Annotated in this window: 46 protein-coding genes (1 of these 46 only partly in view); 25 read left to right on the top strand and 21 right to left on the bottom strand. The window is 74.7% G+C overall.

Annotation, left to right across the window (positions count from 1 at the left end):
- Positions 1-24 precede the first annotated feature (24 nt).
- From ACQPW6_RS36640 to ACQPW6_RS36660, 5 genes are all read right to left on the bottom strand, one after another.
- Positions 25-429, bottom strand: a complete 405-nt coding sequence (locus tag ACQPW6_RS36640; protein WP_433894043.1) for a PTS-dependent dihydroxyacetone kinase phosphotransferase subunit DhaM — start codon at positions 427-429, stop codon at positions 25-27.
- Positions 429-1,097, bottom strand: a complete 669-nt coding sequence (gene dhaL / locus ACQPW6_RS36645) for a dihydroxyacetone kinase subunit DhaL (RefSeq protein WP_433894044.1) — start codon at positions 1,095-1,097, stop codon at positions 429-431. Before dhaL ends, ACQPW6_RS36640 begins: the two co-directional genes overlap by 1 nt.
- A gap of 114 nt (positions 1,098-1,211) precedes the next feature.
- Positions 1,212-2,204: a dihydroxyacetone kinase subunit DhaK gene (gene dhaK / locus ACQPW6_RS36650; RefSeq protein ID WP_433894045.1), complete on the bottom strand. Its 993-nt coding sequence runs from the start codon at positions 2,202-2,204 to the stop codon at positions 1,212-1,214.
- 67 nt (positions 2,205-2,271) lie between these two features.
- Complete coding sequence (locus ACQPW6_RS36655) at positions 2,272-4,671, bottom strand: phosphoketolase family protein (protein ID WP_433894046.1); 2,400 nt, start codon at positions 4,669-4,671, stop codon at positions 2,272-2,274.
- Positions 4,672-4,823: 152 nt separating this feature from the next.
- Positions 4,824-6,200: an LCP family protein gene (locus ACQPW6_RS36660; protein WP_433894047.1), complete on the bottom strand. Its 1,377-nt coding sequence runs from the start codon at positions 6,198-6,200 to the stop codon at positions 4,824-4,826.
- Positions 6,201-6,426: 226 nt separating this feature from the next.
- Between ACQPW6_RS36660 and ACQPW6_RS36665 the strand changes: the two genes are divergently transcribed.
- From ACQPW6_RS36665 to ACQPW6_RS36680, 4 genes are all read left to right on the top strand, one after another.
- Positions 6,427-7,293, top strand: coding sequence for an oxygenase MpaB family protein (locus ACQPW6_RS36665; RefSeq protein ID WP_433894048.1), 867 nt, complete (start codon positions 6,427-6,429; stop codon positions 7,291-7,293).
- Positions 7,294-7,371: 78 nt separating this feature from the next.
- Positions 7,372-9,594: a tetratricopeptide repeat protein gene (locus ACQPW6_RS36670; protein ID WP_433894049.1), complete on the top strand. Its 2,223-nt coding sequence runs from the start codon at positions 7,372-7,374 to the stop codon at positions 9,592-9,594.
- Positions 9,595-9,677: 83 nt separating this feature from the next.
- Entirely contained in the window at positions 9,678-10,397 is a 720-nt protein-coding gene (locus ACQPW6_RS36675) for an alpha/beta fold hydrolase (RefSeq protein ID WP_433894050.1), read from the top strand.
- Positions 10,398-10,515: 118 nt separating this feature from the next.
- Positions 10,516-11,352 carry an endonuclease/exonuclease/phosphatase family protein gene (locus ACQPW6_RS36680; protein WP_433894777.1) on the top strand — a complete coding sequence of 279 codons (837 nt, stop codon included), beginning with the start codon at positions 10,516-10,518 and terminating at the stop codon, positions 11,350-11,352.
- Between the two features lie 9 nt (positions 11,353-11,361).
- On the opposite strand, the gene ACQPW6_RS36685 is transcribed toward ACQPW6_RS36680, so the two are convergent.
- The 4 genes from ACQPW6_RS36685 to ACQPW6_RS36700 form a co-directional block, all read right to left on the bottom strand.
- A complete protein-coding gene (locus ACQPW6_RS36685; protein ID WP_433894051.1) occupies positions 11,362-12,393 on the bottom strand; it encodes a phosphotriesterase family protein in 1,032 nt (343 codons plus the stop codon).
- Positions 12,394-12,404: 11 nt separating this feature from the next.
- Complete coding sequence (locus ACQPW6_RS36690; RefSeq protein ID WP_433894052.1) at positions 12,405-12,833, bottom strand: carboxymuconolactone decarboxylase family protein; 429 nt, start codon at positions 12,831-12,833, stop codon at positions 12,405-12,407.
- The gene (locus ACQPW6_RS36695) at positions 12,830-13,447 is read right to left on the bottom strand and encodes a DUF4865 family protein (RefSeq protein ID WP_433894053.1); all 618 of its coding nucleotides are present in this window, start codon (positions 13,445-13,447) and stop codon (positions 12,830-12,832) included. The genes ACQPW6_RS36690 and ACQPW6_RS36695 overlap by 4 nt, the downstream gene beginning before the upstream one ends.
- Positions 13,448-13,514: 67 nt before the next feature.
- Complete coding sequence (locus tag ACQPW6_RS36700; protein ID WP_433894054.1) at positions 13,515-14,096, bottom strand: TetR/AcrR family transcriptional regulator; 582 nt, start codon at positions 14,094-14,096, stop codon at positions 13,515-13,517.
- Between the two features lie 210 nt (positions 14,097-14,306).
- On the opposite strand from ACQPW6_RS36700, the gene ACQPW6_RS36705 reads away from it, so the two are divergent.
- The gene (locus ACQPW6_RS36705) at positions 14,307-14,546 is read left to right on the top strand and encodes a DUF397 domain-containing protein (protein WP_433894055.1); all 240 of its coding nucleotides are present in this window, start codon (positions 14,307-14,309) and stop codon (positions 14,544-14,546) included.
- A gap of 149 nt (positions 14,547-14,695) precedes the next feature.
- Here the strand turns inward: ACQPW6_RS36705 and ACQPW6_RS36710 are convergent, their stop codons facing one another.
- Positions 14,696-15,397: a maleylpyruvate isomerase family mycothiol-dependent enzyme gene (locus tag ACQPW6_RS36710; RefSeq protein ID WP_433894056.1), complete on the bottom strand. Its 702-nt coding sequence runs from the start codon at positions 15,395-15,397 to the stop codon at positions 14,696-14,698.
- Entirely contained in the window at positions 15,394-16,047 is a 654-nt protein-coding gene (locus ACQPW6_RS36715) for a pyridoxine/pyridoxamine 5'-phosphate oxidase (protein WP_433894057.1), read from the bottom strand. The genes ACQPW6_RS36710 and ACQPW6_RS36715 overlap by 4 nt, the downstream gene beginning before the upstream one ends.
- A gap of 49 nt (positions 16,048-16,096) precedes the next feature.
- Between ACQPW6_RS36715 and ACQPW6_RS36720 the strand changes: the two genes are divergently transcribed.
- Positions 16,097-16,702 (top strand): CGNR zinc finger domain-containing protein, encoded by a 606-nt coding sequence (locus ACQPW6_RS36720; RefSeq protein WP_433894058.1) that lies wholly within the window; start codon positions 16,097-16,099, stop codon positions 16,700-16,702.
- A 19-nt stretch (positions 16,703-16,721) separates the two neighbouring features.
- Here the strand turns inward: ACQPW6_RS36720 and ACQPW6_RS36725 are convergent, their stop codons facing one another.
- Positions 16,722-17,069, bottom strand: a complete 348-nt coding sequence (locus ACQPW6_RS36725) for a VOC family protein (protein WP_433894059.1) — start codon at positions 17,067-17,069, stop codon at positions 16,722-16,724.
- A gap of 416 nt (positions 17,070-17,485) precedes the next feature.
- Between ACQPW6_RS36725 and ACQPW6_RS36730 the strand changes: the two genes are divergently transcribed.
- Both ACQPW6_RS36730 and ACQPW6_RS36735 read left to right on the top strand, forming a co-directional pair.
- Entirely contained in the window at positions 17,486-20,407 is a 2,922-nt protein-coding gene (locus tag ACQPW6_RS36730; RefSeq protein WP_433894060.1) for an ATP-binding protein, read from the top strand.
- 56 nt (positions 20,408-20,463) lie between these two features.
- On the top strand, positions 20,464-20,964 hold the full coding sequence (locus ACQPW6_RS36735) for a hypothetical protein (protein WP_433894061.1): 501 nt from the start codon (positions 20,464-20,466) through the stop codon (positions 20,962-20,964).
- Between the two features lie 63 nt (positions 20,965-21,027).
- On the opposite strand, the gene ACQPW6_RS36740 is transcribed toward ACQPW6_RS36735, so the two are convergent.
- Together ACQPW6_RS36740 and ACQPW6_RS36745 are read right to left on the bottom strand one after the other, a co-directional pair.
- A complete protein-coding gene (locus tag ACQPW6_RS36740) occupies positions 21,028-23,040 on the bottom strand; it encodes an N-acetylmuramoyl-L-alanine amidase (RefSeq protein WP_433894062.1) in 2,013 nt (670 codons plus the stop codon).
- 244 nt (positions 23,041-23,284) lie between these two features.
- On the bottom strand, positions 23,285-24,364 hold the full coding sequence (locus ACQPW6_RS36745) for an aminoglycoside phosphotransferase family protein (RefSeq protein WP_433894063.1): 1,080 nt from the start codon (positions 24,362-24,364) through the stop codon (positions 23,285-23,287).
- Positions 24,365-24,724: 360 nt separating this feature from the next.
- Between ACQPW6_RS36745 and ACQPW6_RS36750 the strand changes: the two genes are divergently transcribed.
- Positions 24,725-26,236, top strand: a complete 1,512-nt coding sequence (locus tag ACQPW6_RS36750; protein WP_433894064.1) for a DNA-binding protein NsdB — start codon at positions 24,725-24,727, stop codon at positions 26,234-26,236.
- A 200-nt stretch (positions 26,237-26,436) separates the two neighbouring features.
- On the opposite strand, the gene ACQPW6_RS36755 is transcribed toward ACQPW6_RS36750, so the two are convergent.
- A complete protein-coding gene (locus ACQPW6_RS36755) occupies positions 26,437-27,891 on the bottom strand; it encodes a PP2C family protein-serine/threonine phosphatase (RefSeq protein ID WP_433894065.1) in 1,455 nt (484 codons plus the stop codon).
- 379 nt (positions 27,892-28,270) lie between these two features.
- Between ACQPW6_RS36755 and ACQPW6_RS36760 the strand changes: the two genes are divergently transcribed.
- From ACQPW6_RS36760 to ACQPW6_RS36770, 3 genes are all read left to right on the top strand, one after another.
- Entirely contained in the window at positions 28,271-29,698 is a 1,428-nt protein-coding gene (locus ACQPW6_RS36760; RefSeq protein ID WP_433894066.1) for a HEAT repeat domain-containing protein, read from the top strand.
- Between the two features lie 87 nt (positions 29,699-29,785).
- Positions 29,786-30,907: a glycosyltransferase family 4 protein gene (locus ACQPW6_RS36765; protein ID WP_433894067.1), complete on the top strand. Its 1,122-nt coding sequence runs from the start codon at positions 29,786-29,788 to the stop codon at positions 30,905-30,907.
- Positions 30,904-32,112 carry a glycosyltransferase gene (locus tag ACQPW6_RS36770; RefSeq protein WP_433894068.1) on the top strand — a complete coding sequence of 403 codons (1,209 nt, stop codon included), beginning with the start codon at positions 30,904-30,906 and terminating at the stop codon, positions 32,110-32,112. The genes ACQPW6_RS36765 and ACQPW6_RS36770 overlap by 4 nt, the downstream gene beginning before the upstream one ends.
- Before the next feature lie 172 nt (positions 32,113-32,284).
- On the opposite strand, the gene ACQPW6_RS36775 is transcribed toward ACQPW6_RS36770, so the two are convergent.
- The 3 genes from ACQPW6_RS36775 to ACQPW6_RS36785 form a co-directional block, all read right to left on the bottom strand.
- Entirely contained in the window at positions 32,285-33,160 is an 876-nt protein-coding gene (locus ACQPW6_RS36775) for a biotin-dependent carboxyltransferase family protein (RefSeq protein WP_433894069.1), read from the bottom strand.
- A gap of 202 nt (positions 33,161-33,362) precedes the next feature.
- Positions 33,363-34,007: a 5-oxoprolinase subunit B family protein gene (locus ACQPW6_RS36780; protein WP_433894070.1), complete on the bottom strand. Its 645-nt coding sequence runs from the start codon at positions 34,005-34,007 to the stop codon at positions 33,363-33,365.
- A gap of 79 nt (positions 34,008-34,086) precedes the next feature.
- A complete protein-coding gene (locus tag ACQPW6_RS36785) occupies positions 34,087-34,866 on the bottom strand; it encodes a LamB/YcsF family protein (protein ID WP_433894071.1) in 780 nt (259 codons plus the stop codon).
- 172 nt (positions 34,867-35,038) lie between these two features.
- On the opposite strand from ACQPW6_RS36785, the gene ACQPW6_RS36790 reads away from it, so the two are divergent.
- The 3 genes from ACQPW6_RS36790 (at position 35,039) to ACQPW6_RS36800 (ending at position 42,466) form a co-directional block, all read left to right on the top strand.
- Positions 35,039-36,526 carry a hypothetical protein gene (locus ACQPW6_RS36790; protein WP_433894072.1) on the top strand — a complete coding sequence of 496 codons (1,488 nt, stop codon included), beginning with the start codon at positions 35,039-35,041 and terminating at the stop codon, positions 36,524-36,526.
- Positions 36,527-36,650: 124 nt separating this feature from the next.
- Positions 36,651-37,529: a hypothetical protein gene (locus ACQPW6_RS36795; RefSeq protein WP_433894073.1), complete on the top strand. Its 879-nt coding sequence runs from the start codon at positions 36,651-36,653 to the stop codon at positions 37,527-37,529.
- A gap of 17 nt (positions 37,530-37,546) precedes the next feature.
- Positions 37,547-42,466, top strand: coding sequence for a hypothetical protein (locus ACQPW6_RS36800; RefSeq protein WP_433894074.1), 4,920 nt, complete (start codon positions 37,547-37,549; stop codon positions 42,464-42,466).
- 82 nt (positions 42,467-42,548) lie between these two features.
- Here the strand turns inward: ACQPW6_RS36800 and ACQPW6_RS36805 are convergent, their stop codons facing one another.
- Positions 42,549-42,947: a hypothetical protein gene (locus ACQPW6_RS36805; RefSeq protein ID WP_433894075.1), complete on the bottom strand. Its 399-nt coding sequence runs from the start codon at positions 42,945-42,947 to the stop codon at positions 42,549-42,551.
- A gap of 164 nt (positions 42,948-43,111) precedes the next feature.
- Here ACQPW6_RS36805 and ACQPW6_RS36810 point away from each other — a divergent pair, with 164 nt between their 5' ends.
- From ACQPW6_RS36810 to ACQPW6_RS36825, 4 genes are all read left to right on the top strand, one after another.
- A complete protein-coding gene (locus ACQPW6_RS36810; RefSeq protein WP_433894076.1) occupies positions 43,112-45,685 on the top strand; it encodes a sensor histidine kinase in 2,574 nt (857 codons plus the stop codon).
- Positions 45,682-46,104 carry a roadblock/LC7 domain-containing protein gene (locus ACQPW6_RS36815; RefSeq protein ID WP_433894077.1) on the top strand — a complete coding sequence of 141 codons (423 nt, stop codon included), beginning with the start codon at positions 45,682-45,684 and terminating at the stop codon, positions 46,102-46,104. Before ACQPW6_RS36810 ends, ACQPW6_RS36815 begins: the two co-directional genes overlap by 4 nt.
- A gap of 29 nt (positions 46,105-46,133) precedes the next feature.
- The gene (locus ACQPW6_RS36820; protein ID WP_433894078.1) at positions 46,134-46,526 is read left to right on the top strand and encodes a DUF742 domain-containing protein; all 393 of its coding nucleotides are present in this window, start codon (positions 46,134-46,136) and stop codon (positions 46,524-46,526) included.
- A gap of 115 nt (positions 46,527-46,641) precedes the next feature.
- Positions 46,642-47,250 (top strand): GTP-binding protein, encoded by a 609-nt coding sequence (locus ACQPW6_RS36825; protein ID WP_433894079.1) that lies wholly within the window; start codon positions 46,642-46,644, stop codon positions 47,248-47,250.
- 153 nt (positions 47,251-47,403) lie between these two features.
- Here ACQPW6_RS36825 and ACQPW6_RS36830 read toward each other — a convergent pair whose 3' ends face one another.
- Complete coding sequence (locus ACQPW6_RS36830) at positions 47,404-47,769, bottom strand: Mpo1-like protein (RefSeq protein ID WP_433894080.1); 366 nt, start codon at positions 47,767-47,769, stop codon at positions 47,404-47,406.
- A gap of 128 nt (positions 47,770-47,897) precedes the next feature.
- Here ACQPW6_RS36830 and ACQPW6_RS36835 point away from each other — a divergent pair, with 128 nt between their 5' ends.
- The 5 genes from ACQPW6_RS36835 to ACQPW6_RS36855 all read left to right on the top strand — a co-directional run bounded on the left by ACQPW6_RS36835 (position 47,898) and on the right by ACQPW6_RS36855 (position 52,797).
- Positions 47,898-48,866, top strand: coding sequence for an NUDIX hydrolase (locus ACQPW6_RS36835; protein ID WP_433894081.1), 969 nt, complete (start codon positions 47,898-47,900; stop codon positions 48,864-48,866).
- Positions 48,863-49,924 carry a molecular chaperone DnaJ gene (locus ACQPW6_RS36840; protein ID WP_433894082.1) on the top strand — a complete coding sequence of 354 codons (1,062 nt, stop codon included), beginning with the start codon at positions 48,863-48,865 and terminating at the stop codon, positions 49,922-49,924. The genes ACQPW6_RS36835 and ACQPW6_RS36840 overlap by 4 nt, the downstream gene beginning before the upstream one ends.
- Before the next feature lie 86 nt (positions 49,925-50,010).
- A complete protein-coding gene (locus ACQPW6_RS36845; RefSeq protein ID WP_433894083.1) occupies positions 50,011-50,916 on the top strand; it encodes a hypothetical protein in 906 nt (301 codons plus the stop codon).
- Between the two features lie 81 nt (positions 50,917-50,997).
- On the top strand, positions 50,998-52,269 hold the full coding sequence (locus tag ACQPW6_RS36850) for an adenylosuccinate synthetase (protein ID WP_433894084.1): 1,272 nt from the start codon (positions 50,998-51,000) through the stop codon (positions 52,267-52,269).
- A gap of 9 nt (positions 52,270-52,278) precedes the next feature.
- Complete coding sequence (locus ACQPW6_RS36855; RefSeq protein ID WP_433894085.1) at positions 52,279-52,797, top strand: NUDIX domain-containing protein; 519 nt, start codon at positions 52,279-52,281, stop codon at positions 52,795-52,797.
- Between the two features lie 23 nt (positions 52,798-52,820).
- Here ACQPW6_RS36855 and ACQPW6_RS36860 read toward each other — a convergent pair whose 3' ends face one another.
- On the bottom strand, positions 52,821-55,181 hold the full coding sequence (locus ACQPW6_RS36860) for a glycoside hydrolase family 31 protein (protein WP_433894086.1): 2,361 nt from the start codon (positions 55,179-55,181) through the stop codon (positions 52,821-52,823).
- A gap of 384 nt (positions 55,182-55,565) precedes the next feature.
- Between ACQPW6_RS36860 and ACQPW6_RS36865 the strand changes: the two genes are divergently transcribed.
- On the top strand, positions 55,566-57,132 hold the 5' portion of the coding sequence (locus ACQPW6_RS36865) for an acetoacetate--CoA ligase (protein WP_433894087.1). It continues 464 nt past the right edge of the window; only the first 1,567 of its 2,031 coding nucleotides appear in the window; it begins with the start codon at positions 55,566-55,568; its stop codon lies off the right edge, out of view.

Consider the following 57,132-nt stretch of genomic DNA (forward strand, 5'->3'; position numbering starts at 1 on the left):
ACCGGGGTTCCCCGGCCCCGCCGGTCACACCTTGCGGTAGTCGTACGCCTCCGCCGCCGCTGCCTCGACCGCGTCCAGGTCGGCCCCGGCGGAGGCGGTGACCACCGCGGCCACCGCGCCCTCCAGGAACGGCGCGTCCAGCAGCCGGGTGCCCGGCGGCAGCTCGTCGTCGGCGAGCAGCGCCTTGACCGTGAGGACGGCGCTGCCCAGGTCGGCGAGCACCGCCACGCCCGCGCCGCGGTCCACCGAGCGGGCCGCGGCCGTGATCAGGTCGGAGCTCGTTCCCAGGCCGCCGTCCGGGCTGCCGCCGGCCGGTGCCACCGCGACCTCGGGGCCGCCGCCGGTCAGGCCCACGGCGAGCTGTGCGACGGCGGTGGCCACCGGCGCGCTGTGCGACACCAGGACGATGCCGACCATCGGTGCCGCCATCAGGCGTCCTCCCCGGTGCGGGCCGCGTCGGCGAGCGCCGTGACCAGCAGCGCCGCCGAGGTGGCGCCCGGGTCCTGGTGGCCGACACTGCGCTCGCCCAGGTAGCTGGCCCGGCCCTTGCGGGCCCGCAGCGGGATGGTGGCCTTGGCGCCGTCGTCGGCCGCCTGCGCCGCCGCGGCGAACGCCTCGGCCGCGGAGCCGCCCGCGTCCAGCGCGCCGGTCAGCGCGTCGAGGGCCGGCAGCAGCGCGTCGAGCATCGTCTTGTCGCCGGGGGCCGCGCCGCCGAGCTGCGCCACCGCGTCCACGCCGACCCGCAGCGCGTCCCGCAACCGGGCGGCCGGCACCGCCGGCTCGTCGCCGAGGTCCTTGCCCGCGCGGCGCAGCAGCGTCCCGTACAGCGGGCCCGACGCGCCGCCGACCGTGCTGATCAGCGTCCGCCCCACCAGCACCAGCACACCGCCCGGCGTGTCCGGCGGCTCCTGCTCGACGGCGGTACGGGCGGCGACGAAGCCGCGCCGCATGTTGCCGCCGTGGTCGGCGTCGCCGATGGGGGAGTCCAGCTCGGAGAGGTGCTCGGACTCGCGGTCCACCGCGGTGGCGGCCAGGTCGAGCCAGCGGCGCATCAGACCGGCGTCCACCGGGGAGCCGGGATCAGGGGTGGCGTTCATGTCGGGCGGCGGTCCTTTCCTCGGTACGTCCATGGTGCCAGGCCCCGCCGGGGCCGGACCGGACGGACCGGTCCCGCTCCGGAGCGGCGCGGCGGCCGGCGGCACCGGCGCCGGTCAGCAGCCCCAGCGCAGTGCCGGGGTGGAGACCGGCGCGTCCCACAGCCCGAGCAGCTCCTCGTCCACCTGGCAGATCGTCACCGAGGCGCCGGCCATGTCGAGCGAGGTCACGTAGTTGCCGACCAGGGTGCGGGCGACCGGGATGTTGCGCTCGGCCAGTGCCCGGTGCACCTCGGCGTTGAACCCGTAGAGCTCCAGCAGCGGGGTGCCGCCCATGCCGTTGACCAGGGCGATCACCGGTCCGTCCGGCTCCAGGTCGGAGACCACCGCGTCCACCGCGGCGTCCGCGATCTCGCCGGAGGTCATCATGGCCCGCCGCTCCCGGCCCGGCTCGCCGTGGATGCCGACGCCGAGCTCCAGCTCGCCCTCCGGCAGGTCGAAGGTGGGGCCGCCCTTGGCCGGGGTGCTGCACGCGGTGAGCGCCACCCCGAAGCTGCGGGACGCCTCGTTGACCCGGCGGGCGATGCCGGCCACCCGGTCCAGCGGCGCGCCCTGGTCGGCGGCGGCGCCGGCCAGCTTCTCCACGAAGAGGGTCGCCCCGGTGCCGCGCCGGCCGGCCGTGTAGAGGCTGTCGGTCACCGCCACATCGTCGTTGACCAGGACCTTCGCGACCTGCACGCCCTCGTCCTCGGCCAGCTCGGCGGCCATGTCGAAGTTCAGCACGTCACCGGTGTAGTTCTTCACGATGAACAGCACCCCGGCGCCGCTGTCCACGGCCGCGGCGGCCCGCACCATCTGGTCGGGCACCGGCGAGGTGAAGACCTCGCCGGGACAGGCGGCGTCCAGCATGCCGCGGCCGACGAAGCCGCCGTGCAGCGGCTCGTGCCCGGAACCGCCGCCGGAGACGAGGCCGACCTTGCCCTCGTAGGGCGCCCCGCGGCGTACGATCACCCGCCGCTCCACATCGACGGTCAGCTCCGGATGCGCGGCGGCGATCCCGCGCAGCGCGTCGGCGACCACGTTCTCTGCCACGTTGATCAACATCTTCATGGGGACCTCCTGGCGGGAGCAGCACTCCCTTTCGACTGTACTGACCCCCGGCCCCCGGCGCCCCGCTTCAGACCTGCCAGCTCCAGTCGGCGACCTCCGGCAGGTCGGTGCCGTGCTCGCGGATCCAGGCGTGGTGCCGCAGCCGGACGTCCTCCATCGCCTGCCGTACCGGGGCGGCCCGCACCGCGAGCCCCGGCACCCGGTCGATGACGTCCATCACCAGCCGGTAGCGGTCCAGGTCGTTGCGCACCACCATGTCGAACGGCGTGGTCGTGGTGCCGATCTCCTTGTAGCCGCGGACGTGCAGGTCGCTGTGCCCGGTCCGCCGGTAGGCCAGGCGGTGGATCAGCCACGGGTAGCCGTGGTAGGCGAAGATCACCGGCTTGTCGGGGGTGAACAGCGCGTCGTAGTCGGCGCTCGACATCCCGTGCGGGTGCTCCGCGGCGGGCAGCAGCCGGGCCAGGTCCACCACGTTGACCACCCGGACCGCCAGCTCGGGCAGATGCGCGCGCAGCACCTGCGCCGCGGCCAGCACCTCCTGGGTGGGGACGTCGCCGGCGCAGCCCAGCACCACGTCGGGCTCCCGCAGGCCGTCCTCGGTGCCGGCCCACTCCCAGATGCCGGCGCCGCGGGCGCAGTGCGCGCGGGCCGCGTCCATGTCCAGCCAGTCGAAGCAGGGCTGCTTGCCGGCCACGATGACGTTCACGTAGTCCCGGCTGCGCAGCGCGTGGTCGGCGACCGACAGCAGGGTGTTGGCGTCCGGCGGCAGGTAGACCCTGACCACCTCGGGCGACTTGTTCAGCACGTGGTCGATGAAGCCCGGGTCCTGGTGCGAGAAGCCGTTGTGGTCCTGCCGCCAGACATGCGAGGTGAGCAGGTAGTTCAGCGCGGCGATCGGCCGCCGCCAGGTCAGCGCGCGGGTGGTGCGCAGCCACTTGATGTGCTGGTTGACCATCGAGTCGACGATGTGCACGAACGCCTCGTAGCAGGAGAACAGCCCGTGCCGTCCGGTCAGCAGGTAACCCTCCAGCCAGCCCTGGCAGGTGTGCTCGGACAGCATCTCCATCACCCGGCCGTGCGGGTCCAGGTGCTCGTCCACCTCCAGGGTCTGCTCCTGCCACGCCTTGCCCGAGGCCGAGTAGACCGCGTCCAGCCGGTTGGAGGCGGTCTCGTCCGGGCCGACCAGCCGGAAGTCGCGGCGGTCGGCGGTGCCGGCCATCAGCTCCTCCAGCAGCGCCCCCAGTACCCGGGTGGGCTCGTGCATGGTGGCGCCGGGACGCTCCACGGGCACCGCGAACCGGTCGAGATCGGGCACCGGCAGGTCGCGCAGCAGCAGGCCGCCGTTGGCGTGCGGGTTCGCGCCGAGCCTGCGCTCGCCGTCCGGGACGCAGGCCAGCACCTGCTCGCGCGGGCGCCCCTCGGTGTCGAACAGCTCCTCGGGACGGTACGAGCGCAGCCACTCCTCCAGCTGCCGCAGGTGCTCGGGGTTGGTCCGCACCTCGGACAGCGGCACCTGGTGGGCCCGCCAGGTGCCCTCGACCGGCAGCCCGTCCACCACCGCCGGGCCGGTCCAGCCCTTGGGCGTACGCAGGACGATCATCGGCCAGCTCGGGCGCTCGGTGGCGCCCTCCTCGCGGGCGGCCCGCTGGAAGCCGGCGATCCGGTCGAGCGCGGTGTCCATCGCCGCCGCCATCGCCCGGTGCACCTCCTGCGGCCGGTCGCCCGAGACGTACAGCGGGTCGTGGCCGTGGCCGCGCAGGAAGGCGTCGAGCTCCGCCTCGGGGAGCCGGGCGAGCACGGTGGGGTTGGCGATCTTGTAGCCGTTGAGGTGCAGGATCGGCAGGACGGCGCCGTCGTGCACCGGGTCGAGGAACTTGTTGCCGTGCCAGGACGTGGCCAGCGGGCCGGTCTCGGCCTCGCCGTCGCCGATCACGCAGGCCACCAGCAGGCCGGGGTTGTCCAGCGCGGCGCCGTAGGCGTGCGAGAGCGCGTAGCCCAGCTCGCCGCCCTCGTGGATCGAGCCGGGGGTCTCCGGGGCGACGTGCGAGGGGATGCCGCCGGGGAAGGAGAACTGCTTGAACAGCCGCGCCATGCCGGCGGCGTCCCGGGTGATGTCGGGGTAGGTCGCGGTGTAGGTGCCGTCCAGCCAGGAGTTCGCGACCACCGCCGGGCCGCCGTGCCCTGGCCCCCACACGCAGATCGCGTCCTGGTCCCGGGCCCTGATCACCCGGTTGAGGTGGGTGTGCACCAGGTTCAGGCCGGGGGAGGTGCCCCAGTGGCCGAGCAGCCTCGGCTTGACGTGCTCGGGGCGCAGCGGCTCGGTCAGCAGCGGGTTGTCCATCAGGTAGATCTGGCCGACGGCGAGGTAGTTCGCCGCCCGCCAGTGCGCGACCAGCGCCTGGAGCTCGTCCTCGCCGAGCTTGCCCGGGCTGGCGGCGGCGGACTTCCTCTTCGGCGTCTTCGGCATCTCATCCTCCGCGGGATCGTGGTGGGGCGGGCCGTCTTCCTCCACGTCCCCGCATCGCGCACCGGCAGTCCCAGCATCACGGAACCGGCCGCGGCGCACGACCGCACGGCGCCGCCGCTCGGCCGGCCGGGTTAACCCGCGCCCGGGTGGCCTCAGCGGGCCGAGACCCGGATCTTCGGGGTCGCCGCGAAGGCCGCCGTCGGCGTCATCGGGACACCGCGTACGGACACCGCCTCATCGGTGGCGACCTCGGCGCAGGCCGGGTGGCGGGTGGCGGTGCGGCCGTGGGTGTCCGGGTCGGGAGCGGTCGCGGCACGGGACGGGCGGGCCGAGGGGGAGGCGGCGGAGCCGGTCTTCGCGTCGTCGCCGGGGTCGCTTCCCGCGTCGCCGGCGTCCGTCCCGCCTGCGCTCGTCTCACCGCTGCCCGTCCCGCCGGCCGGCGGGGGCGAGCCCGTCACCTTCAGCGGCAGGTCGGCGGCGATCGCCGCGAACAGCCGCCGGGCGGCCGGGGAGGCCACCACCCGGTCCGGGTCGTCGGCGTCGGGCAGGCTCGGCATCGTGGTGAACGCGACCTGCGCGGAGGGCACCTTGCGCAGGTCGTTCGCCAGGCTGACCAGCCGCGGCACCGCGGCGAGGCCGGTGTCCACGGTCAGCGCCCCGGTCGCCGCGTCGGCCAGAGCCAGCAGCCCCGCCGGGTCGGACAGCGATCCGCCCTCCCGCAGCCGGCCGGCCAGCGCGCTCAGGAACAGGTGCTGCGCGTCGGTGCGCCCCAGGTCGCTGCCGTCGCCGAAGGCGTGCCGGGAGCGCAGGAACTCCAGCGCGGCCACGCCTTGCAGGGAGTGCCGGCCCTTGGCCAGCTTCAGGTGCGAGTAGGGGTCGTAGACATCGCGGTCGACGCAGACCGGCACGCCGCCGACTGCGTCCGACAGCCGCACCACCCCGGAGAAGTCGGCCATCATGAAGTGGTCGATCGGGATCTTGGTCAGCGCGTGCACCGCCGCGACCGTGCAGCCGGGGCCGTACTGGAGGGTGGAGTTGATCTGGCCGCGGCCGGCCCGGGAGACGCTGCCGTCCGGCGCACGGCAGGCCGGCAGCCGGGTCACCGTGTCGCGCGGGATGCTCAGCACCGCGGCGTGCGAGCGGTCGGCGGCGATGTGCAGCACCATCTCCACGTCCGCGTTCTGGCCGGGCCCGCAGCCGCCGCCGAGCCGGCAGTCCGCCGTGTCGGCGCGGGAGTCGGAGCCGATCACCAGGACGTTGATCGGTGTCCTGCCGAACGCGTCGGGCTGCTCGGTGCCCGCGTCGCCGCCGATCCCGGCGAACAGCGGCAGATCGCGGATGTTGCCGTTCAGCCGGATGTAGAGGACGGTGCCGGCCGTCGCGACCAGCAGCACCGCCACCGACGCCGCCACCGCCGTCCAGCGCGTCACCCGCCGCCATCCGGCCCGTCCCAGCGCCGTCGCACCCTGGCCCGCCGGCCGTCCCGTGCCAGTGGTGCCGCGCCGGTCGTCATCGTGCTCGTCGGCCATACGTGTGCGCGCCCTCGCCTTCGTCCGCGGACCGGTGGACAGGCGCCCACCAGCGGAATTGCAGTATCACCCACGGCGGCGGCGATTCCCGGCTGCCCGCCGGGCGGGGTGTCGGCCGCCGCGCGGGCCTGGTCCGGGCGGCCTTCGGGACGGCGTTCATGTCCCGTATCGGTCTCCGCCGCACGGCGGTTCGCGGTTACCGTGGGGCTCACTCAAGGAGGCCGGCATGGGCGACGCGGATCCGGGGCTGTTCGGGCCCGACTCGGTGACCTGGCAGCTGCACGGCGACCCCGTCATGTGGGTGGCCGGGATCCGGGCGCTGTACCTGCAGGCGCTCCACCCGCGGGCGGTGCGCGGTGTCGTGCAGAACTCCGACTTCCGGCAGGACACCTGGGGCCGGCTGATGCGCACCGCCTCCTTCGTCGGCGAGATCACCTACGGCACCACCCTCGCCGCCGAGCGGGCCGGCGCCCGCATCCGCGGCATCCACCGCAGGCTGTCGGCCGTGGATCCGGACACCGGCGAGACCTTCCGGGTGGACGACCCGGAGCTGCTGCTGTGGGTGCACTGCGCCGAGATCGACTCCTACCTCCAGGTCGCCCGCCGCTCCGGCTACCCGCTGACCGACGGGCAGGCCGACGCCTACGTGGACGAGCAGCGGACGGCCGCCCGGCTGGTCGGGCTCGACCCGGCCGAGGTGCCGGCCGGCACCGGGGAGCTGGCCCGCTACTTCGAGAAGGTGCGCCCCGAACTGGCCGCCACCCCCGAGTCGCAGGACGTCTACGACTTCCTCAGCGCGCCGCCGGTGCACTGGACCCTGGTGCCGGCCCGGCTGGCGCTGTGGCGGACGGTCGGCGGCACCTCCTTCGCGGCGCTTCCGCCCTACGCCCAGGAGCTGTACGGCCGCCGGCCCGGCTCGCGGGCGGCGGCCGACCGCAGGCTGCGCGCCACCGGCCGGCTGCTGCGGACCATCCCGGCCGGGCTGCGCTGGCAGCTGCCGCCCGGGCACATCCTCAAGGCGGTCGGCCGGCTCGGCCCCGGAACCCATCCTTCCGCGCACCGGCTCCGGATGCGGGCCGCCGTTATGCCCTGATGCCCTGTCCCGCTTTCGACCGGTCCCGTCCATACTGGGTCCGGGGAAGCACCGAGGACCACGGGGGCGGCGCACGCGATGGCGGCTGGAGACCACGACAGGCACCAGGCAACGGACGGCAGGACGACAGGCGGGCACAGCACCCTCATCCAGGGCCGCTACCGGCTGCACGAACTCATCGGCCGCGGCGGCATGGGCGAGGTCTGGCGCGCGCTCGACGAGTCGCTGGGCCGCCGGGTCGCGGTCAAGTGCCTCAAGCCGCTGGCGCCGGCCACCGACGCGGGCCTGAACCGGGTGCTCCAGGAGCGGTTCCGCCGCGAGGCCAGGGTCGCCGCCGCGCTCCAGCACCGCGGGATCACCGTCGTGCACGACTTCGGCGAGCACGACGGCGTGCTGTTCCTGGTGATGGAGCTGCTCGACGGCCGCAACCTGCTCCAGGTGCTGGACGACGCCCGCCGCCACCCGCTGCCGCTCCCCGACATCAGCGACATCGCCGAGCAGGTGGCCTCCGCCCTCGCCTACACCCACGACCAGGGCATCGTGCACCGGGACCTGAAACCGGCCAACATCATCCGGCTGGCTGACGGGGCCGTGAAGATCTGCGACTTCGGCATCGCCAGGCTCGGCCACGACATCGGCTTCACCTCGCGGCTGACCGGCACCGGTGTGGCGATGGGCACCCCGCACTACATGTCGCCCGAGCAGATCGGCGGCTCCGGCGAGGTCGACCACCGCAGCGACCTGTACTCGCTCGGCTGCGTGCTCTACGAACTGTCCACCGGGGCACCGCCGTTCGACCTCGGTGACGCCTGGTCGATCCTGGTCGGCCACCGCGACACCGCCCCGGAACCGCCGCGCGGCAAGCGCCCCGAGCTGCCCGGCGAGCTGGAGCGGCTGATCCTCGACCTGCTCGCCAAGGACCCCGACGACCGCCCGCAGAACGCGGCGGACGTCTGCGGCCGGCTCAAGGCGATGCGCGCGGCGGCCGGCGCCACCGCCGCGGTCCGGCTGCTGCCGCCGGCCGAACTGCCGCCCTGGGCAAGGACACTGACCACCGGATCGGCCGCCGCCTCGACCCGCACCCAGCTGACCGGGCCGCCGCCGCGGCACGAGCTCACCGGCGCCTGGTCCACCCGCGCGGCGGCCGGCACCGCCGATCCCGAGACGCTGGCCGAGCTGGCCGACCGGCACGCGGAAGGCATCGACCTGGCCAGGGTCGGCAACTGGCGGCAGGCGTACGACCTGCACACCGCGGTGGCCGCCGCCCGGGACCGCGCGCAGGGCGCCGACCACCCCGACACGCTGGCCAGCCGGCACGAGGCCGCCTACTGCCTGACCCGGCTCGGCCGCACCGAGGAGGCGCTGCGGCTGTACGCGTACGTCGCCGAGGCGCGCGGCCGGGCGCTCGGCCCCGACCACCCCGACACGCTCGCCGCCCGGCACGAGGCGGCCTACGCGCTGGGCAGGCTCGGCCGCCACCTGGAGGCCCACCAGGAGTACGCCGCCGTGCTCGCCGCCCGCGAGCGCACCGTCGGCGCCGACCACCCCGACACCCTCCAGTGCAAGCACAACCTGGCCTTCAACCTCGGCCAGCTCGGCCGCGCCGAGGAGGCGCACACCATGGCCGTCGCGGTGGCCGAGGCCCGCGCGCGCGTGCTGGGCGCCGAGCACGCGGAGACCCTGGTCACCCGGTTCGAGGTCGGCTACAGCCTCGGCCGGGCCGGCCGCTGGGCCGAGGCGCTCGACCACCACCGCGAGGTGGCGCAGACCCGGGCCCGGGTGCTGGGCGCCGACCACCCCGACACGCTCGCCGCGCGCTACGAGACCGGCATCTGCCTGGGCCGGCTGGGCCGCAGCGCCGAAGCCCTGGACCTCTACGAGGAGCTGGTCGAGGCCAGGACCAGGACGGCCGGCTCCACCGATGCCGAGACGCTGCGGGCCCGGCACGCGCTCGGGGTCAACCTCGGTCGGCTCGGCCACTGGGAGCGCGCGCTGGCCGAGGCCCGGGACGTGGCCGCGGTGCGCGAGCGGGTGCTCGGCCCGGTGCACCCCGACACGCTCACCAGCAAGCGGGAGATAGCGATCGGGCTCGGCTGGCTCGGCCGCTGGTCGACCGCGCTCACCGTCTACCACGAGGTGGCCGAGGCCCGCGAGCAGGTGCTCGGCCCCGCCCACCCGGACACCCTCACCAGCCGGAACGACGAGGCGCACTGCCTGGAGCAGCTGGGCCGCAGCGCCGAGGCCCGGGCGCTGTGGGACCGGGTCGCCGCCCAGCAGCAGGGCGCTCCGCAGCGCCTGTGACGGGGGCGGCTTCCCGCGCCCGCCGCTTTCCGCCGAGCGTGAACCGGCTCGGCTCCGCCGGCCGTGCCGCCTACCCTCGGTCCATGGCTGAGATGACGGCGTACGAGGTCAACGGAGTGCTGCTGGCCTGCGAGTTCGCCGGTCCCGCTGACGGGCCGCCGGTGCTGCTGCTGCACGCGCTCGGTGAGAACCGCGGCTCGTGGCGCGAGGTGGCCGCCGGGCTCGCCGCGGACGGCTGGCGGACCGTCGCCGTCGATCTGCGCGGCCACGGGGACAGCGGACGGCCGGGGGAGTACACCTTCGAGTCGATGCGGGACGACGTGCTCGCCCTGCTCGACACGCTGGGCCTGGCCCGGGTCACGGTGGTGGCCCACTCGCTCGGCACGATCCCCGCCTCGCTGGTGGCCATGGACCGGCCGCACGCCGTACGGCGGCTGGTGCTCGAAGAGGGCCCGCTGCCCTTTCCCGCCGACCCGCCCCGGCCGGTGCCCGACCCGCCGCAGACCCCGCCCGACGGCTACGACTGGCGGTTGCTGCCCGCCGTCGCCGTCCAGCGCAACGCGCCCGCGCCCCGGCACTGGGACGGGCTCGCCGAGATCACCGCGCCGACCCTGCTGATCGCCGGCGGCCCTGACAGCCACCTGCGGCAGGACCAGCTCGTCCAGGTCGCCGACCGGATCCCCGGCGCCCGGCTGGTCACCATCGAGGCGGGCCACATGGTGCACGACGAGCGACCGGCCGAGTTCCTGGCCGCCGTCCGGGAGTTCCTGGCCGAGGACGACCAGGCCCCCGCCGCCAGGTGAACCCGCCCTTCCCGCCGCGGCCGTCGCCACCCAGAATGATCACCGGGTGGGCCGGCCCCACCGCGGAGACGGCGAGAGGGAGCAACCAGTGGACGACCGGGGCGACGGGATCCGCGTGATGACGTGGAACGTGTGGTGGCGGTTCGGCCGCTGGCAGGACCGGCGGCACGCGATCCTGCACGTGCTGCGCGAGGAGCGGCCCGACGTGCTGGCCCTCCAGGAGGTGTGGGCGAGCGAGCAGGAGAACCTGGCCGGCTGGCTGGCCGACGAGCTGGGCATGGAGTGGGTCTGGTCGCGCTCCCCGGTGCAGGACCGCTGGCACGGCCGCAACGGCGGCGACACCAGCGTGGACGTCGGGATCGCGGTGCTCAGCCGCTTCCCGATCCTGGAGACCGCCGAACGCCGGCTGCCGGCCGGGGACGCCCCCGGGGACGCGCCCGACGACGGCAAGACCGCGCTGCACGCCCTGATCGACGCGCCCGGCGGACCACTGCCGTTCTTCGCCACCCACCTCAACTCCGGCCCCGCCGACTCCGGGGTGCGCTGCCTCCAGGTCAGGGAACTGGCGGCGTTCGTCGCCGAACGGGCGCCGCGCGGCGGCTACCCGCCCGTGGTCGGCGGCGACTTCAACGCCGAGCCCGACTTCGACGAGGTCCGGCTGTTCGGTGGCTACCGGACCAGAGGTCCGGTGCCCGGCCTGGTGATGATCGACGCCTGGCGGTTCGCCGCCCCCGGCACCGAGGGCGGCACCTGGGACATCACCGACCAGGGCGAGGACGGCTACCCGTACTGGCACTCCAGGATCGACTACCTGCACGTGGGCCTGTCCCGCAGGGGCACCGGCGGCCGGGTCCGCGCGGTGCGCCGCACCGGTGACCGGCCGGTGGACGGCGTGTGGCCCTCCGACCACGCCGCCGTCGTCACCGACCTGGACACCCCCCGGCGCACCGCCTGACAACCGGGCTCACACCGAACCGGGCGCCGGACCCGCCGCCGCCTGACCGCGGTGGCCGGGACCGGCGGCGGCACCCTCCCGCCACTCGACGGCCAGCGCCCGCGCCGGGTTGCCGGTGAATATCGTCTCGGCGGCCTTCGCTCCGAGTTCCTTCTCGATTCTCGGCCGCAGGGTGTGCAGCAGGTACGGCATGCCGGGACCGCCGCCGGTGGCAGCCCGGCCGGCGGCGCTCGTGGTGTCGCCGCCCAGCAGCAACTGCTCGGTGTGGCCGGCCTCGGCGAGCGCCACCAGCCCCTCCACCATCTGCCAGTCGGTGGCGTGATGGGCCCGGCTGGGCCCGTCGAAGGCCAGATAGGCGCCCGAGGCGGCCAGTTCGCGGTGCACCCCGGGATCCGGGAACCGGTTCAGATGGCCGAGCAGCAGGCTGGTCACCGGCACCCCGGACTCGCCGTGCAGCAGCTCCAGCACGTCGAGCGCGGCGGTGCCCATCTCGTGGTGGATGCCGATCGGGGCGCCGGTGGCGTGGTGCGCCTCGGCCGCCGCGGCCATCACCCGTCTGGTGTGGTCGTCGAGGCCGTGGAACATCCCGGCGACCTTGATCATGCCGGCCTTCGCGCTGCCGCGCGGCCCGTCCGGGTCGTCCCCCGCGAGCATGCCCTCCGTCAGCTCGGCGACGAAGAACGCGGCCAGCCCGTCCCGGTGCAGCCGGTCCAGCAGCGCCGGATCGTAGTGCGCGGCCTGGTGCAGCCCGGTCGCGGCCACCACATGCACCCCGGCGGCCCGTGACGCGGCGGGCAGTTCGGCGGCCCTCCGGCCCATGCCGAACGGCGTCCACTGCGCCACCGCCGTCCCGCCGAGCTCCCCGAAGGCGTCGAGTTCGGCGCCGGCCGCCACCGGATCGTCCAGCGCCACGTCCGGCACGGCGGGAATGCGCAGGAAGAGGTGGTCGTGGGCATCGGTCACCCCCAACTCCCCGGGCGCGATGTCGCCGAGCACCGTCCGGACCGCCGCCCGCCCCTCGCCGACCTGCTCACCCGGCATCTGACCCGTCCTCACTTGGCTGCCCCTTCCTCTTCCTGTCCGCCCGGATTCTCGATGCCCAGCTCGCGGAACACCGCGGCCGCCACCCGCAGCCCCGCCAGCGCCCGCGGCACCCCGGCATAGGGAGCCAGGTGCACCATCACCTCGACGATCTCGCGCGGCGGCACGCCGATCCGCAGGCTGTTGCGGACGTGGTCGTCCAACTGCGGCTCCACCCCGCCCATCGCGGTGAGCGCGGCCAGATTCGCGATCTGCCGGTCCCGCAGCGTGAGCCCCGGCCGCTGGTAGGTGCCGCCGAACAGGCTCGTCACGATCCATTCGGAGAAGCCGGGCGCGAGCGCGTCGAGCGCGGTCAGGGTGCCCTCGATGGTCTCCGGGCCGGCCAGCTCGCCGAGGAGCCGGTAGCCCGCCTCGCGGTCGACCGCCGCCGGCCGGCTCACCACTGCCGCCCCGTCTCGATCGCGTCGAGCCCCGGCCTCGACAGATGCAGCACCTCGTAGCGCTCCACGCCCACGCCCCCGTCCTCATCCGCGTCCCCGCCCGTGTCCGGCTCCGGGTCGTCCTGGTGGAGGCTGAACCGCACCAGCTCCCAGTGCCGCGGATCCACCACCACGGCCACCGAGTGCACCCCGGGCCGCGCGGCCAGCTCCGGCAGCCGGGCCAGCTCCCGTTCGATCACCGCGGCCGGTTCCTCGCCCGGAGGCAGCGGCTGGGCCCGGCGTACCGCGGCCCGGGGCGCGGCCGCCACCGCGGGTCCGCGGGCGAAGCCGAGGCCGGTCCAGTGCTCGACCACCGGCCGGCCGAAGTCGTCGACCAGGCCTTGGAAGCCCGGGCCCCACAGAAAGCTGTTCATGCCCTGCGGGGTGTTCCAGAGATAGAAGGGCGCGTACTGGTTCACCGGTGAGCCGGCCACCCCGCGTTCGCGGATCAGATAGGCCTTCTGGCCGAGCCCGGGGAAGTCGTCCAGCAGATGGCCCCTGGTCGCCACCCGATGGCGGATGATCTTCATGTCGTAGTCCGCGGGCAGCGTGATCCGGTAGTTCATGGCGTGCACGGGTCTGTCCCCCCTCGTTGTCGTGCGTTCTCGTGCGATGTGGTGGCGGCGGGAGCCGGGCCGGGGCTCAGCCGGCCGGCCGGGGCTCGGCCGCCGCGGCGTTGAGCAGCGCCACGGCGCCCCGTACCGCCTGGTCGAACGGCTCCTGCGAGCCGGCCGCGCGGGCGAGCACGTAGCCGCCCTGGACGACCGCGGCCAGCGCCGCCGCGGTGTCCGCCGGATCCAGCCCCGGGCGCAGCTCACCGGAGGCCGTTCCGTCGGCGACTATCACCGCCAGCCGCTCGCGCAGCCAGGCGAACGTCTCCTCGACCGGCCGGCGCAGCTCGTCGCTCGCTATCACGTCCGGATCCATCGCCATCCGGCCGACCCGGCAGCCGCGCTGCCCGTCCCGCTCGCGCAGCAGATACGCCATGGCCTTCTCCAGCGCCGTCTCCCCGGTGTCGAGCTGGGCCGCGGCCTGCGCCCGCAGCTCCTCCGCGCTGCGCCGCATCGCCGTCACCGCCAGGTCGGGCTTGCCCCGGAAGTGGTGGTACATGCTGCCCTGGCCCGCGCCCGCCCGCTCCTGGATCGCCTTCGGGCTGGTGCCGACATAGCCCCGCTCCCAGAGCAGTTCGCGTGTGCTCTCGATCAGTCTCTCCGCCGTCTCCATGAGCTCACTGTACATACCAGTAGGTACAGAATCCAGCGTCCGAACGGGTGACACCGGAAGAGAGCCGGAGAAGAGCGATCAAGAAGCAGCCGGGTACCGGGCCGCCATATCCGAACCCCGGCCCGCCATGGGCCCGTTCGCGCATCTTGCTCCGCGCCCCGACCTGCCCGCTAGGCTGGACCGGGATACCGACGTAGGAGGAGATCGGACGTGGCCGAAAGCACCACCGGGCAGCCGTTGGCCAACGGGAAGAAGCCGCAGGTCGATCTGACAGGCGCGGAGTGGCTGTCCAGCAGCCAGGGCACGGGCGATGTGCAGATCGCCTTCGTGGAGGGCTATATCGCGATGCGGGACGGGCGGCACCCCGACGGGCCCGCGCTGATCTTCACCCCCGCCGAGTGGCGGGCCTTCGTACTCGGCGCGCGCGACGGCGAGTTCGACCTCACCTGAGCCACCCGCCCGCCGCCGCCCCGGCCGTACGCGCTCTCGCCGTACGCCGGGGCAATAGGCGTGTCAGCCCTCCGCCGCGAAACGCCCGCCCGCCGTCCATGGCGCCCGGCCACCCGCCCAGGGCCGCCGGCCACCCGTCCAGGACGGCCCTACGGCCAACTGCCCAGCTCCGGAAGCGGATCACCGGTCAGCGGGCGGACCGGTATCCGTCCGGCCAGCCACGCGGCGAGGTCGTTCAGCGTGCCCTGCACCGCGACCGGCCGGCCCGTCCCCCGCACCCACTGCCGGGTGCCGTCCGCCGTGGTCAGTGTCACCCGCACGCCGTCGGGCAGCCGCGCCGACAGATCGTCGATCAGGTAACTGCCCAGCTCCGGTGACCAGTCGTCGGTGCCCGGGCCGAGCAGCGCGTCCGCCGTGTGGATCTCCAGCTCGCGCCACCAGGCCAGGCCCGCCGCGAGCAGTGTGCTGTCCCGGTAGCTCACCGGGCGGTCCCAGTCGGCCGGGCCGACCGCCGACCACGAGGCCTCGATCTCGTCCAGCGCGTCGCCGAGCGCGGCTGCCAGCCGCGCGGCCGAACGCCCGTGCCCGGCCTCGATGTTGGCGTCCCGGGTGGCCCGGCCGCCGTCGTAGACCTCGATCAGCTTGCCGCGCAGCGCGTAGCGTGCCTGCCGGGCCAGGGCGAGTCCGACGCCCTCGATATGGGTCAGCACATGGCCGCGGCTCCAGCCCGGCAGCGCGCTCGGCGCCCGCAGCGCCTCGTCGGTGAGGCCGGGAAGAAGGCCGCGCAGCCGGGTCTGGCCGGCTTCCAGCGCCGCCGGCAGGCCGGCCGGGTCGATGGCGGTCGTCGTCACGGCCACAGCAGCCCCCGCTCCCAGCCGGTGCCGGTACACACGTAGTTGACCCTCGTATGCCGGCGGTCGCGGTCGCCCTGCCAGAACTCGACGCTGTCGGCCCGCAGCGTGTAGAGGGTCCAGCCGGGGGCCACCAGGCCGGGGTCCTCCTCGATCCGCCGGGCGGCGGCGCGTACCGCCTCGTCCCGGGCGGCCAGGTCGGACAGCGGGGTGCTCTGCAGGCCGAGCAGCGCCTCGGCGCGGGCGCCGGGGGAGCGGGCCAGGAAGTCGGCGGCGCTGCTGCCGGGTTCCGCGGCCTCGACCCGGCCGCGCACCCGTACCTGCCGGGCCAGTTCCGACCAGTAGAAGGTGAGCGAGGCCACCGGGTGGGCGGCCAGTTCCCTGCCCTTGCGGCTGTCGGCGTCGGCGGCGAACTGCCAGCCCTGCGCCGAGACGTTCTTGAGGATCAGCACCCGGGCGGTCGGGGCGCCGTCGGAGCCGATCGTGGACAGCGTCATGGCGTGCGGTTCGCGCACTCCGCCGCGGTGCGCCGCGAGCAGCCATTCGACGAACAGCTCCTGCGGGTCCACCGGAAGTCCGGCGGGGTCGAAATCCGGCAGGTCGCCGAAGAACACGTCGATTCCGCGCAGCAGTTCACGGAGGTCGGACACGGGCAGCCCCCTCGGTGTTAATGGTGTTCGATGACGATACCATTAGCCCATGCAAGGTGATCATCTCGCGCTCGATCTCGCCGTCACCATCCGGCACGACGGCCACGGCGGGGTCGCCGACGACCTCGCGGAGCCGGCCGGGCTGACCGGCTGGGTGCGGGCGCACGCGCGGGAGCTGGCACCCGACCTGGCCGCGGCCGGGTTCACCGCCGACCCGGCGGCGCTGGCGGCGGCGGTGGAGGTGCGCACCGCGATCCGGGCGCTGTTCGCCCGGGCGGTGCTGCCGGGGGAGCCGAGCGCCGCCGACGCCGGACGGCTGCCGTCGGCCCGGCTGGCCCTCGACCGGCTGAACGCCGCGTCCGCCCGGGTGCCCGTCGCCCCGCGCCTGGACTGGCCGGAGGGCGCGCCGCCGGCCGCCGCACACACGGTGCCGGGCGCGCCGCCCGCCGCCGACCGGCTGGCCGCCGCCCTGGCGCGGCACGCCATCGCGTTCCTGGCCGGACCGGAACGCGAACTGCTGCGGGCCTGCCCGGCGCCGCGCTGCGTGCGCTACTTCGTCAAGGAGCACTCCCGCCAGGAGTGGTGCAAGCCGTCCTGCGGCAACCGGGCCCGGGTCGCCCGCCACACCGCACGCAAGCGCGCCGAACGGGCCTGAGCAGACCGCGGGACAGGTCTCAGCGGTGGCCGAGCACGTTGACCACCCGCCCGCTGGGGTCGCGGACGAAGAACCGCCGCACGCCCCACTCCTCGTCCTGCAACGGATGCACGATCTCCGCACCGCTGTCCCGCACGGCCGCATAGGCCGCGTCCACGTCGTCCACCTCGACGCTCATGTCGGGGACGACCGGCGCGGTCTTGTCGTGGGACAGGACGCTCACCTGTGCCGACGGATCGGCCGGTGAGGCGAGCGTCATGATCCAGCCGAGGTTCATGACCTCCTCGAAGCCCAGCAGGCCGTAGAACTCCCGGCTCTCCTCCGCGGCCTCCGACCGGATGTTGGGCACGACACGGCGAACTGCCATCGACGACTCCAGGTGGGATGGGACGTGTCTTCTGGACCCTCCAGAGGTACTACGCCACCCTCGCCGCCGCACGCACCACACCGGGGCGCGGTCGGTCGGCGCGGCGCGCGATACCCGTGGTAACAGGGGCGCACAAGGGGCGCACGGTGGCTTCGGGACGGTGCGGGGCCGAGGGGATCTGGTGCGCCGCCCGGCGCACATGGCAGGCTCCGGCTCGGTCGGCGCGCAGGTGTCCCGTCCCGGTCCGCCCACCGCACGGCCATGCTGGTCCGTCTCCTGCCAGTGGCGGACCGGCATGGCGGTTTCACCCCTCACCGAGCGCAGCCGACGGCGTACGCTGTGAGGCCACGGACGGCTGTCCGCGCGGCACGAAGTGCGCCGGGCGCGCGCCTGCCCGAGGCAGGGGGGTGGGGACCATGACGCAGCGCACGCCGCGCGGGCGACGGGCGTTGTTCGAACGCGACGCCGAACTCGTCGCCGTCGAGGACGCGTTGGGCGATCTGACCGGTCTGCGTTCCGACGGCGACCAGCTCAAGGGGCACCCGCGCGGCGGCCTGCTGGCCTTCGCCGGCTCCGCGGGACTGGGCAAGACCACCCTGCTCGCCGAGGTCCGCCGGCGCGCCGCCGACCTCGGCTGCACCGTACTGTCCGCGCGCGGCGGCGAACAGCAGCAGCAGGTCGCCTTCCACGTCGCCCGCCAACTGCTGCAACCGCAGCTGGCCGGCGCCGCCGACGCCGAAGTGCGGGCGGCGCTGGGCAGTTGGTACGACATCGTCGGACCCGCGCTCGGCCTGAGCAGCGCGCAGGGCGCGGCCCCCGACCCGCAGGGCATCCGCGACGGCCTCGACTGGGTGCTCACCCATGTCGCCGTGCAGCGCGCCCCGGTGGTCCTGGTGCTCGACGACGCGCACTGGGCCGACCCGCAGTCGCTGAACTGGCTGGCCGCCTTCGCGCCGCGCGCCGACGAGCTCGCGCTGCTCATCGTCGTCGCCTACCGCCCGGCCGAACTGCCCGCGGGCGCCGAGGCGTTCCGCGGCCTGCCGGGCCGGGCCGGGCACCGCCCGATCGGCCTCGAACCGCTCACCGAGGACGCGATCGGCCGCCTGGTGCGCGGCGCGGTCGGCGAGCACGCCGACGACGCGTTCTGCCGCGAGTGCTGGGCCGTCACCGCGGGCAACCCGTTCGAGGCGGTGGAGTTGACCGTCAAGGTCCGCGACCGCGGCCTGCGCCCCGACGAGACCAGCGCGCACCTGCTGCGCGACCTGGCCGCCGCGGTCAAGGGCCACGGCCTGATCACCCGGCTGGAACGGCTCGGCCCGTCCACCGTGCGGTTCGCCTGGGCCGCGGCCGTCCTGGGCACCGAGATCCAGCCGGAGCTCGCCGCCGGGGTCGCCGGGCTCGGTCCGGCCGAGGCGGCCGACTGCGCCGACCGGCTGCGTGAGGCCCGGATCCTCACCGGCGGCCGCACCCTGGAGTTCGTCCACCCGCTGATCGCCACCGCCGTCTACCGGGCGATACCCGACGCCGTCCGGGTCGCCCTGCACGGACAGGCCGCCTGGTCCGCCGTCGACGCCGGACTCGGCTCCGCGACAGCGGCCAGGCACCTGCTGGAGACCCACCCGGACGCCGATCCCTGGGTGGTGGACCAACTGCGCGCCGCCGCCCGCGAGACGCTGCGGGCCGGCGCTCCGGAAACCGCCCGCAGCTACCTGGGCCGGGCGCTGCGCGAACCGCCCGCCGCCCACGAACGGGCCGCGGTGCTCTTCGAGTTGGGCTGCGCCTCGCAGCTGCTCGAACCGTCGGTGACGGTCAACCACCTGCGGGCCGCGCTGGCCGAGCCGATCACCGACCCGGAGCTGCGCGACGGCATCCACTTCAGGCTGTCCCAGTCGCTCGCGCACAGCGACCGGCTCAGCGAGGCCGCCGAGGTGGTCGCGCAGGCCGCCAGGGAGGCCACCGGGCCGCGCACCCGGCTGCGGATGCAGGCCGAGCAGTTCATGTGGGACGCCTTCAGGGCCGACGAACCCGACTCGCCCAGCCGCTCCCGCCGGCTGACCCGGCTCGCCGACCGGCTCACCGGCCGCGACCTCACCGAGCGGTACGTCATCGGACTGCGCGCCTGGGACGCCACCTTGCGCGGCGAGCACACCTCCACCGTGCTGCGGCACGCCGGCCGCGCGCTGGCCGGCTCGCTGCCGTGGGCCAACGAGGGCTGGGGCTTCGAGGTCCCGACGCTGGTCGCGATGACCTACCTCTACGCCGACCGGCCCGGCCGCGCCGAGGAGCTCTTCGCCGAGGGCATCGCCGGCTTCGAGCGGCACGGCTGGCGCGGCGCCCACCTGTCGTTCGGCTACGTACTGCTCGGCTACGTCCGCTACCGCCGCGGCCGGCTCGCCGAGGCCGAGGAGCTGGCCAGGGACGGCCTGCGGCTGGCCGAACGGGTCGGGCGCGGCACCCCCGTGCAGTGGTACTGCGTCGCCGTGCTGACCGAGATCCTGCTGGCCCGCGGCCGGACCGACGAGGCCGCCGGGCTCGCCGCCGACTACGCCTTCCAGGAGCCGTTCCCCGCCGCCGTCACCTTCCCCGACGCCCAGGCGGTGCACGGCGAGCTGCTGCTCGCCCGCGGCCTGCACCGGGAGGCCGCCGCCGAGCTGGCCGCGGTCGGCCGGCGGCTCGACCCGCGCGGCATGCGCAACCCCGCCTGGTGCCCGTGGCAGATGCATCTCGCGCTGGCCGAGTCGCACGACGCACCGGAACGGGCGCGGAAGACCGCCCTCGACGCGGTGGTGCGGGCCCGGCAGTTCGGCGCGCCCTCCGCGATCGGCCACACGCTGCTGGTGGCCGCCGAGGTCACCGGGGGCGACGAGGGCATGAAGCTGCTCGAAGAGGCCGTCGCCCAGCTGGAGACCTCGCCGGCCGCCCACCGGCTGGCCTGCGCGCTGGTCGCGCACGGCAGCGCGCTGCGCAGGGCCGGCCGCTGCGAGGAGGCCGCCGGGCAGTTGCAGCGCGGCCTCGCCGGCGCCGTCCGGTGCGGGGCCGACGGCCTGGCGGCGCGGGCCAGGCAGGAGCTGGCCACCGCCGGACTGCCCAGCCGGCCGCCCGGCGCCCCCGACACCGGCGCCCTCACCACCGCGGAACGCGCCGCCGCCGGGCTGGCCGCCCGCGGCGAGGAGCAGCCCAAGATCGCCGCCGCGCTCGGCACCGGGGAGCGGGACGTCGTCCAGCTGCTGTCCGCCGTCTACCGCAAGCTCGGCACCGATCGTGCCGGGCTGCCCGAAGCTCTGCGGGACCTGCCGCAAGGCGCCGGGAGCGGTCACCCGCCCGGCGCGAACGAGTGAGCGAAGAGCCGGCCGGCCCGGTCCCCGACGACGGGGGCTACCCGTACGATGGCGGCATGTCCTTCCTCCGCCGCCGCAGCGCAGCCACGCCCCTAGGGCCGGACTTCGACGTCCTGGCCATGGACCCGGGCGACTGGCCCGGCGAACTGAGCGCCGGCCTGCTGCCCGGCCCCGACGGGAGCTGCCAGGGCATCTACCTGCGCTACGACCTGCTGGGCGGACGCGGCCCCGCGCTGCTGATCGGCAACCTGCCGGCCGGTTCGCCGGCCCGCGAACTGGACGAGGGCCAGGTGCCGTTCGAGGTGGCGCAGCTGCTCGCCGCGCTCGGCAACGACGAGCCGGCCGAGGTCAGCAGCATCGAGGACACCCCCGTCATGCAGGGCGACAACCTGCTGATCGTACGGCGGGTCAAGATCTCCGAGTCGCGGATCGGCTGCGCCCAGTTCGACCGCAGCGACGGCGTGCAGGTCACCATCGCCACCTGGGACCGGCCGATCACCGACGACCTGTACCAGCTGCTCAAGCCGCTGCCCGCGGAGATGTTCCAGGCGCGGTAGCCACCGGCACGGAGGAGGGGCGGCGCCGCGGTTCGCGGCGCCGCCCACCTGTTCCCCGGCCGCTCAGTGCGGTGCGCCGAGCGCCGACGGCAGCAGCGTCACATCGGCGGCGCTGACGTAGGCCACCCGGTGTCCGAGCTGGATCTCGTAGTAGAGCTGCTTGCCGCGGACCACCGTATGGCTCGCGGTGTCGAAGGTCACCGCGTAGAAGTACTCGCCGCGCTCCGCGCCGCCGACCACGTACCGCTGGCCGGCCGGCACCTGGTAGGGCAGCGGTGACAGCGACTGCACCGGCACGCCCGCCGGGTAGGCGGCGGCCTCCGGGTAGGCGCGGCCGTAGACCGGCACGGTGGCCAGGCCCTTCCTCGGGGTGGCGACCAGGCCGAGGGAGTTGACGGCCGTCGGGTGCGCGGCCGGGTTCTGGAACCACGCCTTCTGGCCGAGGTACCAGATCGCGGTCCAGTCGCCCTGCCGCCCGGCCACCGCGAACTGCTGGCCGGTGGAGGCCCGGGCGCCCACGTCGTTGACGCCGGTCGTACTCGGCCCGGTGCCGTGCAGGCCCACGTCCGACACCAGCGGCGCGTCCTGGCTGGGTGCGGAGTACAGCCGCACCGCGTCCGAGCCGTGCGCCGGGCAGGTGTCGCCGGCGGTCACGCAGCCGGTGTAGACGGGCTGGTTCGTGGCGTAGTCGGGATCGACGGTCACCACACCGCCCCACGGGCCGGCCGTGGCGTGCACCGGCGCGCCGAGCAGCGCCATGTAGTGGCCCCAGTCCCAGTACGGTCCCGGGTCGGTGTGCATGCCGGTGATGTACGAGGTGGTGGGGGCCGGCACGTTGTCGTGGCCCAGGATGTGCTGCCGGTCGAGCGGGATGCGGTACTCGGCGGCCAGGTACTTCACCAGCCTGGCCGACGTCCGGTACATCGCCTCGGTGTACCAGGTGCCCGGATCGGTCAGGAAGCCCTCGTGCTCGACGCCGATCGACTTGGCGTTGGTGTACCAGTTGCCCGCGTGCCAGCCGACGTCCTTGGTCGCCAGATGCTGGGCGATGTGCCCGTCCGCGGACCGCACGGTGTAGTGCCAGGCCAGGTACGTCGGGTCCTGGACCAGCTGCATCGCGGTGTCCCAGTAGCCCTCGGTGTCGTGGATGACGATCGTGTCGATCTTCTCGTCGTTCGGCCGGTCGGCGATGTCGTGGTTGCCGTAGTCGCCGCCGCCGGTCTCCTGGTACGGCGCCGGCACCCACTCGCAGCCCAGGCCGGGCGGGCACTCGGTGCCGGCCGAGTCCGACGGCTTCAGGCCGGTGCGGGCGGCCTGGCCGGCCGCCGGGGCCAGCGACGGAACGGCGGCCAGGGCGACCGCCTGGCCGCTGTCGGTGGTACGGGCCTGGCCCTGCCGGATCACGTCGAAGACGTCGTCGGCGAACGCGGTACCGGTGGCCTGGTCGGTGGCCCCCGAGTAGCGGGCGACGGCCGCGTACCAGTCGGCCGGGTCGGCGCTCAGCGGCTCGCCGAGCCGCCGCTGGGTGTCGGCGAGCAGCGCCGCGCCGCCCTCGACGTTGGCGGTCGCGTCCTGGCGCAGCGCCCCGGCCGGCAGGCCGGTCAGCGCCGCCGCCCGCTCCAGGGTGCGCGAGGAGGCCGGCGCCGTGGCCGGGTCAGGGACTCCGGCGGTGGCCGTGGTGGTCAGCGGCCGGGAGTCGTCGCCGCGGCCGTCGTTCCCGCCGTCGCCCGCCGGCGCGTCGCCCGCGGGCCGCGGCGGGTGGTCCTTGAGCGCGGTGCGTATGTCGGTGAGGTGCATCGGCCCGTAGCCGCCGGTGACACTGGGGACGCCCTGATGGCCGTCCCAGCGCGACTCCAGGTAGGACACGCCGAGCAGCACGCTGCCGGGCACCTGGTACCGGGCGGCCGCGTCGGTGAACGCCCGGGCCAGGACGGTGTCGGCGGCAGGCGCGGGCTCGGCGGCGTGCGCGGTGCCGAACAGCGGCAGCAGCGCGGCGCAGGCGCCGGCCGCGGTCATCGCACGCAGGGTGCGCCGGCGTCGGCGCGAACGGTCGGACGGGGGAGCGGAACCTCGCACTGCGACCTCCTCCAGGAGCCGGCGGCCGGTCCGGCCGCGCGGTGCCACAGAGGTACCGGCTGCCGAACCATCCGTCAACTACCCGTGAAGGAGGCCGTCTTCGCACGTCAGCGCCTGTCCGCCGAACTTTCGCCGGTCCGCCGCGCCCACCTGCTCCGCGTCAGTGGTGTGGACCAATGTGCGCGGAGCGGGCGGGCTCGAAGCGGAGTAGCGGACTGGCTCCGAGCGGACGGGCGGAGCGGCGTCAGCGGGTGCCGACCGCCGCACGTACCGCCCGCCGGGCCAGCCCGCAGTCGTCGTGCAGCCGGCGCAGCAGCAGCCGCTGCTCCTCGCCCGCCTCCGCCGCGCCGGGTGCCGCCGGGGCGGGCGCGCGCATGGTGCGCTGTACGGCCGTCTCGTAGGTGCGGATCTCCCGGGTGAGCACCAGCATCAGGTTGACCAGGAAGGCGTCACGGGCGGCCGGACCCTGCGAGGTCGCCTGCTGGCTGATCTGCCGCCGCATCGGGTCCTCGCCGAGCACCGTCCACAGCACCGCCAGGTCGTAACCGGGCAGGTACCAGCCCGCGTGCTCCCAGTCCACCAGCGAGGGCCCGGCGGGGGAGAGCAGCACGTTGGACAGCAGCGCGTCGCCGTGGCAGAACTGCCCCTGCGCGTGTGACAGCCCGTGCAGCAGCTTCTGCAGGTCGCCCATGTCCCGGTCGGTGAGCAGGCCGAGCTCGTGGTAGCGGCTGATCCTGGCCGGGTAGTCGATCGGCGCGTCGAACGTGCCGACCGGCGGGCGCCAGGAGTTGATCCGCGAGTACGCCGTCAGCGCCGCCCGCAGATCCGCCCTGGAGGGCATGTGCGACGGGTGCCGCTGCGGCGACACCACCCGTCCCGGCATCCGCTCCATCACCAGCACGCAGCTGTCCGGATCGGCTGCGATCAGCCGCGGCACCCGTACCGGCGGGCGGTGCCTGACGAACGTGCGGTAGGCGGCTATCTCATGGCGGAAACGTTCCGCCCAGGCTGGTGAGTGGTCGAGCAGACACTTCGCCACCGCCGGTGACCGGCCGGAGGTGCCGATCAGCAGTGCGGTACGGCCGCCGCGCCGCAGCAGCTGGGCCGGGGCGAACTCCGGGCAGATCCGCTGCACCGCGGCCACCGCGGTACGGAGCTGGCTGCTCTGCGGGCCGGTCAAGTCGAGTCTCCCGCTGAGCGGATGGGAGCCGCCCGCCACGCCGCGCCGGAGCGGGCCGGCCGGGCGCGGGCGGACGGCGGTCTCGCCGCCGGCGGGGAACGCGGGCCGGGGCGGGGCGGACACGGAGGACGATGCCGAGTACATAGGAAGAAGCAGATCCCTTCGTGTGCCAACGAGTCAGGGCCGCCACCGCCGACGGCGGACACCCGGCGCGTGGGCCTGTCGCCGCCGTCCGGACGCCGCACCCTGGGGAATGCGTCGGCCGGGCGGCGATGACACCGCTCACGCGCCGGCCCGCTCCCCGTACCGTCTCGTCGAACTCGTGAAGCTCGTCAAGAGCGGTCCGGAGCCCGGCAGTTGCCAGGCGGGGTGGCGCACTCCTACCTGACACCCGCGCTCGGGTGGCAGACCATCTGGCGCACCCTGGCGAACCCTGGCGAATACTCGCCTGGCCGATGCCACCGGGAATAGTGTCAACGTAGCTGAGAAACCTGGGGGCTTGACGTGGGCAACGAGGCCAACACCCGACTCTCGGACCTGTTCGGCCTCACCGGCTGGTCCAAAGGCGAACTCGCCCGGCTGGTCAACCGGCAGGCGGCGGCCATGGGCCATCCGCAGTTGGCGACCGACACCTCGCGCGTACGCCGTTGGATCGACACCGGTGAGTCACCGCGGGAACCCGTGCCGAAGGTGTTGGCCGCGCTGTTCACCGAGCGTCTCGGCCGTGTCGTGACCATCGAGGACCTCGGGTTCGACCGGCGCCGGCTGACGGGGAGGGGACAGGCCGGAGACGGCCTTCCGTGGCCGCCGGGGCGAACCGCCGCGGTCCTCACCGAATTCACGGGAATGGACCTCATGCTCAACCGACGCGGTCTGGTGGGCGCGAGCGCCGCGCTCGCCACCGGCTCCGTACTCAGCAGCGCCATGCACGACTGGCTGCACACCGACCCGGCACTCGCGGCCGACGCGCCAGTCCTCGACGATCCGCTCAACGCCGACCCCGCCGCCTACGACCGCTACGAGGCGGTCCCGGTCGGCTCCCAGGAGATCGAGTCGCTGGAACACTCGGTCGAGGTGTTCCGCGCCTGGGACTCCTCCCGCGGCGGCGGCCTGCAGCGCAAGGCCGTGGTCGGCCAGCTCAACGAGGTGGGCGGGATGCTCTCCTATCCCCATCCGGCGCATCTGCAGCGCCGGCTGTGGGGGGTGGCCGCCAACCTCGCGGTGCTGGCCGGCTGGATGTCCCACGACGTGGGCCTGGAACCCACCGCGCAGAAGTACTTCCTGATCGCCGCCCACGCGGCCCGCGAGGGCGGTGACCGGCCGCGGGCCGGCGAGGCGCTGTCCAGGGCGGCCCGGCAGATGGTCCACCTGGGCCGGCCCGACGACGCCATGGACCTGATGAAGCTGGCCGCGTCAGGCTCGGGCGACGCCACCCTGCCCCGCACCCGGGCCATGCTGCACACCATCGAGGCATGGGCCCAGGCGTCCATGGGCCACGGCCAGGCGATGCGGCGCACCCTCGGCGAGGCCGAGCAGCTGTTCGTCTCCGACCAGGGCGACACCCCGTCGCCGAGCTGGATGCAGCACTTCGACGAGGCCGACCTGCACGGCATGGAGGCACTGGCCTACCGCACCCTGGCCGACCACGAGCCGTCGGCCGCCGCCCAGGCGCAGGTGCACGCGAAGCAGGCGATCCAGCTGCGGGTCGCCACCGGCCGGGAGCGGTCGATGATCTTCGACTACCTCTCGCTGGCCTCGGCCTGCTTCATCGCCGACGACCCCGAACAGGCCGACCGGTACGCCCGGATGGCGTTGCTGACCATCGGCCAGACCTCCTCGCACCGCACCTGGGACCGGCTGCGCGAGATGTACCGGCTGACCGCCCGGTACGCCGGCCAGAGTGACATCCAGGACCTGCGCCGGGAGATCGAGACCACGATGCCGGCCAGGACCAGGACCAGGGCCAGGGGCGGCAAGGGGAAGGGGGCCCCGCCCGGACGCTACCGGCAGGTGTGAGGCAGCGCCCGCGAACGACCGCGACGGCGGGCGGACACGGGTGAGGCGAACGGGCGGGGCCACCCGCCGGCACGGTACGCAGCCGATCTGCCGCCGAACGGATCGGACCGGCCGTGGACGCGTCCGCCTCTGACAGCCGTACGCCCGCCACCGGTCGCCCAGCCGCGCCCCGGCCCTTGCTCAGGGCCCGGGTCTCGCGCTCAGGCGATCCTGGCGATCAGCACGCAGGCGTCGTCCTCGCGGTCCGGCGTGCCGAACTCCGCGGCGACCATCCGCACGCAGTCCTGCGCGTTCCTCGCGGTGGCGAACAGCGGTGCCATCGACAGCAGCCGGTCGGCGCCGCTCTCGCCGGCCGCGGTGCCGAACGCGGCCCGCCGCGGCACCAGGCCGTCGGTGTGCAGCACCAGCAGGTCGCCGGCCGCGAGCTGCTCGTCCGCCTGGGCGTACTTCGCTCCCGAGGTGGCGCCGAGCAGCACGCCCTCCGGCGGGTCGAGCACCCGTCCGGCGCCCGCGCGGAACAGCAGCGGGGCGGGGTGCCCGGCCTGCGACCAGTGCAGCCGCCGGGTCACCGGGTCGTACCGGCAGCACAGAGCGCTGCCCAGCGCCGGCTGCGCGGAGGTGTCGAGCAGCTCGTTCAGCCAGCCCATCAGCGGACCCGGCTGGAGCCCGGCCACCGCCATGCCGCGCAGCGCGCCGAGCAGCATCGCCATGCCGGAGGTGGCGGCGACGCCGTGCCCGGTGAGGTCGCCCACGGTCAGTAAGGAGGAGCCGTCCGGGAGCTGCATCGCGTCGTACCAGTCGCCGCCGACCAGGGCGCCGGTACCGGACGGCAGGTAGTGCGCGGCCAGGTCCATCGTGGTGGGACCGCCGTCCTGCGGGAACCGCAGCGTGCCGCGCCACGGGGGCAGCACGGCCTCCTGGAGCTCGACCGCCATCCGGCGCTCTGTGCTGGCGATCTGCTGCTGGCGCTGCAGCGAGTCACGGGTCTCGCGCAGCATGCGCTGGCTGCGCCGCAGGTCGCTGACGTCACGCAGCACCGCCCACATCGACACGGTGCCGCCGTCGCCGCCGAGCACCGGCTCGCCGACCATGTGCACGGTGCGTACTGTGCCGTCGCTGCGCACGATGCGGAACTCGCCGTCGATCGGCCGGCCGTCCACCAGGCAGGAGGTGACCATCTCGGTGAGCAGCTGCTGGTCCTCGGAGAACAGCCAGGACGGCAGCTCGTCCAGCGTCAGCGGTCCGTCCTCGGGGGAGCGGCCGAAGATCCGGTACAGCTCGTCGGACCACTGCACGCCGTCGGTCAGCAGGTCCCATTCGGCGCTGCCGGCCCGGCCCAGCGCTTCGACCACCGCGGCCTCCGGCAGTTCGGCCGGCGAGATGAGCCGGTCGGGCGGCAATTCGTCGTCCGTGCCGAGCCCTGGACCGTCCTTGAGCTGGCCGAGGTGCGTGTGCAGGTCGTCGAGCTGGTGCACGGCCAGGTCGCACAGGGCGCGCTGCCAGCGCAGCCGTGGATCCTCCGCGGCCGACGTGCTCGCCTTCAGCACGGCGTCGACCCGGGTTCTGAGCTGGCGGGCCTGGGTGATCAACGCGTCCACGGCATCGAGGTCCGGCGACTGTGCGGCGGGATGATCCGCGTGCGTAGGGGACGGCATGACGCACTCCGAACGGGTCTGCTGGCAGGCGCTTGACGGCCGTGGCGGACGGGAGGACCGGTAACGACTGTTGCACAGGGAGCGATGGGCCGTAAGGGTTTCCGCGATACCCGATCTGGTGGTGCTTCTGGCATATGCCAAAAGCCTGTCGATTTCCTGTCCTGAACCTGCCGGAATCCCAGCTCCAGGCGTTGCCGGGGCGCCGCCGGGCCCGGCCCTGAAGCGACATCGCGGCCCCGAGTCGGTAGGCTTCCGCCGCCCGTCCCCACGGATCCTTTGCTACCGCCAGGTATGAATTGCCCGGTGGCCGGTAAGGATGCCGGGCACCGGCAGCGGAAATCCCGTTGCCATGGAACCCACCGCACCGGATGCTGACCTCATGTTCGACCCAGACATAGCGCCCAGCGGCACCCTTCTCGGCCTCCTCCAGAGAGGGCGCGGAGACGGTCCACTGCATGCCCTGGCGGCGCCACGGGCCGAAGCCCTCGCCGCCGTGGAGCAGTGCGTGCTGCGCGATCCCCGTCTCGACTGGCGGATCGAGTCGCGCTCCCTCTATTACGCGCGCCTGTACTCCGACCTCGAAGGCTCGCTCGACGGGATCGAACAGCACCTCTTCCACACCGACGACCTGCTCGCCCCCGACGAGCACCGCTGCGGGCTGGCGCTGTCCGTCCTCGGCCACCTGGCCGGCTACGGCCGCCGGGACGCGCTGCACCTGCTGCGCCGGTACGCCGCCCGCGGCGGCTGCTGGGACTGGGCGCTGGACGAACTCGCGATCCGCGACGACGAGAACGGGCTGCGCTCGCTCGGCCCCTCCGTCGTCTCCCGGTTCCCCAGGACCCCCGAGGGCGACGCGGAACTGGCCGCCGCCGTACGCGAGGCGTACGAACCCCGCCCCTGGCAGCTGTGGGCGGAGGACACCTCCCGGCCCGCCACCGCGCAACGGGTGCGCAAGGCCGCGGAACAGGTGTCGTTCGACCGCTGGCAGCGCCAGCTGCGCTCGGCCGGCCCCACCCCCGGCTGGAGTGTGACCGCCGTCCTGGAATGGGCGCAGCAGGGCCTGGACGACCACCCCGCCGTCGAACGCGACCAGCCCGCCGCCCGCTGCCTGGCCGCCGTGGCAGGCCCGGAGGATCACGCCGAGCTGCTGGAGGCCGCCCTGCGCGGCCCGTCCGCCGCCCGTGCCGCCGCGCTGCGGTACCTCGCCGACCGCCGCGACCCCGCGTGCCTGGACCTGATCGAGACCGCCGCCGTCTGCGTGGACGAGCGGGTGGTGAGGGCCGCGCTCGAATCGTTCGAACGGATGCGGGACGAGGCCGCGCTGATCCGCGCCCGGCAGTGGGCCGCCCGCACCGATCCGCTCGGCTCCGCCGCCGCCCGCATGCTCGCCCGGCGCGGCGGACCGCAGGACGCGGCGCCGGTGCTCGCCGCGCTGCGCCGCATCGTCCAGACCGGCGGCGCCGACGCCGACGGGCTCGACCCGCTGGTCGAAGGCGTCGGCCGGCTCGCGGCCGGCCGCGCCTCCGCCGTGCTGCGGCACCTCTACCGCGAGACGTCCTCCTCCCAGCTGCGCGGCACCGCCGCCCGGGCGCTCGCCGCGGGCGATCCCGGATTCGCCGCGGGATTCGCCGTCGAGTGCCTGTGGGACTGCGAGGAGGCCACCAGGGAACTGGCCGCGCACCAGGCCGCGTCCGGCGACGTACGGGTGCTGGCGCAGCTGCGGCGGCTGGCCGCCGACCCCGCGGAGGAGGCCGAGGTGCAGACCGCCGTCCGCGGCCGGCTGAGCTCCGGCGGAACGTCCAGGTGACGAGCGGGTCCCAACGCTCACGGGCCGTTCCACTTCGGGAAAGATCCTCGTGGCCCTGACAACTCCTACCACGGCGACAACCACGGTATGCGAGTCGCCATCGTCACCGAGTCCTTCCCACCCGACGTCAACGGAGTGGCCCACTGCGCGCTGCGCACGGCCGAGCACCTCATCCGGCGCGGCCACCAGCCGCTGGTCGTAGCCCCCGCCGGACCGCACGACCAGGACAACGGGCAGGACCCCTGCCCGGTCGTCCGCGTCCCCTCCCTGCCGCTGCCCGGCTACCCGCAGGTGCGGGTGGCGCTGCCCAGCCGGCGGACCGCCGCCGCCATCACCGCCCACCGGGCCGACCTCGTCCACCTGGCCAGCCCGTTCATCCTGGGGGTACGGGGCCTCGCCGCCGCCACCCGGCTGCGGATACCGGCCGTCGCCGTCTACCAGACCGACCTGGCCGGATACGCCAAGACGTACCTGAACACCGGAGAGGCCGCCGCCTGGCGCCGGATCCGCGCCGTGCACACCGCCGCCGCCCGCACCCTGGCCCCGTCCTCCGCCTCGGCCGCCGCCCTGGCGGCGCAGGGCGTACCGCGGGTCCACCTGTGGCAGCGCGGAGTGGACTCGCTGCGCTTCCACCCCGCCCACCGCGACGAGGAACTGCGCCGCGAACTGGCCCCCGACGGCGAGCTGATCGTCGGCTACGTCGGTCGGCTGGCCGCCGAGAAGCACGTCGAACTGCTCGCCGAGACCTGCGCGCTGCCCGGGATCAAGGTGGTGATCGTCGGCGACGGACCCAGCGCCCCCGGCCTGCGCGCCGCGCTGCCCGGCGCCGCCTTCCTCGGCCGCAGGACCGGCGACGACCTCGCCCGCATCTACGCCTCGCTCGACGTGTTCTGCCACACCGGGCCCTTCGAGACGTTCTGCCAGACCGTCCAGGAGGCCATGGCCTCGGGTGTCCCGGTGATCGCCCCCGCGGCGGGCGGCCCGCTCGACCTGGTCGACCACGGCCGCACCGGCCTGCTGGTGCCGCCCGGCGACGCCCACGCGTTCGGCGCCGCCGTCCAGCTGCTGCACGCCGACGCCGGACTGCGGACCCGCTACGGCCGGCTCGGCCGCGCCGCGGTCGCCGACCGCACCTGGGAGTTCGTCGGCGACCAGCTCCTCGACCACTACGCGCAGGTGCTCGGCGAGCGCACGGCGGCCGTCGCATGACCGCCGCCGACACGCTCCGCCGCGCGCCCGACGCCGAACAGGGGCTGCGCATCGTACGGCTGGCCAACTTCGTCACCCCCGTCTCCGGCGGCCTGCGCACCGCGCTGCGCCATCTCGGCGAGGGCTACGCGGCGGCCGGCCACGAACCCGTCCTGGTCGTTCCCGGACCCGAGGCATCGGACGAACTCACCCCGCAGGGGCGGGTGATCACCCTCCCCGGGCCGGAGATCCCCGGCAGCGGCGGCTACCGCGTACTGGCCCGCCGCGGCCCGGTCGAGGAGGTGCTCGACGCCCTCGGGCCGGACCGGCTGGAGGTCTCCGACCGCACCACCCTGCGCTGGACCGGCGAGTGGGCCAGACGGCACCGGGTGCCCGCCGTGATGGTCTCGCACGAGAGCGCCGACGGCGTGCTCGGCACCTGGGGCCTGCCGGCCGCCGCCGCCCGGCGCGCCGCCGACGGCCTCAACCGCCGTACCGCCCGGGCCTACTCCCGGGTGGTGTGCACCACGGCCTGGGCGGCGGCGGAGTTCGAACGGATCGGCGCCCGCAACGTCGTCCGCGCGCCGCTCGGCGTGGACCTGGACACCTGGCACCCCCGCTTCCACGACCCGCGGGTGCGGGCACGGTACGCGGACGGCGCCGCCGTGCTGCTGGTCATGTGCTCCCGGCTGTCCCCGGAGAAGCGCCCGGAGACCGCGCTGCGCACCCTCGCCCGGCTGCGCGACCAGGGCGTGGACGCCGCGCTCGTGGTGGCGGGCGAGGGGCCGCTGCAGGCCCGGCTGACCGAACGGGCCGCGGCCGCCCGGCTGCCGGTCACCTTCCTCGGCCACGTCGCCGCCCGGCCCGACCTCGCCGCGCTCCTGGCCTCCGCCGACGTGGTGCTGGCCCCGGGCCCGGTCGAGACGTTCGGCCTGGCCGCCCTTGAGGCCCTGGCCTGCGGCACCCCCGTGGTGGTCAGCGCGCGGTCGGCACTGCCCGCGTTGATCGGCACGGCGGGCGCCACCGCCGACACGACGGGCGAATACGCCGGCGCCGTCCAGCGCCTGCTCGCCGCCCCCGTCGAGCTGCGCCGGACGAGGGCCAGGACCCGCGCCGAGCTCTTCACCTGGCCGGCGGCGGTGGACGCCTTCCTGACCGCCCACCGGGCGGCGCCGCTGACCGCTCACGGGGCGGCCGGCGCCGAGGCGAGGCCGACGGCCTGGTGAGACGGCGGGCAGCGGAGGCGGCGGCGGGCGGCCCGCTCGCGCCCCTGGGGCCGCGGCCCGCCGGCCGGGGCGCACCCGTCCTGCGCGAGGGCGCTTCGAGGCCGTCTCCGGCCGGGACCGGGCGGTTTCCCGTCGCGGCCGGCGGTCCGGCGGTCCGGCGGTCCGGCAGGACTCAGGACAGCCTTGGCGCGCGGATCAGTACGAATCGGATGCGGGTGCCCGGCGGCGACTGGGCGGCGGCCGGGAGGGCGTACTCCGGGACGACGCCGATCACCGGGTAGCCGCCGGTGGTCGGATGGTCGGCGAGGAATACCACCGGGCGGCCGTCAGGGGGGACCTGGACCGCGCCGAGCACCATTCCCTCGCTGGGCAGTTCACCCGTCCTGGCCCGTTCCAGCGGCGGGCCGGCCGTCCGCAGGCCGATCCGGTTGGAGGCGGGGGAGACCGTGTAGCCGCCGGTGACAAGGGTGGTGAGCGCCCCGGCCGTGAACCAGTCGTCCCGCGGTCCCGGGGCGATCGGCAGGATGAGTTCGGGGCCGCTTCCGGGGTACGGCTCGGCGTCGGCCGCCGCGACCGGACCGTACGCGTCGCCGATCGGCAGTTCGTCGTCCGCCGCGAGCGGCGCGGGCCCGAGCCCGGACAGCAGATCCGTGGACCGGCTGCCGAGCACGGGTTCGACGGCGACACCCCCGGCGACCGCCAGGTAGCTGCGCAATCCGCGGGTCGCCGCTTCGAGTTCGACCACGGCCCCGGCAGGCACCCGCACCGGCGCGCCCCAGGCCGCCGGACGGCCGTCCACCCGCACGCCGCACGCCGCGCCCGTCACGGCGACGACCGCGGCCCGGGAGACCCGCACCGCGCACCCGTTGACGGTGGTCTCCAGGCAGGCGGCACCTGCCGGATTGCCGACCAGCCGGTTCCCGAGCCGGTACGCGGGCCCGTCGAGCGCCCCGGATCCCGGCACTCCCAAGTGCGCCTGGCCGCGCCGCCCCTCGTCCTGCACGGTGGTCAACGCCCCGGCGCGCAGCACCCGCAGCATCCCGCTCATCGCGGCACCTCCCACGACCGGTGGAAGCCGGCCGGTCGGCCCGGCGGCCGGCGGCGGGACGCAGGAACGACCCCCGGGTCCGGCCGGGGCGCCCCGCCGCGCGGCGACCGTCCCGGCCGTGAACGGGCCCTGCCCGGGGACCCGTTCGGCGCCGGGCAGCGCGGGGCGGAAATCCGCGGCGGGCGGCCGTACCGCGGCGCGCTCACCGGGACACCGCCACGAAGCGCACCTCTGTGCCGGGCGACAGCAGCGCGGCCGGCTCGCGGTCCGGCACCCACAGCGCGGCGTCCGTCGTACCGATCACCTGCCAACCGCCCGGCGACGAGCGGGGATAGACCCCCGCGTAGGGCCCGGCCAGGGCCACCGAGCCGGCCGGCACCGCGGTACGCGGGGTGTCGCGGCGCGGTACGTGCAGGTGGTCGGGCAGCCCGGTCAGATACCCGAAGCCGGGCGCGAACCCGCAGAAGGCCACCCGGAACGGTGTCCGGGTGACGATGGCGGCGGCCTCGTCCGCCGGCACGCCCCACCGCGCGGCCACCTCGGCGAGATCCGGGCCGTCGAACCGTACCGGCAGGTCGAGCGCGCTGCCGCGGCCCCGTTCCACCGGTGGCACCCGCCACCCGGCGAGTGCCTCGGCGAAGGCCCGCGGCTCGGCCAGCCCGCAGACCAGCACCGTACGGGCGGCGGGCACGATCTCCGTCACACCGGGCAGTTCGCCGGCGGCCCGGCGGCGCAGCAGTTCGGCGTGCAGCGCCTCGGCCCGTTCACCGCTGCCGGTCTCCACCAGCACGGCCGACGCGCCCGCGGCGCGCACCCGGTAGCCCACCGGCGACTCGTCATCCGACATCTGAACCCCCGAACTCCTCCGGTACGCGGGAACGGCCCGCTGCCGACCGGCCCGTCAACGTCATGCCCATCTGCGCCCGTTACGTGAACGCCGCCACCCGCAGGCCCGCCGACTCCAGCGACCGCCGTACCCGGCCCGCCAGTTGCGCGGCACCCGCGGTGTCCCCGTGCACGCACAGCGAACGGGCCGCCACCGGCACGGCCTCGCCCGTCACCGCGGTCACCAGCCCCTCGCCGGCGATCCGCACCGACCTGTCCACCACCGCGTCCGGCGCCTCGATCACCGCGCCCGGCTCGCGCCGCGAGACCAGCGTGCCCGCCGCCGTATACGCGCGGTCCGCGAACGCCTCGCTGACCGCGTCGAGTCCGGCCCGGGCCGCCGCCGCCAGCAACCGCGAGCCCGGCAGGCCGAGTACCGGCAGCCCGCCCGCGAGCAGCACCCCGTCCACCACGGCCGCGGCCTGCTCCTCGTCGTGCACGGCCCTGTTGTAGAGGGCGCCGTGCGGCTTCACATACGTCACCGCCGTACCGGCCGCCCGCGCGAAGACCTGCAACGCGCCGATCTGGTAGGCGACTTCGGCCGTGAGCTCGTCCGGCGGCACGTCCATGGCGCGCCGCCCGAAGCCGGCCAGGTCGCGGTAGGAGACCTGGGCGCCGATCCGGACCCCGCGCTCGGCGGCCCGCTCGCACACCCGCCGCATCGTCGCCGGGTCGCCTGCGTGGAAGCCGCAGGCGACGTTCGCACTGGTCACCACGGACAGCAGCGCGTCGTCATCGGTGAGCCGCCAGCGGCCGAAGCCCTCGCCGAGATCGGCGTTGAGGTCGATGACCGCGTCCGGCCCCGGACCCGTACCCGTCATGATGATCCGCCCGTCGCCTCGCTCTGGTGTCCTGGCGCTGCCCTGGTGCCCTGGTCTCATGGTGCCGCGTCCGGGCCCGCCGCGCGATCATGACACTCGCGCGGGCGTGCCCGCCCCGTGCCGGTCCGTGCCGTTTCGTTCGTTGTCGGCGGCACCGCCTAATGTGTGGGGCGTGACCACCACGATCCCGTACTCGCTGCCGGGCGCCGCCCGGCCGGCCCCGGGCCCCGCCGCGGACGAGGGCCTGGCCCGCCGGCTGAAGGCGCTCGCCTGCACCGCGCCGCTGCACGACCTCGACACCCGCAAGGCCAACCTCGCGGGCGAGTACTCGGTGTACGCGATGGCGGAGGTCGCGCTCGCCGCGATCGACCTGGTCACGCTCAACATGGACTTCGACACCGGTGCCGACCACGACCAGATAGTGGCCAGGCTGCTGCCCCGGGTCGCCGCGCAGGCGCCGGGCCGGGCGTACGCCGAGCACGAGCGGGTCGCCCGCTGGGTGCTGGAGAACCTGATCAACGTCGGCAGCGCCGACCGCGGATTCCGCGCGGTGTACGGCACGTTCGGCGCCGACGGCGGCTATGTGCGGCGCGACTACGACTTCAAGCTGATCGAGGAGGTGCCGGGACCCGGCGGCACGGTCTACCTGCGCACCACCGACGAGGCGGTCAACGTCCTGGTCGGCGCGCTCGACACGGACGTCACCAGCGCGCAGATCGCCGCCGAGGTCAAGCTGGAGGTGCTGATCAGCCGCGGGCGGCTGGCCGACGCGCAACTCGCCGCGGAGCAGGCGCGCTACCGCACCGTGCAGTACGCCGAGACGCTGCGCCGCACCCTGGAGGCGACCCGGCGCAATGTGCGGGCCGTGGACTGGCTGCGGCAGGTTCCCGACATGATCGCCGAGGCGCTCGACCACGTCGCCGACCGGTACCGGCACGAGAACGCGATCCTCACCAACATCCGCAAGGCGCGGGACGAGGCGGAGGAGCCCGAGCACAAGCGGCGGGCGGCCGAACTCGTCGACATCGTCAAGGACTGCATCAGGCGGCACACCCAGCTGCAGTCCCGGCTGCTGGAGGCCGGCCCGCTGTTCCGGGCCGAGCAGGACCGGCAGGCGTTCGCCGCGCCGCCCGCCCGGGCCGGGCTCGACCTGTACGGGCAGCTGGTGGTGCCGGTGCTGCCGATCGCGGTGGAGCGGGCGTCACGGGTGACCGACGCGTTCTTCGCCAGAGGCGCCGGGTTCCGCACACCAGCCGCCGTACGGGTGACGGACCTGGTCGAGCTGCTGCTCACGCCGCCGCTCGAACGGGAGCACCTCGGGGCGGAGATGCCCGAGCCCGACCTCGTCGCCACGCCGGACGACAGCCGCTTCTCCGAGGAGCAGCTGGACACCGCCCTCGAACTGCTCGACCTGCCGCACGACGCGCCCCGCCGGCTGTCCGGGCTGCTCGCCGAGGCCCGCAGGCGCGACCCCGACCTGCCGCACCTCGTCGCGCTGCTCGCCATCCACGCGGCCTCGCCGCCGATCGGCACGGCCCACCGCCAGGGCGAGCCCCACGTCCTGTTCGCGGTGGACGACGGCACGCCCCTGGAAGACCCCGACTTCGGCGGCGCCGACCTGATCCTCGCCCCCGCCCGGCTCGACCCCGCGGCGCCATGACCCCGGCCGCCCGCGGACACCGGGCTCCGCCACCCCGATCCGCCGCAAGGGCGTGGCACCCACCGGCAGCAGACCAGGCACGGCCGCAGGCCGACCCGACAGGCCCGACAGGAAAGAGGGTGACGTGAACGAGTACGGCGACGTGGTCGAGGAGAAGCCGGGGGAGACCGCCCCCGCCCTCACCCCAGGCGACGCGGCGGACGCCGCCCGCCTCGTCGGGATGGGCCTGCAGCCCAAACTGCTGCCCGCCCGCGACGTGGAGTACGCCGACCTGATCCGGCGGCACCGCGAGGACCCCGCCTTCGCCCGGATCGCCGACGCCGTCGCCGCCGGCCTCGGCCTGATCGTGCTGGAGGTGTCGCCCCGGGCAGGCATGGCCCTGGCGGCGGCGGAAGACTCCGTCTTCGCCGTCCGGATGGGCGACTACGCCCGCCGCGCCGCCTCCGACGCGGGCGACCGCTTCCTGCACGGCCTCGCCCACCTCGGCACCGCCGCCCTCGCCTTCCCCCGCCCCGAGGACCTCGCGGACGACGGCTACATCGGCCGGATCACCGTGCACGGCGTGGACGCCTTCGTCCGCCAGGCGTGCCGCCGGCTGGAGGAGCGCGCCGACGAGACCGGCGAGAACACCGACCCGGCCAGCGACGCCCCCGGCCTGGAGGCGGCCTGGCGGGTCTACACCCGGCGCAGCGCCACCGGCGCCACCAAGGACGCCCGCAGGCTGGCCAGTTCCACCACCGGCATCATCGGCAAGGCCGTCGCCTTCCTGGTCGACTCCGGCTTCCTGCAGCGCACCGGCGACGAGTCCGGCGGCACCTACCGCACCACCGCCCGCTACCAGTTGCAGGTCCGCGACATGGCGGGCAGCGCGGCCATGGCCGAACTCCTCGACCTCGGCATCGTGCCGGTCGGCGACGGCAGCGCCAGCCTGGTGCCCGCCGCGTCCGATGACGGCCACGACCTGGCGGCCGACGCCGGCCTGCCGTTCCACACCCCCTCCTGAGCTACGAGAGTCCGCTGATGTACGAGCTTTCCCGACTCCGCCTCTACTCCATCGGGCCCGCGGGCGCGCGGTACGCCGACACCGTGCTCGACCTGCGCGGTGTGGGCGAACCGGTGCCGCAGCCCGCCCCGGCACAGGGCGAGTTCTTCGCCGACGAGCCGGCCGGGCCGCCGCGCCGGCCCGCCCCCGCCGGGGTGCTCTTCCTGGAGAACGGCGGCGGGAAGTCCGTCCTGCTCAAGCTGATCTTCTCGGTGATGCTGCCCGGCCACCGCAACACGCTGGGCGGCGCCAGCTCCGGCGTGCTGCGCAAGTTCCTGCTCGCCGAGGACTGCGGCCATGTCGCGCTCGAATGGCAGCACACCATCACCGGCGAGCTCGTCGTCGTCGGCAAGGTCAGCGAGTGGCGCGGCCGGCAGGTGTCCTCCGACCCGCGCAAGTTCGCCGAGGCCTGGTACTCGTTCCGGCCGGGCCCCGGCCTGAGCCTGGACTCGCTGCCGGTCGCCGAGGCGAGCACCGTACGGCCGCCGGTCGAGGGCGTGTCGGGAGCGCGGGGCCGGCGCCGCACGATGAAGGGCTTCCGGGACGCCCTCACCGAGGCGGGGAAGGCGTACCCGCACCTGGAGGTGGCCTGGGAGGAGATCCACGACCGGTGGAACGAGCACCTCGGCGACCTCGGGCTCGACCCCGAACTCTTCCGCTACCAGCGGGAGATGAACGCCGACGAGGGCGAGGCGGCCGGCCTCTTCGCGGTGAAGAAGGACTCCGACTTCACCGACCTGCTGCTGCGGGCCGTCACCGACACCCGAGACACCGACGGCCTCGCCGACCTGGTGCACGGATTCGCCGGCAAGCTCGGCCGGCGCGCCGAGCTGACGGCGGAACGGGACTTCACCGGCGGCTCGCTCGACCTGCTCGAACGCATCGTCGAAGGCGCCGCCGCCCGTGACGAGGCGCGCGGCGTCCACGCCCAGTCGGAACGCCGCACCCGTGCGCTGGCCCGCAGGCTCACCGCCCGCGCGCAGCAGGAACGCGGCCGGGCCGAGGAGCTCGGCGGGCACATGGCGCGCGCCGCGCACGCGGTGACCGACGCCGATCAGGCCCGCGCCGGGAGCGGGCTGATCGCCGCGGAACTCGCCTACCGGCACGCGTCGCTGGCGCTGGCCGCCGCCGACAAGGGCGCGGCCGGGCTGCGCCGCGAGCTGATCGACGCGCGGACGCTGCACGCCGCCTGGCAGACCGCCGAGACCGTGCTGCGGCAGCGCGCCGCGGGCGACCGGCTGGCCCGGGTCACCGCGGCCATCCGCGAGGCCGAACGGGACGCGGCCCCCGCACTCGCCGCCCGCACCACGGCCGCCGCCGACCTCGTACGGGCCCTGCACGCCGCCGCCGCGCGCGCCGAACAGCAGGCCGACGAGGAGGAGGAGCGGTCCGCCGCGCTCCAGGAGCGGTCGGAGACCGCGCACCGCGACGCGACCGACGCGGCGACGGCCGCGCAGCGCGCCCGCAGCGAGGGCGGCCACCTCGGGCAGCGGCTCGCCGAGGTCGAGCAGGAGACCGCGGAGGCGGTCCAGGCCGGCTGGCTCGACGACTCCGCGCCGGACTCCGACCCGGCCCGCGCCGCTCTCGCCGCGTCCGACGCCGAACGCGCCGCCGCGGCCATGGCCCGCACGGCGGCCGAAGCCGCCCGCGACGCCGCCGCCCGCGCCCGCGACGCCTCCGCCGCCGAGGCCCGCGCCGAACTCGCCGCGGCCCGCGCGGCCGACGCCCTGAGCACGGCGGAGTCCGCCCACACGGCGGCCACGGTGGCCGCGACGTCGGTAGCCACCGACCCCCGCCTCTCCGCCCTCCTCAGCCTCCCCGCCGCCGTTCCCCCGGCCCGCAATCCGTCCCCGGCGACTTCCCCGTCTGCCGCCGGGAACGGTCCGGGCGGCGACACCGCCACGTCCGTCCAGGCCCCGGGCGTGCCCGGCGATCATGACGTCGCCTCTGCCGACTCCCCGCCCTCGTCCGGCCATGGCGGCCTCACCGCCCGCGTCCCCGGGCCGAGCACCGCCCCGGCCCCGTCCGGCACCGGCGGGCGTCCGGGCACCGCGACCTCCGCCGCCGACGAGCCCGCCACCGTTCACGAAGCGACCGGTCAGGACGCGGATCCCGCGGCCGGGAGCATCATCGGGCGGCAGCGGCGGGCCGGCAGCGGGGTGCTCAGCGCCGATGAGCTCGACGGGTTCGCCGAGCCGCTGCGGGAGCTGCTCGACGGCGCGGTCGCGGCCGCCGAGCGGCAGCTCTTCGAGCTGCGGACCGCCGCCGCGGACGACACCCGGATCCTGGGCGCGCTCGGCGACGGCGGCCTGCTGCCGCCAGGACCCGACGTGCTGGCCACCGTGGAGTACCTGGGCGAGCACGGGATTCCCGCGCTGCCCGGCTGGCGCTACCTCGCGCAGGCCGTCGACCCGGTGGACCACGCCGTGGTGCTCTCCGCCCGGCCCGAGCTGGTGGACGGGGTCGTGGTCACCGACCCCGACACCTACCAGCGCGCCAAGCAGGTGCTCGCGCAGGCGGCCCTGCTGCCCCGTTCCACCGTGGCCGTCGGTACGTCCGCCGCGCTGCTCGCCCCGCCGCCGGGCGCCGGCGCCGAACGGGACGTCTTCCTCGTCCCGCCGAACCCGGCGATGCACGACGAACTCGCCGCGGACGGCGAGCGGCAGGAACTGCGGACCAGGGCGACCGCCCGCGAGGAGGAGATCCGGGCGCTCGCCGCCCGGCTGGCCCACGACCGGACGCTGGCCGCCGGCCTCGCGTCCTGGCGCGCCGCCTGCCCGCAGGGCCGGCTCGCCGAACTCGCCGCCGACGTCGCCACCGCCAGGGACACCGCGGAGCGGGCCCGCGCCGAACTGGCCGCCCGCCGCGAGGAACGCGCCGCCGCCGAAGCCGCCGCCGCGGAGACCGCCGCGGAGGACGACCGGCGCCGGGCAGCGGCCGAGCAGGGCGGCCGCCGCGCCGACGCCCTCGCCGGCCTGGCCCACCGGCTGCGGGAACGCCTCAGCTGGCAGCGAAGGGCGCGCGAACTGGCCGCCGACGCCGCCGAGTCCGAGGCCCGCGCGGCAGAATGCCTGGCGCTGGCCCGCGCCGCCGACGAGGACCGGCGCGCCGCCCAGCGCGGCTCCGACGACGCCCGCCGCACCGCCCGCGTCCTGCGGGCGGAGCGCGCCGACATCGCCGGCGCCCCCGAGGAGGGCACGGACGGCGGCACCGAGGCGCCGTCCGCCGAGTCGCTGCCCGCGCTGCGCGAGGCGTATCACGCGGCCTCACAGGTGTACGAGCAGGTCGGCGTCGGCGCCGACCTGCGCGCCGAGCAGGCCCGCGCGGAAAGCACCGAGAACGCCGCACTGGCCGAGCTCGAACGCCTCACCAACAAGGTCCGCACCCGCGCCGCCCAGCTCCTCCAAGGCCCCGACGGCGCCGACGGCCCGTCCCGGCAGGCCGCCGCGGCCCGCGCCGAACAGCTCGTACAGACCCTGGAATCCCGCGCGTCCACCGCCAGCGAGCAACTGGGCCGGCTGCGCGGCGAGGCCGAGCGGCTCGCTCCGGCCGGCGGCGGCACGCACACCGAGCTGGCCGCGGAGCTGCTGCCGCGCGACGCCGAGCACGCCCAGCAGCTGCTGCGCGCCGCCAACGCCGAACTGGCCTCCCGCACCGACGCGTTGGAGGTGGCCACGGCCGCGCACGCCGACATCGTGCACTCCCACCGGGCCGCCGAGGACGCGGCCGGCGGCTTCGACGAGATCGCCGCGATGCTCCGCGACCTGCTGCGGGAAGGCGCCCAGCAGGCCGCCGCGCCCGACGAGGAGCCCGAACCGTATCCGGGCAGTACGGAGGAGGCCCGGCAGGCCGCCACCGAGGCCCGCCGCGCCCTGCGCAGTTGTGCCGCCGATCTGTCCACCGCGGAGAACCGGCTCCGCGACGCCGGCGACGTCCTCGTCCGGCACGCCAACTCCGTGCGCTACGAGCAGGTCAGGACGCCCGCCAGGCAGCAGATCAGGGAACTGCCCGGTGCCGCGCTGCCCGAGCACGCGGCGGCCTGGGCCGCGGCCTTCGCCCCCCGGCTGCGGGTGCTCACCGACGAGCTCGGCCAGCTGGAGCGCAACCGCGACAGCATCGTGGACCGGCTGCGCGGCCTGGTGGAGTCCTCGCTCGCCACCCTGCGCTCGGCCCAGCGGCTGTCCAGGCTGCCCGAGGGCCTCGGTGAGTGGTCGGGCCAGGAGTTCCTGCGGATCCGGTTCGAGGACCCCGACCAGGCGGTGCTGAGCGAACGGCTCGGCGAGGTGATCGACGAGGCGACCAGGTCGGCCGTGCGGAAGAACTCCGACCTGCGCCGCGACGGCATGAGCCTGCTGCTGCGCGCGGTCGCCGCCGCCCTGGAACCGCGCGGCATCGCCGTGGAGATCCTCAAACCCGACGCGGTGCTGCGCGCCGAGCGGGTGCCGGTCGGGCAGATGGGCGACGTCTTCTCCGGCGGCCAGCTGCTCACCGCCGCCATCGCCCTGTACTGCACGATGGCCGCGCTGCGCAGCAACGACCGCGGCCGCGACCGGCAGCGGCACGCCGGCACGCTCTTCCTCGACAACCCCATCGGCCGCGCCAACGCCACCTACCTGCTGGAACTCCAGCGGGCGGTGGCCGACGCGCTCGGCGTCCAGCTGATCTACACCACCGGCCTGTTCGACACCACCGCGCTGGCCGAATTCCCGCTGGTGGTGCGGCTGCGCAATGACGCGGACCTGCGGGCCGGGCTGAAATACATCAGCGTCGAGGAGCACCTGCGGCCCGGCCTGCCGGTACCCGACCCGCACGGCGAGCAGGTACACGGAGAAATCACCGCGACCAGGATGTTCCGCCGCCCGCCCGAACCGGCTTTCGAACCTGTGTCCGGTCAGTAGTTTCAGGTGTCCGGTTATTGCCAGCGGTGAATTCACCGCCCTCCGGTTACCGCCCGGTTGTCACCTACCGGCCGCCCGCCGGTCAGACGCCGTGCAGATGCCGGAGTATCCCATGGCGGCGTCCGCGGCTTTCCCTGGCCGCCGTCCGGGCGGCCCGGCGCGCTCTGCGGCGCTCCCTGCGCAGCGCCCGGGCCGCGCTGCTCGGGCTGGACACCACCCCGTTGCGCTGGTTCCACACCTGCCGGGTCACCCACACGTCCAGCACCGACCAGGTGGCGACCACGCTGGTCAGGATGGTGAACAGCATCATCGGCGCGGACAGCAGCGAGTGCCCGGCCGCCATCAGCGCGGCGATCACCGCCTCTATCAGTGCCACCGAAACGATCAGCACCGCCCGAACCGCCGCGGCCCGCACCGGATCGGGCATCCGCGGGGTCGGGACGGTCTCCTGCTCCCATACCGTGTCGCGTTCGAACTCCATACAAGGTGGCTGCCCCGAAAGTTGGTGATGCATTCCGGGGTACGTTTCGGCGCAGACCTGCCCAACCCACCGGACGCGCTTTCGAGTTACCCCGGATGCAGTAGTAGGCTCGCGCCGTTTAAACGCGACAGACGCCCCCGCACGGGGGAGACGTTGGGGAGGCCATGCGCTTTCGCGGTACGACGATCCGCCGGAAGATCGTGGCGCTGCTACTGATCCCTCTGGTGTCACTGACCGTCATCTGGGGTTTCGCCGCCACCATCACGATGCGTGCGGTGCTGGACCGGCCGGACATCCAGCGGGTGGTGGACGATGTCGCCTACCCCACCGAGGGTGTGGTGCAGGCGATCCAGCGCGAGCGCAAGCTCGGGCTGCTCTACGTGGCCGACCCCAATGACTCCGAGGCCCGGATCGCCTACGACAAACAGCAGCAGGCCACCGACACGGCCATCGCCCAGATGCGTACCCGGATCGCCTCGAGCGGCATCCGCGGCTCGCTGGACAAGCTCTCGGCCGACCGGCTGGACGACTTCCTCGACACCGTCGGCGGCGTGACCTCGCTGCGGCAGCGGATCAACGCCGGGCACGTCGCCCGCAACGACGCCTACGACTCGTACAACAGCCTGGTCACCCCGGCGTTCAACCTCTTCGACCAGCTCAACCCGCTCGACGACGTGACGCTCGACAGCCAGCGCCGCGCCGTCGTCGGACTGAACAAGGCCGGCGAGGACGCCAGCCGCGAGGACGCGCTGATGTCCGCCGCGATCAGCACCGGGCACATGAGCGCCGCCGAACTGCGCTCCTTCACCTTCGCCGTCGCCCAGCGGCGCAACTACTTCGACGACAACCTCAAGACGCTGCCGGCGGACGAGCGCGCGCCCTACGACACGTACTGGCAGGGCGACGGCGGCAAGAAGTTCCTGGCCGCCGAGAACGCGATCACCGCGAGCAGCGCGACCGGCGCCCCGCTGGTGGCCGCCCACCTGTCCTGGCCCTCGGTCGCCACGGCCTCGATGACCGACATCGGCAAGCTCAACGCCGCCGCCTCGGTGCGGTTCGGCAAGCACGCCAGGCCGCTGGCCACCACCACGATCATCCAGGCCGCGTTCGTCGGCGGACTCGGCCTGATCGCCGTGATCGCCTCGCTGTTCGTCTCGGTACGGATCGGCCGCAGCCTGATCCGCGACCTCACCGGCCTGCGCCGCGAGGCCCAGGAGGTCTCCGGCACCCGGCTGCCGCGCGTCATGCGGCGGCTGTCGGCCGGCGAACAGGTCGACGTGGAGACCGAGGTCCCGCGGCTGCAGTACGCGGACGACGAGATCGGCCAGGTCGGCAAGGCACTCAACACCCTGCAACGCGCGGTGGTCGAGTCCGCCGTCCGGCAGGCCGACCTGCGCAACGGCGTCTCCGACGTCTTCGTCAACCTCGCCCGCCGCAGCCAGGTCCTGCTGCACCGGCAGCTGACCCTGCTGGACGCGATGGAGCGGCGCACCGAGAACGCCGAGGAACTGGCCGACCTCTTCCGGCTCGACCACATGACCACCCGCATGCGGCGGCACGCCGAGGGCCTGGTCATCCTCTCCGGAGCCGCCCCGTCCCGGCAGTGGCGCAAGCCCGTCCAGCTGATGGACGTCGCGCGCGCCGCCATCGCCGAGGTCGAGGACTACGAGCGGATCGAGGTACGCCGGCTGCCGCGGCTGGCCGTCGCGGGCTCCGCGGTCGCCGACCTCACCCACCTGCTGGCCGAACTCATCGAGAACGCGGCGGTGTTCTCGCCGCCGCACACCGGAGTACGGCTGCACGGCGAGCAGGTCGCCAACGGCTTCGTCCTCGAAGTGGACGACCGCGGCCTCGGACTGACTCCGGACGCGCTCCTCGAAGCGAACCTGCGGCTGGCCGAGACCCCCGAGTTCGAACTGTCCGACACCGACCGGCTCGGACTGTTCGTGGTCAGCCGGCTGGCCCAGCGGCACGGCGTGCGGGTCTCGCTGCGGCAGTCACCGTACGGCGGCACCACCGCCGTCGTACTGATCCCGGCGAACCTGCTGAGCGACGCGGGCGACGACACCGGCGGCACCCGGATCGGCGACTTCCCCGCGCCGCGCGCCGCCGAGCCGGCCGCCGACACCGAACACACCTTCCGGCAGTGGGGACTTGACGGCGTCGCCGACGAGTCGCAGAAGGAGCACGCCGCCCACTCCGAGGACCCGGACGCGCTGCCCGGCGTCGGCGACCCGAACTTCGACGGCCCGGTGCCGCTGCCGCGCCGCCGCAGCCGGAGCGCGCCGGTGCTGGTCTCCGACCGCGGCCGGTCCGTCCCAGGACAGCCGGCGCTGCCGGGTGAACAGGCACCGGCGGACCCGCAGATCCCGCCGGCCGGCGGCGCCCCGGCACTCGGCCGCAGCCACCAGCCGGCCCCGGCCGTCCAGCCGGCGCAGGCCGCGTCCGAGACGCCGCCGGGCGCGCCGCAGCCCACCGCGCGGACCGGCGCCGTACTGCCCCGCCGGGTCCGGCAGGCCAGCCTGGCACCGCAGTTGCGCGCCGACGCGGCCAGGGAGGCCGCCGAAGCGGCCGGGGACTCCGGCGGCAGGGAGAGGTCCGCGGACGAGGTCCGCGACCGGATGGCCTCACTCCAACGCGGCTGGCAGCGCGGCCGTCGACTGGCCGACTCTCCGCCAGTTGACGACGACCCATCGACATCGGTACCGAGAACGACACCTGAGGGGAACGGTCGATGACCGCACCATCGAACCCGACACGTGAGCTGAGCTGGCTCCTCGACGACCTGGTCACCCGCGTCGCCAGTATCCGCAAGGCACTGGTGCTGTCAGGGGACGGACTGGCCGTCGGTTCCTCCGAAGGACTGACCCGCGAGGACTCCGAGCACCTGGCCGCGGTCGCCTCCGGCTTCCACAGCCTGGCCAAGGGCGTCGGACGGCACTTCGACGCCGGGCGGGTCCGGCAGACGATGGTCGAACTGGACGAGGCGTTCCTGTTCGTGACGGCCGCGGGCGACGGCAGCTGCCTCGCCGTGCTGACCGACGCGGACTCCGACGTCGGCCAGGTCGCCTACGAGATGGCCCTCCTGGTCAAGCGGGTGGGCGTGCACCTGGGCAGCGCGCCGCGGGGCGCCGGTGGCACGGCGCTCAGCGGCTGAGCCGAGATGACAACGGGGTGACTGGCGACATGAGTTCCGAATCGAACCGCTGGTACGACGACGCGGCAGGACCGGTGGTACGGCCCTACGCCATGACGCGTGGTCGGACCAGCCATGCCGCCGAGAAGAAGATCGACCTGATCGCCCTGGTGGTGACCGAGGCCGACGTGGGCGAGCCGGGCGCGCAGGATGACCAGACACTGTCACCCGAGCACCTGGACATCGTCGAGCGCTGCCAGGTGCAGGCCACCTCGGTGGCCGAGCTCGCCGCCGACCTCGACCTGCCGGTCGGGGTCGTCAGGGTGCTCGTCGGCGATCTGCTGGAGGCCGCGCACGTGCACATCCACGCGCCCGTGCCGCCGGCCGAACTGCCCGACGAGAGCATCCTGCGCGAGGTGATCAACGGGCTGCGCGCGCTGTAGGCGCCGGCACCGGACGGTGATCCCGTCCGGCCGGCGCTCCGAGCTCATCCAGCAGGGAAGGGCCGGCCGCACAGGCCGGCCGAGTCCGCACGTACGCAGGGAAGTAGAAGAGACCATGGGCATCCGCTCGGACCGTCGTCGTAAACCCACCGCCGTGGAGCCGGTGGCGCTCAAGCTGCTGGTGGCCGGCGGCTTCGGCGCGGGCAAGACCACGCTGGTCGGCGCGGTGAGCGAGATCCGCCCGCTGCGCACGGAGGAGCCGCTGAGCGAGGCCGGCCGCCCGGTGGACGACCTCGGCGGCGTGGAGGGCAAGAGCACCACGACCGTCGCCATGGACTTCGGCCGGATCACGCTCAACGAGAACCTGGTGCTCTACCTCTTCGGCACCCCGGGACAGGACCGGTTCTGGTTCCTGTGGGACGAGCTGGCGCAGGGCGCGCTGGGCGCGGTGGTGCTGGCCGACACCAGGCGGCTGGAGGACTGCTTCGCCGCGGTCGACTACTTCGAGCGGCGCGGCATACCCTTCACGGTCGCCGTCAACGTCTTCGACGGCGCCGAACTGCACGCGACCGACACCGTGCGCGAGGCCCTGGACCTGGACAAGGGCGTGCCCGTGGTGCTGTGCGACGCGCGGGAACGGGACTCGGCCAAGCGGGTGCTGATCAGCGTGGTCGAGCACGCGGCGCAGCTCGCGGCGGTCCAGCGGGAGCCGGCCGCCACCTGAGCGAGACACCAACCACCGCGGGGCCCGGTCGTGGACGACCGGGCCTTCAGTCTTTCCCGGGCCGGGTGTCGCGGCCGGATCCGCGGCCGGATCCGCGGCCGGATCCGCGGCCGGACCGCGGTCGGTGTCCCGGCCGGATCCGCGGCCGGTGTCTCAGTCGGTGTCCTGGCCGCCGCCGTGCTCGCTCAGCCACTTGGCCGCGGTCTCGGCCAGCTCCACGTCCCGCCCGGCGAGCATGGTGCCGATCATCTTCGCGTCGCCGCGCAGCGACCAGAGCGGGTGCCCGAAGCTGGCCGGGTTGTTCTTCTCGATCAGGAAGTGCGCCGGCCAGGCCGTCCCGTAGCCGATCAGCGGCAGCGCCGCGGCGTACCGGCGGCGGCCGCGGGCCAGCCCGTAGGTGGTCACCGCGAGGCCGGTGAGGGTGCCGAGCGTGTGGACCCAGCGGGTGGCGGCCTTGGAGTGCATCGCCACGTAGTAGGGCCAGAAGTCCTCGAAAGTGCTGAACGTCTGCTTCGCCATTACCGAAGGGTAGCGGCGGGTCTTGCGGCTGTCAGGAGGCCGTGTTACGTTCTTCTCGTATCGAGAAAGACTCGAAGTGAGAATGACTTCGAGGATGGACGGGCAGGCATGTCAGGGGGAGCCGGGTCATGACGAACGCGAAGGACGACGGACAGCGTGAGCGGGAGTTCCTCGCGGAGTACGACCCGCGGGCGTTCGACCCGATCGCGGTCACCGTGGACGTGGTCGCGCTGACGCTGCGGGCCGGCCTGCTGCATGTGCTGGCGGTCGAGCGCGGCGGCCCGCCGTTCGCCGGCCGGTGGGCGCTGCCCGGCGGGTTCGTACAGGCCGGACGCGAGTCGCTCGACGCGGCGGCGGCCCGCGAACTGGCCGAGGAGACCGGCCTCGACGCTGCCGTGCTCGACCGGGTCCATCTGGAGCAGCTCGGCTCCTATGGCGCGCCCGACCGCGATCCGCGCATGCATGTGGTGTCGGTCGCCTACCTCGCCTTCGCCCCCGATCTGCCCGAGGCTCAGGCGGGCAGTGACGCGGCGGGCGCGGCCTGGCTGCCGCTGGAAGCAATCTCCGGCGCGGAGCAACCGCAAACTACGGCCCGGCGTCCCTTTGAGCAGGGTCGGCGGACCGGAATCTACGGGGGTGGTACCGGCCGCCGGCCCCCTGAATCCAGCGCTTCCGACCGGTCGGACGCCGATGCCGCGACGAATGCCGCGAGGAGTGCCGGGCGGTCGGCCGAGGCCGCCGCGAGCGGGGACGAAGAAAGCGGTTTCGCCTTCGACCACCGGCTGATTCTGGCCGACGGTCTGGAACGCGCCCGCAGCCGGATCGAGTACACCCCGCTGGCCACCGCCTTCCTCGGTGAGACCTTCACCATCAGCGAGTTGCGGGCGGTGTACGAGACGGTGTGGGGGGCGCCGCTGCACGCCGGGAACTTCCACCGCAAGGTGCTGTCCGTGCCGGGCTTCGTGGAGTCCACCGGACAGACCGCCTCCCGCGCCGGCAGCCGCGGCGGCCCGCGCGCCCGGCTCTACCGCGCCGGCGACGCCCGTCTGCTGCATCCCGCGCTGCTCCGCCCCGACCGGGAGGAGAGCGTGCGATGACCATCGACGACGGTACGGCGCTCTATGACGGCAGTGCGGTCCACGACGGAACGGCGATCCGCACCTTCGACGAGGCCGTGGCCGCGCTCGGCGGCGGGTTCCCGGCGGATGCCGAAGGCGCGACCAGGCACTACCGGCGACTGGCCCGGCTGCTGCACCCCGACACCGCGCCGCCCGGCCGCACCGACCAGGCCACCGCCGCCTTTGCCCGGCTCACTGCCGCCTGGCACAACCGAGAGGGCGACGCGGCTGATGTGGTGACCAGCCCGCAACGGCAATACCGGCTCGGTGGCACGGTGGCCACCGGTGATCTCGCGGCGCTGCGCAGCGCGCGATACGAGGAGGACGGCGACCGGTGCGATGCCGTACTGAAGATCCCGCTGCGGCCCGGCGACAGCGATCTGATGGAGCATGAGGCGGATGTACTGACCCGGTTGACCACGGTCGGTGAGCCCCGGCACCGGGCGTATGCGCCGACCCTGATCGAGAGCTTCCGGCACCGCGCCGCCGACGGCAGCGAACGCCGGGTCAACGCCCTGGCGCCGCTGGCCGGATTCCACACCCTGGCCGAGGTCGCCGCCGCCCACCCGGGCGGAGTCGATGCACGGGACGCCGCCTGGATATGGCGCCGGCTGCTGACGGCGCTGGGCTGGGCGCACCGGGCCCGGCTGGTGCATGGCGCGGTCTACCCCGAACACGTCCTGATCCAGCCCGAGTTGCACGGAGTGGTACTGGCGGACTGGTGCTATGCCACCGCCATGGGCACCCATATACCGGTGCTGATCGACCGGTACGGGGAGGACTGGCCGCCCGAGATGCGGGACCGGCTGCCCGCGACCGAGGCCACCGACATCCACCTCGCCTCGCGGTGCATGGCCCGGCTGATGGGGGACCGCGCGCCCGGTCCGCTGCGCGCCTTCCTGCGCGGCTGCACCCTGCGCTCGCAGAGCCAGCGGCCGCAGGACGCCTGGCACCTGCTCGCCGAACTCGACGAGGTGTTGGACCGGCTCTACGGCCCGCGCCAATTCCGCCCGTTCAGCATGCCGGCCGCCGGCTGAACACCGGGCCGCACCACCGCACCGCAAGGCGCCGCACAGCACCGTCACTCACCAAGACCCAGCAGGACTCAGCAAGGGGGAACACCATGGGCAGCGGAAGCTGGTCCACCAATGTCTACGACGCCGCCGCGCGCTACCGCGCGGCCTCGGGCGACGGCGCCTTCGCCTACAGCGACCGCGTCACCGCCTCAGCGCCCCGCCACACCTGGCAGGCGCACCCCTCGCTCGACCCGCACGGGCTGACCGTCCGGGAGAGCCGGGACAGCGCCGAGCACCCCAACTCGCTCGCCATCTCCGTTCTGTTCGACGTCACCGGCTCCATGGGCGGCGTGCCGCGGGCGCTCCAGACCAAGCTGCCCGACCTGTTCGGGCTGCTGCTGCGCAAGGGCTACACCGAGGACCCGCAGATCATGTTCGGCGGGGTCGGGGACGCCACCTGCGACCGGGTGCCGCTGCAACTCGGCCAGTTCGAGTCCGACAACCGGATGGACGACGACCTCGGCAACATCCTGCTCGAAGGCGGGGGCGGCGGCCAGATGAGCGAGTCGTACGAACTCGCCCTCTACGCCATGGCCCGGCACACCGCCCTCGACTGCCACGAGAAGCGCGGCCGTCGCGGCTATCTGTTCCTGATCGGCGACGAGATGCCGTACGGCAAGGTCAAGGCCCGTGAGGTGCGGTCCGTACTCGGCGACCAGCTGACCCGGGACATACCGATCACCGAGATCCTCGGCGAACTCAAGCGCCGCTACCACGTGTACTACATCCTGCCGGCCGACACCGCGTATGCCGGGAACCCCGAAGTCCTGGCCGTCTGGCGGAAGCTGCTCGGGCAGAACGTCATCGAGCTCGACGACGTCGACGCGGTCTGCGAGACCATCGCCGTCACCGTCGGCCTCGGCGAGGAGGCCATCGACCTGGCGGCCGGCCTCGCGGACCTGCGTGACATCGGGTCCACCGCGATCGAGTCCGTGGCCAGGGCGCTCGGCTAGCCGCCCCCGATCCATGCCCCGCTCTACCCAGCCCGCGCCCCGATTTCTGCGCATCGCGTATCGCGCAACGGAAGGAGAAGCATGCACACCATCGTGGTGGACCTCGGCTTCGGGGACGCCGGCAAGGGCGCCGTTGTCGATCGGCTCTGCCAGGAGGGCGATGTCGCGGCGGTGGTCCGGTTCAACGGGGGCGCCCAGGCCGCGCACAACGTCGTCACGGCCGACGGGCGGCACCACACCTTCGCCCAGTTCGGCTCCGGCACGCTGCGGGGTGTGCCCACCCAGCTGTCTCGGTTCATGACCGTGGACCCGCTCGCGCTCGCCGCCGAGGCCGACCATCTGCGCTCGCTCGGCGTCCCCGACCCGTACCGGCTGCTGAGCGTCGATCGGGCGGCGCCGCTCAGCACGCCGTATCACGCCGCCGCGAACCGGCTGCGTGAGCAGGCCAGAGGGGCCGAGCGGCATGGCTCCTGCGGGATGGGCGTCGGCGAGTGCGCGGCCTACGCCCTGGCCCACCCGCAGGACGCGCCGACCGTCGGCGACTGCACCTCGCGGCTGCGGCTGCTGCGCCAACTGCGGTTGCTGCGGGACCGGTTGACGGACGAGCTGGGCCGGCTGTCCGTGCCGCCGATCGACGACTGCGCAGCGGCGTATCTCGCCTTCGCGCGGACCGTCCAGCTCACCGACGGCGGCCGGCTGCAGAGCCTGCTGCGGCAGGGCCCGGTGGTCTTCGAGGGCGCGCAGGGCGTGCTGCTCGACGAGTGGCACGGCTTCCACCCGTATACGACCTGGTCCACCACCACCTTCGGCAATGCCGAAACCTTGCTCGCCGAGGCGGGCGCGACGGACGGCGCCCGCCGGCTCGGCGTCGTGCGGACGTACACCACCCGGCACGGTCCGGGACCGCTGGTGACCGAGGACCCGGAGCTGACCCCGCTGCTGCCTGAGCCGCACAACGGCGACGGTCGCTGGCAGGGCGCGTTCCGGATCGGCCACTTCGACGCCGTGGCCCATGCCTACGCGGTCGAGGTGTGCGGGGGAGTGGACGCGCTCGCCGTCACCCACCTCGACGCGCCCGCCCGCAGCAGGGGCCTGCGGATCTGCCGTGGCTACGGCATCGACGGCCGGCTGGTCGAACGGCTGACGCCGGGCGCGGCCGGTGATCTGGACCGGCAGGCCGAGCTGACCGGCCGGCTGCTGCGGGCCCGCCCAGCGCTGTGGGACACCCCGGGTCGTGACCCCCGGCGGTGGACCGAGGCCATCAGCGCGCTGCTCCGCGCGCCCGTCCTCATCGAGTCCAGCGGGCCGACCCGGCAGATACTCAAGAGGGCCGCGGCAGCGGCGATCGGATAGGGTCCGGCCGTGCCCAAGGACTCCCATTGCTCAACCTGCGGCGCCCCGTTCGCCGCCGACGCGGGCTGGCCCCGCACCTGCCCCGCCTGCGGGACCGTCAGCTACCGCAATCCGCTGCCGGTCGCCGTGGCCCTGCTGCCGGTCTCCGACGCCAACGGCACCGCGCTGCTGGTGATCCGCCGCAGCATCGAGCCCCGGCTCGGCCAACTCGCCTTGCCCGGCGGCTTCATCGACTACGGGGAGAGCTGGCAGCAGGCCGTCACCCGGGAGCTGGTCGAGGAGACCGGCATCCAGGCGCCGACCGCCGACGTCGTACTCGCCGACGCGCTCACCGACGAAGTCGGCGGCTATCTACTGCTCTTCGGACTGCTGCCGGTCCGCCCGGCGAGCGAGCTGCCGCCGTCGGCGCCCACCGACGAGACCGAGGGCTACGAGCTGCTGCACGCCCCGGCGGACCTCGGCTTCCCGCTGCACACGACGGCGGTCCGCCGCTGGTTCGAGGGCAGTTACCCGCCCCGGCCCGCATAGAGCCCGGGCAGGACCGAAGGCGGTCACACCGCTGTGCCACGCACCCGTACCGGGTAGCCGACCGGCTTTCCCGCGCCCTTGCCGTCCCGCTCCACCACGACCTCGCCGTCCGCCCAGCGGGTGGCGAAGCGCTCCATCCTCGGCCTGACCCAGCCCTCCGGATCGCCCACGCACACCATCCCGCCACCGGTGCGGCCCAGCCGCGGCGCCCACACCTCCAGCTCGGTGCCGCCGTCAGCCCCGGCCACCGGCAGTACGGCGCCGGCCCGGGCCAGCACCGGAATGCGGCCGAGCGGCGCGTCCAGCAGCACCTGGGCGGGACCGCGGTGCGGCTGCCCGGTGACGGTGTCGTACCAGAGCCCGCGGGGCAGCCGGACCGCCCGCGAGCGCGAGCCGGGTTCGAGAACCGGCGCGACCAGCAGCGCGTCGCCGAGCAGGAAGGCGTCGGAGCAGTCGCGCAGCGCCCGGTCGCCCGGCGCGTTCCACCACAGCGGGCGGACGTACGGGGCGCCGGTGCGGTGCGCGATGTTCGCCAGCGTCTCCAGATACGGCATCAGCCGCATCCGCTCGGCCAGCGCGGTGCGGGCGTGTTCGAGCACCTCGGGGCCGAACTGCCACGGCTCGCGCCGCCCCGCGTCGATCGCCGAGTGGGTGCGGAAGAACGGCAGATAGCCGCCGAGCTGGTACCAGCGCAGATAGAGCTCGGGCGACGGCGTGCCGGTGAACCCGCCCACGTCGGGCCCCGAGTAGGGCACCCCGCACAGGCCGAGCCCCAGCACCAGGGCCAGCGAGGCCCGCAGCCCCGGCCAGCCGGTCGCCACATCCCCTGACCAGCTGCCGCCGTAGCGCTGCATGCCCACCCAGCCGGACCGGGAGAACAGGAACGGCCGCTGCTCGGGCCGCAGTCCGCGCAGGCCCTCATAGCCGGCCCTGGCCATCATCAGGGCGTACACGTTGTGCGCCTCGCGGTGGTCGCCGCCGCGGCCCTCCAGCGCGTGCCGGGCCGAGAGCGGCAGCGTCGGATCGCCGAACGCCGCGAAGGACACCGGCTCGTTCATGTCGTGCCACACCCCGGCGAAGCCCTGCGCGACCCGCTCCGCGTACAGCCCGCCCCACCAGGCCCGTGCCGCCGGGTTGGTGAAGTCGGGGAAGGCCGCCTCGCCCGGCCACACCACGCCCCGCACCTCCTCGCCCCGCGCGTCCTTCACGAAGGCGCCGGCCGCGGTGCCGCTGTCGTACGCGGCCACGCCCGGCTCGGCGTGCACCGCGGGGTCGACGATCGACACCAGCCGCACGCCCTGCTCGGCCAGCTCGGCGGCCAGTCCCGGCAGGTCGGGGAACCGGCCGTGATCGACGGTGAAGACGCGGTGCGCGTCGAAGTGGTCGATGTCCAGGTGCAGCACCGACAGCGGCAGCCCGCGGTCCCGGTAGCCGGCCGCGACCTTCCGCACCTCCTCCTGGCTGCCGAAGCCCCAGCGGGAGTGCTGCGGGCCCAGCGCCCAGCGCGGCGGCAGCGCGGGCCGCCCGGTCAGCGCCGTCCAGCCCGCGAGCACCCGGGCCGGGGTGCCGGTTACCACCCAGTAGCGCAACGGGCCGCCGTCCATCCGCAGTTCGCTGCCGCCCGACCGGTCGTGTCCCGAGCCGGCGCCGACCTCGCCGTCCCGCAGGGTGACCCGGCCGTCCCAGGTGTTGTCGTGGAAGACCAGATGGCAGCCCGCGTCGCTGACGACCAGCCGGACCGGCATCGTGATGTACAGCGGGTCGTCGCCTGGCTGGAACGAGCCGCCCGGGTCGGTGTTCCACAGCCGGTAGCCGCCGGCCGGCAGCCGCGGTCCCGAGGCCCGGCCGCCGAGCCCGTAGACCCGCGCGTCGGCCGGGGTCTCCGACCGCTGCACCCAGCGGGCCACGGCGCCGTCCTGCCGGACGGCCGGGTCCCACCAGCGCGGCGGCAGTTCGCGGCGCAGCAGCAGCCCGCCGGGGGTGCGCATCTCCACGGCGCCGTACCGGGAGATCAGGACGGTGACCCGCTCCGACACCACCCGCCAGCCGTCCTTGTCCGGTTCCAGCAGCGCCCGCGGGTCGGGCTCGGGACAGCCGTCCACCAGGGCGTAGGACGGCTCGGGGCCGGCGCCGTCCCACCCGCAGAAGACCGCGCCGCCGACCGCGACCCGCACCTGGAGCACCGAGCGGGTGAAGCGCACGGTGCCGCCGCCCGGCATCGGCTCGGCGTCGAGCGCCACGCCCGGCACCCGGGCCCGCTCCGGCCCGCGCCCGGGCAGATCCCGGGCGTCGATCCGCTGCCGCCGCCACGCCGAGCGGACCGCCCGCCACCCGGCGGGGGAACCCGCCATCCGCACCGACCGCAGCAGGTCCCCAGCATCCATGCCCCCACCCTTCCACCGGCGCCGCCCGGCGCGCCGTCCGTTCAGCCGGTGTTCACCTTGAAGAGCGGTCTCCTCCTCGCGGTGGACGACCGGCCCCGCCCGGGTGAACGCGCCGCCGCCGGGGACCCGCCCTGGCGCCGAAGACGATCACATGGCATCGTCCTGCCCAAACCCGCGGCAGGACATTCCGCCCGCACCGACCGAGCACAGCAGGCCATCGCACCGACCCGCCGCCACCCGCCACGCCGACCCGCCGCCAGCCCACCAGCCCCGCCGACCGAAGCTCAGCCGTCCGCCCCAGCCAGACCCGGTCCGGCCCAGCGCCGCCGGACACCGACCGCCGCCGCCCACACGCAATGACGCGTACCGTCCGGGAGCCGCCCCATGAGCACCACGCCCGAGCCCGACCACGTCCCGGAACCCCTGTGGACCCCGGGACCCGAGCGGGTCGCCCGCGCACAGCTCACCCGCTTCCACGACTGGGCGGCCGGCGCCGCCGGAGCCCCCGCCGCGCTCCCCGGCGACCCGCAGGGCAGCTATGACGCGCTGCACGCCTGGTCGGTGCGCGAGCCCGAGGCGTTCTGGCGGGCGATCACCGAGTGGTACGACGTGCGGTTCGGCGCCCCGTACGAGGCGGTGCTCGCCGACGCCTCGATGCCCGGCGCCCGCTGGTTCCCCGGCGCCACCGTCAACTACGCACAGCACGCGCTGCGGCCGGCCGAAGACCCGGCGCGGGCCGCCGAGCCTGCCGTACTGCACCTGGACGAGCGCGGCAGCGAGCAGCAGGACGTCGGCACCCTCAGCTGGTCCGAACTCAGCCGGCAGACCGCCTCGCTGGCCGCCGAGCTGCGCCGGCTCGGCGTCACCCCCGGCGACCGGGTCAGCGGCTACCTGCCCAACATCCCGCAGGCCGTCGTCGCACTGCTGGCCACCGCCGCCGTCGGGGCCGTATGGACCTCCTGCGCCCCCGACTTCGGCGCCCGCAGCGTGCTCGACCGCTTCCAACAGGTCGAGCCCGTCGTGCTGTTCACGGTGGACGGCTACCGCTACGGCGGAAAGCAGCACGACCGGACCGCCGTGGTGGCCGAACTGCGGGCCGAACTGCCCACGCTGCGCGCCACCGTGCACATCCCGCTGCTGGGTACGGCGGCGCCGCGGGGCGCCCTCGACTGGGCCGACCTGGTCGCCGGGGATCCCGAACCGGCCTACGAACCAGTGCCGTTCGAGCACCCGCTGTGGGTGCTGTACTCCTCCGGCACCACGGGACTGCCCAAGGCCATCGTCCAGTCGCAGGGCGGCATCCTGCTGGAGCACCTCAAGCAGACCGGCCTGCACCTCGATCTGGGTCCGGGCGACCGGTTCTTCTGGTACACCTCCACCGGCTGGATGATGTGGAACTTCCTGGTCTCCGGACTGCTCGCGGGCGCGACCATCGTGCTCTACGACGGCAGCCCCGGGTATCCGGCCATCGACGCCCAGTGGCGAGTCGCCGAGCAGACCGGCAGCACCGTCTTCGGCACCTCAGCCGCCTACGTCATCGCCTGCCGCAAGGCCGGCGTGCATCCCGCCCGCGACCACGACCTGTCGGCCGTCACCTGCGTGGCCACCACCGGATCACCGCTGCCGCCCGACGGCTTCCGCTGGCTGCACGACGAGGTGCGGGCCGACCTGTGGATCGCCTCGATCAGCGGCGGCACCGACGTGTGCAGCTGCTTCGCCGGCGGCGTGCCGACACTCCCGGTGTACATCGGCGAGCTTCAGGCCCCCTGCCTGGGAACGGACTTGCAGGCGTGGGACGCGCAAGGGCGGCCGGTGGTCGACGAGGTGGGGGAGCTGGTCGTCACCAACCCGATGCCCTCGATGCCGATCCGCTTCTGGAACGACCCGGGCGATCTGCGGTACCGGGAGAGCTACTTCGAGATGTTCCCCGGGGTGTGGCGGCACGGCGACT

Origin of the sequence: Streptomyces sp. CA-111067, from assembly GCF_050956065.1 — a bacterium.
GTDB lineage: Bacteria > Actinomycetota > Actinomycetes > Streptomycetales > Streptomycetaceae > Actinacidiphila.

Excerpts from the sequence above, each read along its gene's own strand:
- ACQPW6_RS36640 (WP_433894043.1), bottom strand. The coding sequence starts at position 429 with ATGGCGGCACCGATGGTCGGCATCGTCCTGGTGTCGCACAGCGCGCCG.
- dhaL (WP_433894044.1), bottom strand. The coding sequence starts at position 1,097 with ATGAACGCCACCCCTGATCCCGGCTCCCCGGTGGACGCCGGTCTGATG.
- dhaK (WP_433894045.1), bottom strand. The coding sequence starts at position 2,204 with ATGAAGATGTTGATCAACGTGGCAGAGAACGTGGTCGCCGACGCGCTG.
- ACQPW6_RS36655 (WP_433894046.1), bottom strand. The coding sequence starts at position 4,671 with ATGCCGAAGACGCCGAAGAGGAAGTCCGCCGCCGCCAGCCCGGGCAAG.
- ACQPW6_RS36660 (WP_433894047.1), bottom strand. The coding sequence starts at position 6,200 with ATGGCCGACGAGCACGATGACGACCGGCGCGGCACCACTGGCACGGGA.
- ACQPW6_RS36665 (WP_433894048.1), top strand. The coding sequence starts at position 6,427 with ATGGGCGACGCGGATCCGGGGCTGTTCGGGCCCGACTCGGTGACCTGG.
- ACQPW6_RS36670 (WP_433894049.1), top strand. The coding sequence starts at position 7,372 with ATGGCGGCTGGAGACCACGACAGGCACCAGGCAACGGACGGCAGGACG.
- ACQPW6_RS36675 (WP_433894050.1), top strand. The coding sequence starts at position 9,678 with ATGGCTGAGATGACGGCGTACGAGGTCAACGGAGTGCTGCTGGCCTGC.
- ACQPW6_RS36680 (WP_433894777.1), top strand. The coding sequence starts at position 10,516 with ATGACGTGGAACGTGTGGTGGCGGTTCGGCCGCTGGCAGGACCGGCGG.
- ACQPW6_RS36685 (WP_433894051.1), bottom strand. The coding sequence starts at position 12,393 with ATGCCGGGTGAGCAGGTCGGCGAGGGGCGGGCGGCGGTCCGGACGGTG.
- ACQPW6_RS36700 (WP_433894054.1), bottom strand. The coding sequence starts at position 14,096 with ATGGAGACGGCGGAGAGACTGATCGAGAGCACACGCGAACTGCTCTGG.
- ACQPW6_RS36720 (WP_433894058.1), top strand. The coding sequence starts at position 16,097 with ATGCAAGGTGATCATCTCGCGCTCGATCTCGCCGTCACCATCCGGCAC.
- ACQPW6_RS36725 (WP_433894059.1), bottom strand. The coding sequence starts at position 17,069 with ATGGCAGTTCGCCGTGTCGTGCCCAACATCCGGTCGGAGGCCGCGGAG.
- ACQPW6_RS36730 (WP_433894060.1), top strand. The coding sequence starts at position 17,486 with ATGACGCAGCGCACGCCGCGCGGGCGACGGGCGTTGTTCGAACGCGAC.
- ACQPW6_RS36735 (WP_433894061.1), top strand. The coding sequence starts at position 20,464 with ATGTCCTTCCTCCGCCGCCGCAGCGCAGCCACGCCCCTAGGGCCGGAC.
- ACQPW6_RS36745 (WP_433894063.1), bottom strand. The coding sequence starts at position 24,364 with ATGTACTCGGCATCGTCCTCCGTGTCCGCCCCGCCCCGGCCCGCGTTC.
- ACQPW6_RS36755 (WP_433894065.1), bottom strand. The coding sequence starts at position 27,891 with ATGCCGTCCCCTACGCACGCGGATCATCCCGCCGCACAGTCGCCGGAC.
- ACQPW6_RS36760 (WP_433894066.1), top strand. The coding sequence starts at position 28,271 with ATGTTCGACCCAGACATAGCGCCCAGCGGCACCCTTCTCGGCCTCCTC.
- ACQPW6_RS36765 (WP_433894067.1), top strand. The coding sequence starts at position 29,786 with ATGCGAGTCGCCATCGTCACCGAGTCCTTCCCACCCGACGTCAACGGA.
- ACQPW6_RS36770 (WP_433894068.1), top strand. The coding sequence starts at position 30,904 with ATGACCGCCGCCGACACGCTCCGCCGCGCGCCCGACGCCGAACAGGGG.
- ACQPW6_RS36775 (WP_433894069.1), bottom strand. The coding sequence starts at position 33,160 with ATGAGCGGGATGCTGCGGGTGCTGCGCGCCGGGGCGTTGACCACCGTG.
- ACQPW6_RS36780 (WP_433894070.1), bottom strand. The coding sequence starts at position 34,007 with ATGTCGGATGACGAGTCGCCGGTGGGCTACCGGGTGCGCGCCGCGGGC.
- ACQPW6_RS36785 (WP_433894071.1), bottom strand. The coding sequence starts at position 34,866 with ATGACGGGTACGGGTCCGGGGCCGGACGCGGTCATCGACCTCAACGCC.
- ACQPW6_RS36800 (WP_433894074.1), top strand. The coding sequence starts at position 37,547 with ATGTACGAGCTTTCCCGACTCCGCCTCTACTCCATCGGGCCCGCGGGC.
- ACQPW6_RS36805 (WP_433894075.1), bottom strand. The coding sequence starts at position 42,947 with ATGGAGTTCGAACGCGACACGGTATGGGAGCAGGAGACCGTCCCGACC.
- ACQPW6_RS36810 (WP_433894076.1), top strand. The coding sequence starts at position 43,112 with ATGCGCTTTCGCGGTACGACGATCCGCCGGAAGATCGTGGCGCTGCTA.
- ACQPW6_RS36815 (WP_433894077.1), top strand. The coding sequence starts at position 45,682 with ATGACCGCACCATCGAACCCGACACGTGAGCTGAGCTGGCTCCTCGAC.
- ACQPW6_RS36820 (WP_433894078.1), top strand. The coding sequence starts at position 46,134 with ATGAGTTCCGAATCGAACCGCTGGTACGACGACGCGGCAGGACCGGTG.
- ACQPW6_RS36825 (WP_433894079.1), top strand. The coding sequence starts at position 46,642 with ATGGGCATCCGCTCGGACCGTCGTCGTAAACCCACCGCCGTGGAGCCG.
- ACQPW6_RS36830 (WP_433894080.1), bottom strand. The coding sequence starts at position 47,769 with ATGGCGAAGCAGACGTTCAGCACTTTCGAGGACTTCTGGCCCTACTAC.
- ACQPW6_RS36835 (WP_433894081.1), top strand. The coding sequence starts at position 47,898 with ATGACGAACGCGAAGGACGACGGACAGCGTGAGCGGGAGTTCCTCGCG.
- ACQPW6_RS36840 (WP_433894082.1), top strand. The coding sequence starts at position 48,863 with ATGACCATCGACGACGGTACGGCGCTCTATGACGGCAGTGCGGTCCAC.
- ACQPW6_RS36845 (WP_433894083.1), top strand. The coding sequence starts at position 50,011 with ATGGGCAGCGGAAGCTGGTCCACCAATGTCTACGACGCCGCCGCGCGC.
- ACQPW6_RS36850 (WP_433894084.1), top strand. The coding sequence starts at position 50,998 with ATGCACACCATCGTGGTGGACCTCGGCTTCGGGGACGCCGGCAAGGGC.
- ACQPW6_RS36860 (WP_433894086.1), bottom strand. The coding sequence starts at position 55,181 with ATGGATGCTGGGGACCTGCTGCGGTCGGTGCGGATGGCGGGTTCCCCC.